Source organism: Bacteroides cellulosilyticus DSM 14838 (assembly GCF_000158035.1).
Lineage (GTDB): Bacteria > Bacteroidota > Bacteroidia > Bacteroidales > Bacteroidaceae > Bacteroides > Bacteroides cellulosilyticus.
Genome location: NZ_EQ973489.1, coordinates 383,795 through 426,003, shown reverse-complemented (window position 1 = coordinate 426,003; position 42,209 = coordinate 383,795). Strand labels below are relative to the sequence as shown.

The 42,209-nt window shown below is 42.6% G+C and carries 26 protein-coding genes and 2 tRNA genes; 17 read left to right on the top strand and 11 right to left on the bottom strand.

What is annotated here, in order from left to right:
* From BACCELL_RS04335 to BACCELL_RS04265, 15 genes are all read left to right on the top strand, one after another.
* The coding region (locus tag BACCELL_RS04335) for a SusC/RagA family TonB-linked outer membrane protein (RefSeq protein WP_007210349.1) at positions 1-2,138 on the top strand (2,138 nt) is incomplete at its 5' end.
* 12 nt (positions 2,139-2,150) lie between these two features.
* Positions 2,151-3,674, top strand: a complete 1,524-nt coding sequence (locus BACCELL_RS04330) for a RagB/SusD family nutrient uptake outer membrane protein (RefSeq protein ID WP_007210348.1) — start codon at positions 2,151-2,153, stop codon at positions 3,672-3,674.
* 100 nt (positions 3,675-3,774) lie between these two features.
* On the top strand, positions 3,775-6,147 hold the full coding sequence (locus BACCELL_RS04325) for a hypothetical protein (RefSeq protein WP_157133878.1): 2,373 nt from the start codon (positions 3,775-3,777) through the stop codon (positions 6,145-6,147).
* A gap of 79 nt (positions 6,148-6,226) precedes the next feature.
* On the top strand, positions 6,227-10,267 hold the full coding sequence (locus BACCELL_RS04320) for a hybrid sensor histidine kinase/response regulator transcription factor (protein ID WP_007210346.1): 4,041 nt from the start codon (positions 6,227-6,229) through the stop codon (positions 10,265-10,267).
* Positions 10,268-10,367: 100 nt separating this feature from the next.
* Positions 10,368-14,390 carry a fibronectin type III domain-containing protein gene (locus tag BACCELL_RS04315; RefSeq protein WP_044153325.1) on the top strand — a complete coding sequence of 1,341 codons (4,023 nt, stop codon included), beginning with the start codon at positions 10,368-10,370 and terminating at the stop codon, positions 14,388-14,390.
* A 23-nt stretch (positions 14,391-14,413) separates the two neighbouring features.
* Positions 14,414-15,613 carry a glycoside hydrolase family 88/105 protein gene (locus BACCELL_RS04310; RefSeq protein WP_007210344.1) on the top strand — a complete coding sequence of 400 codons (1,200 nt, stop codon included), beginning with the start codon at positions 14,414-14,416 and terminating at the stop codon, positions 15,611-15,613.
* A gap of 40 nt (positions 15,614-15,653) precedes the next feature.
* Entirely contained in the window at positions 15,654-18,218 is a 2,565-nt protein-coding gene (locus BACCELL_RS04305; RefSeq protein ID WP_007210343.1) for a hypothetical protein, read from the top strand.
* Between the two features lie 13 nt (positions 18,219-18,231).
* Entirely contained in the window at positions 18,232-19,527 is a 1,296-nt protein-coding gene (locus BACCELL_RS04300; protein ID WP_007210342.1) for a DUF4861 domain-containing protein, read from the top strand.
* 11 nt (positions 19,528-19,538) lie between these two features.
* A complete protein-coding gene (locus tag BACCELL_RS04295) occupies positions 19,539-21,611 on the top strand; it encodes a beta-galactosidase (RefSeq protein WP_007210341.1) in 2,073 nt (690 codons plus the stop codon).
* A 66-nt stretch (positions 21,612-21,677) separates the two neighbouring features.
* On the top strand, positions 21,678-23,996 hold the full coding sequence (locus BACCELL_RS04290) for a glycoside hydrolase family 3 N-terminal domain-containing protein (protein WP_044153324.1): 2,319 nt from the start codon (positions 21,678-21,680) through the stop codon (positions 23,994-23,996).
* A 13-nt stretch (positions 23,997-24,009) separates the two neighbouring features.
* A complete protein-coding gene (locus tag BACCELL_RS04285; RefSeq protein WP_007210339.1) occupies positions 24,010-25,161 on the top strand; it encodes a glycoside hydrolase family 88/105 protein in 1,152 nt (383 codons plus the stop codon).
* A gap of 382 nt (positions 25,162-25,543) precedes the next feature.
* Positions 25,544-27,274, top strand: coding sequence for a lysine--tRNA ligase (gene lysS / locus BACCELL_RS04280; RefSeq protein WP_025726026.1), 1,731 nt, complete (start codon positions 25,544-25,546; stop codon positions 27,272-27,274).
* 96 nt (positions 27,275-27,370) lie between these two features.
* Positions 27,371-28,366, top strand: coding sequence for an NAD(P)H-dependent glycerol-3-phosphate dehydrogenase (locus BACCELL_RS04275; protein ID WP_007210337.1), 996 nt, complete (start codon positions 27,371-27,373; stop codon positions 28,364-28,366).
* Between the two features lie 160 nt (positions 28,367-28,526).
* Positions 28,527-29,864 carry a glucose-6-phosphate isomerase gene (locus BACCELL_RS04270; RefSeq protein ID WP_007210335.1) on the top strand — a complete coding sequence of 446 codons (1,338 nt, stop codon included), beginning with the start codon at positions 28,527-28,529 and terminating at the stop codon, positions 29,862-29,864.
* Positions 29,865-29,965: 101 nt separating this feature from the next.
* On the top strand, positions 29,966-30,694 hold the full coding sequence (locus BACCELL_RS04265) for an inorganic diphosphatase (RefSeq protein WP_007210334.1): 729 nt from the start codon (positions 29,966-29,968) through the stop codon (positions 30,692-30,694).
* Between the two features lie 40 nt (positions 30,695-30,734).
* Here the strand turns inward: BACCELL_RS04265 and BACCELL_RS04260 are convergent, their stop codons facing one another.
* Positions 30,735-31,079 carry a helix-turn-helix domain-containing protein gene (locus tag BACCELL_RS04260; RefSeq protein WP_025726024.1) on the bottom strand — a complete coding sequence of 115 codons (345 nt, stop codon included), beginning with the start codon at positions 31,077-31,079 and terminating at the stop codon, positions 30,735-30,737.
* 468 nt (positions 31,080-31,547) lie between these two features.
* On the opposite strand from BACCELL_RS04260, the gene BACCELL_RS04255 reads away from it, so the two are divergent.
* Entirely contained in the window at positions 31,548-31,835 is a 288-nt protein-coding gene (locus tag BACCELL_RS04255; RefSeq protein WP_007210331.1) for a UpxY family transcription antiterminator, read from the top strand.
* A 65-nt stretch (positions 31,836-31,900) separates the two neighbouring features.
* Here the strand turns inward: BACCELL_RS04255 and BACCELL_RS26450 are convergent.
* From BACCELL_RS26450 to BACCELL_RS04205, 10 genes are all read right to left on the bottom strand, one after another.
* A tRNA-Arg gene (locus tag BACCELL_RS26450) sits at positions 31,901-31,968 on the bottom strand.
* 443 nt (positions 31,969-32,411) lie between these two features.
* Positions 32,412-32,747 (bottom strand): hypothetical protein, encoded by a 336-nt coding sequence (locus tag BACCELL_RS04250; protein ID WP_157133876.1) that lies wholly within the window; start codon positions 32,745-32,747, stop codon positions 32,412-32,414.
* Positions 32,748-33,101: 354 nt separating this feature from the next.
* Positions 33,102-33,443, bottom strand: a complete 342-nt coding sequence (locus tag BACCELL_RS04240; protein WP_007210328.1) for a hypothetical protein — start codon at positions 33,441-33,443, stop codon at positions 33,102-33,104.
* A 788-nt stretch (positions 33,444-34,231) separates the two neighbouring features.
* Entirely contained in the window at positions 34,232-34,819 is a 588-nt protein-coding gene (locus BACCELL_RS04235; protein ID WP_007210327.1) for a tyrosine-type recombinase/integrase, read from the bottom strand.
* Positions 34,820-35,123: 304 nt separating this feature from the next.
* Positions 35,124-35,393, bottom strand: a complete 270-nt coding sequence (locus tag BACCELL_RS04230; protein ID WP_007210326.1) for a Txe/YoeB family addiction module toxin — start codon at positions 35,391-35,393, stop codon at positions 35,124-35,126.
* Entirely contained in the window at positions 35,390-35,644 is a 255-nt protein-coding gene (locus BACCELL_RS04225) for a type II toxin-antitoxin system Phd/YefM family antitoxin (protein ID WP_044153323.1), read from the bottom strand. Before BACCELL_RS04225 ends, BACCELL_RS04230 begins: the two co-directional genes overlap by 4 nt.
* A 134-nt stretch (positions 35,645-35,778) precedes the next feature.
* Positions 35,779-36,801 carry a DUF3871 family protein gene (locus BACCELL_RS04220; protein WP_007210324.1) on the bottom strand — a complete coding sequence of 341 codons (1,023 nt, stop codon included), beginning with the start codon at positions 36,799-36,801 and terminating at the stop codon, positions 35,779-35,781.
* Between the two features lie 328 nt (positions 36,802-37,129).
* On the bottom strand, positions 37,130-39,052 hold the full coding sequence (locus BACCELL_RS04215) for a DEAD/DEAH box helicase family protein (RefSeq protein ID WP_007210323.1): 1,923 nt from the start codon (positions 39,050-39,052) through the stop codon (positions 37,130-37,132).
* A gap of 608 nt (positions 39,053-39,660) precedes the next feature.
* Entirely contained in the window at positions 39,661-40,929 is a 1,269-nt protein-coding gene (locus tag BACCELL_RS04210; protein ID WP_007210322.1) for a phage integrase SAM-like domain-containing protein, read from the bottom strand.
* 141 nt (positions 40,930-41,070) lie between these two features.
* A tRNA-Arg gene (locus BACCELL_RS04205) sits at positions 41,071-41,143 on the bottom strand.
* 204 nt (positions 41,144-41,347) lie between these two features.
* On the opposite strand from BACCELL_RS04205, the gene asnA reads away from it, so the two are divergent.
* On the top strand, positions 41,348-42,209 hold an 862-nt coding region (gene asnA / locus BACCELL_RS04200; protein WP_007210321.1), incomplete at its 3' end, for an aspartate--ammonia ligase.

The window sequence follows — 42,209 nt, the reverse complement described above, 5'->3', positions numbered from 1 at the left end:
ATGCTTCTGCCGGATACCTGAACCAGGAAGGTATCGTAAAACATACCGGATACGAACGTTTCAACTTCCGTATCAACGCTTCAATGAACATTAACAAACACATCAAGGCCGGTGTGAACTTTGCTCCTACCATTTCTTCACAGGACAGAGGTGAGTCTGAGGGTAAGGATAAAGTTATCATGACTGCCCTGACCATGATTCCTACTATCGGCATCAACGAAGGTACCCGCTCGCTGGGTTTCAGCAAATTCAGAAAGGATGACGTTAACCCATACGAACGCCTCAGACAGGTTACCGATAGCAGAAATATCAAGAATTTCGACGTTGCATCATGGGTAGAAGCGAATATCATCAAAGGACTGACTTTCAAGTCTATGTTCAACTATAGTTCTGAAAACCGCATCGATGAATATTTCCTCCCGCTCGACGTACAGAAAATGTCCGTAAAGAGCGCTACTGCTTCAAGCAAAGTGATCTCCGGCAGCCGCACCGGATGGCAAAATACATTGAGCTATGACTTTACTCTCTGGAAGAAACATCAGATGAATGTATTGTTAGGACAAAGTATAGAAAACCGCAGCATCTATACTGCCGATATGAAAGCTACCGACTTCCCGCTGGATAACGTTCCTACCTTGAACCAGGGAGCCACTCCGAGTCAGGCCAGCACCCTGAAGAATATTGTTCGTACGGCTTCTCTTTTCGGACGTTTAAGCTACAACTATGATGATAAATACTTAGTATCTGCATCTATGCGTCGTGACGGTTCTTCCCGTTTCGGTCCTTCCAATCGCTGGGCTACTTTCCCCTCCGTATCTGCCGGATGGAAAATCAACAGTGAAGAATTCATGAAAGACATAGAATTCATCTCCCTGTTAAAGCTCCGTGCTTCCTGGGGTATGTCCGGTAACGACCGTATCGGCTACAGTGACTATGTTTCTACCTTCACTACCGGAAATGTCGCTTACGGAAATACTTCACAAATAGCCATCTACCCGACTAACTATGCCAACTCGGATTTGAAATGGGAAACGACCAAAGCATTCGACTTCGGCTTCGACCTCTCCCTGTTCAAAAACCGCATACAGTTGAACGTAGACTATTACATCAACCGCACGGACGACTTGCTGTATAATTTGCAACTCCCCGCTGCTACCGGCTTCAACAGTATGCGCACAAATCTGGCTTCTATTGAGAACCGTGGTTGGGAAATTGACCTGACAACAACCAATATTAATACAAGATCATTCAAATGGTCGAGCACACTGAACCTTTCCGGAAACAAGAATAAGGTACTGGATTTAGGTGGAAACGATGAAATCATCACTGATGCATGGAACGCACAGTTCATCACGAAAGTAGGAGGTCCTATTTCTCAATTCTATACTTACCTCACAGACGGTTTGCTGACAGAAGCCGACTTCGAAGTAGGTGCTGACGGACGTTATAATCCTAACAAGCCATTGGTTCCTACCGTAAAAGGTAAGAAGCAGAGACCCGGTAACGTGAAATACGTAGACGTTGACGGAAGTGGTTCTATCGACAATGACGACAGAGTAGCTTACGGTTCAAACGAACCTGACGTGATGTTCGGTTTCACTAACAGATTTACTTATAAGGACTTCGAGTTGAGCATATTCCTGCGTGGACAGATTGGAGGTAATGTACTTTGGATTGGTGCCCGTAACCTGGATACCGGCGGTAAATATGGTGCCAACAACACACTGAGAAGATGGTTGCACTGCTACAAAGAAGATTATCCGAACGGTAACCCTATTCCTACTGAACTGGGTGTAGATATGTCATGGGATGGAAAAACACCGACTCCTTACGGTTTGGGTGACAACTCCGAGCAGGACGGACAATTGCACAGAACAGATTTGGAAATCTTTGACGCAACTTTCTTACGCATCCAGAATGTCAGCCTGGCCTACAATATGCCCAAGAAATGGCTGAATGCCTTGGGAATCAAAGCAGCCAAAATTTACGGAACAGTAGAAAACCTGCATACCTTTACCGATTATGTCGGCAACCCGGATACCAATAGCTACAGTACCAATCCGATGCTCAGAGGTGCAGATTACAATACTTATCCGTTGTCAAGAAAATATATATTTGGTGTAAACGTAACCTTTTAATCAGTAACGATCATGAAAATAATAACTAAAATAGTAGCCGTATGTTGCTTGTGGGGGCTATCCTCCTGCGACAGCTATCTGGACGTCAACCAACCGTCTATTTACACAGACCAGAGCTTATACAAGACTCCTGCTGATTGTGAAGCCTCCATTGCCGGAGTTTACTCACAATTACAGACTGTCTATAATCGTAACTATCTGGAAGCAATCGTATTGAGGGAAGACGCTATTAAAAACATGAACAATAACATCACCCGCTTCACGGATACTTCTACCGAAAAAACCTGGGAAACCGCATGGAAATCGCTCTGGGTACTGGTATCACGCAGCAATAAGATATTGGACAACATCGACCGGGTAGTCTTCTCTGATGAAGATCAGAAAAATCATATCAAAGGCGAGGCTTATGCCATGCGCGGACTGGCCTATCTGCAATTCGCCTGGTGCTGGGGAGGTTCTCCACTCATCACTACGGATCTTTCATTGGCCGAATTGCGTAAAGTGAAACGTTCTTCACAGGAAGAGACTTACCAACAAGCAATCAAGGACTTCGAACTGGCTTATGACCTGCTTCCCGAAAAAAGAAGCGGCACAGAAGTGGGACGTATTACCAAATATGCAATGGCCGGTATGCTGGGACGTACTTACCTGTATATGCATAATCCTGCAAAGGCAGTAGAGTGGTTGGAGCTGATAATTGCCAAAGAACCCGCTTTATATAAAATGGCCGACAACTATGAAGATTGTTTCGATGATAAATTCGACAACACATCCGAACGTGTCTGGGAAGTACAATACATGGGCGGTTCCACCGGTAAGGCTTTGGGTATCAGCCAAACGTTCAACAGTATGCTACTCGCTTCCAGTATCAATCTTGAAAAGGATGCTCCGTTCCTACATAATGTTACGTTCAAAGGTCCTTCCGGTACCGCTCAAGTTTCCGAGTCCATCTGGGGTGAAGGGGTTTATGAAGAAGGCGATATCCGCCGGGCCGCTACCATGGTGAACAACCTTTATTACGATAAAGATTACCAGCATGCTGACACTTACACAGCCCGTAAGTTTCTGAAGGCAACGCAGACGAAACCCGGTTCTTATGACGAATGGGGTAATAATATCTCTATTCTGCGTTACACGGATGTCAAGCTGATGTATGCCGAAGCTCTGAATGAAGTGGGCTATGCAGAGAATATCACTACAATCTTATCCATCATTAACGAAGTGCGCAAAAGAGCCGGACTGGAAGCCATCGATGCTACCAGACTGAACAGCAAGCAAGCTACATTCGATTACATCGTTCACGAACGTTTTATCGAGTTCTGTTACGAAGGACTTCGTTGGCCCGACCTGATTCGTTGGGGACTTGCCGAAGAAGCAATGAAGAAACACTTCTCTCTCAAAAACGAAGGCTTCAACACAGCTACCCAAACACCAATGTATGCAATGGAAAAACGTAATCTGCTGGCACCGATTCCACAATCTGAAATCAATGCCTATGGTGACGGAACAATCATGTGGCAAAATCCCGAATATTAAGATTCTGTCATAGAACAAAGGGAGTATACGTATGTTGGGCAAGCCGGAAAATCCGGTTTGCCCACTCTCTTATAATAAACCCTATCAAAAGAAATCCAGTATGATACAGAAATTGTCTGCCTCCATTTTTCTTTGCCTTTGGGGAATTGTTTCGGTGTATGGAAACCTGCATCCCGTGATAGACAAAGATCCGTTGTCCATAGCCGTCGAAGCCTTTGACAACCAGACCCACCCATATAGTAAAGAACGCATCCGAAAGGAAATTCAAAACCGCAATGTCCGTTGGACCACCCACCTGATGACCGCCGCCGGTACTTTCTATGAAGCCACCGGACAGAAACGATTTCTGGATATGTCCGAAGAGATTTTCAGGTGTGCCGTCACTGCCTGGGAAAAGGACGAACAGTTGATGCGGGGACGGGATGATTTCTTCTCTACCCGCAACGTGGCAGCCACCTACAAATTACTTAAAAAAGAAGGACGCCTGAAAGGAAACGAAGCCCGGAGAATTGTGATTCGTTTTGCCGACCTGCACTTCGAACCGCATTTCATTACCGATCATAATCAGGGACAGGAACGTGCTTTAGGCTTTACCAGAATGTATAACCTTTTTCCGGATGCTCCCAATGCAAACCTGTGGAAAGCCTATACAGATACGATGTGGAATTTCTGGTATGCCAATAAGGATGTGGACGAGACCGCTACTTTATATTCAGCCATCCACTTAAACGACATTATCACCATCGCACAGGAAAGCGGACGGACCGAATTGCTACAGACTCCCGAAATAGAACAATGGTTTTCACGCTATCTTCACCAACAGGCTCCCAGCGGTTACATGCCGGAATATGGAGATGACTTCTTCTTTGCCTATTTTGAATGGATCGTAGTCTTTGAAAAGATGGCCCGCCTGACAGGTAATGCAAGCTATCAGAAAGCTGCCCGCAAATTATATAAAACAGGACTTCCCAATTTACCCGAAAAATACACTAAACGAGGCTGGTTTCTACGGGATGCCTGCGAATGGGCTTCGATTGCGGAAATAGCCCTGTTACCGCCATTCATTCCAAAGACTTCTACCCCGGATTGGGGTGCCATGGTGACAACACGCACTAACCGGGAAGGACAAAGTGGTATACCGGACCAGCTATTGCTAACAGCTTCACACGTTCCGGGTACTCCTTTTGTCATGAGTGATCTTTATGCTGAAGGTTCTCACAAACATCCGAATCTGCGCGGAACCATCAATTATTTTGAAACCGACTGTTGCCCGCACTTTCACGGCGTGCAACGTCATGCTACGGATATGCGTCATGGCAACACCGTGATCCTGATGAAAGAAGAAAGCAATGGTTTCCCATTCGGTGAAGGCTCCAATCGCTGGCTGACCAACCGTTGGTTTACAGACTGGATTGACTTCAGCTCATCCACACATATATCAGAAAGTGATCCGCAAATGAGGGGATTTCAAAGCATCACTTTCCGCTTTCAGAATGGACAGCCGGGCGAAGTGATCTGCATTGATAAGGTTCGGCTACGAGGCAAGGCCGGAGAAAAGATTCTGCATGATTGCAACACATTGGATGCATGGGGAAACGGCGTAGAGCTTGCAGACAATGAGAAAGGCGGAAAGATGATACGTATTACTTTGAAAGATAACAGTATTCATTTTATTAATCTGAAAGTGGCGGCAGATTTCAGTTTGAATGATTACCGGTACATTGGTTGCGATTGGAAACATTACACGACTGATGACAGAATCAAATCTCCCATGAGTTTCAAGATTAGAGCCTACAACAAGATCAGAAAACCAGTGGAAGACTATGTACATGAAGAAGTGGGCGTGCTGTTCAATCCCAATATCGTGCGGACAGCCAAAGTTGTAAATAAAGGTAAAGACTCATACGGTGAAGTGATTCTGGACAATCACTGTGTCGATGGTTCTACTCTGCAACGACGCATGGTATTGACAGCCGAAGGTATCCTGATATTACAGGATCATCTGATTCCCGGTGAAGATACCGAAGGATACACGGCAGGCAGTATCTGGCAGTTATATCAAATGGATGAACGGGGTGAAAACTGGTTCAGTACTCACGGAGGGAAGAAAATATACAGGGACACTCCAAACGCAGGTCAACCGTGGAAAGACGCATCCGGTAATGAAATAGAGAAAAGGCAATTACTGGTCTATTTTGAAAAGCAGCCCGACCGCAGTTACGGATTTCAGAAACAAGAATATACGATACAACCCACCACAGTCTTCTCCAAGCAGTGTGTCACTCCATTCGAGCCTTTGACATTTGTTACTGTAATCGTGCCCTACAGCATAAAGGAAAAGGCCGCTGATATCGCACAGTCTTTATCCGCACGGACCCAGGATGGATACAGCACCGTTCAAATAAAAAACAACAAGGAAGAAATCACCGTTCAAATAAACATGAAAGGGAGTTGGAATGTATCCCGTAAATAGCCATATAAAAAGCGTTGACGCTTGCATGAATTGCATATTTTGCATTATCTTTAGGGGCTCAATTTATAACTTGAATTTTATGTTTCCGAAGATAATGCAGAATATCGCAAAGCATCTATTTATCTTGTTCATACTCTCATTAGGGTATATTAGCGCATCGGCACAGAACATTACGCTGAATAGCTACTCTGTAAAGGATGGATTATCAAACAGCACTGTAAAAGCTATCTGCCAGGACGATAAAGGTTATATTTGGATCGGTACCAAAAACGGTTTGAACCGGTTGGACGGTTACGAGATAAAGAACTATTATCACCTGCCCAGCAAAGAAGTCAAGCAGCCTAACGATATTGTGAGTATCACGCAACTATCGGACGGCCTCTTCTGGATCGGTACCTTCAGTGGAATCGTTCTCTTCGACCCCATGCAGGAAAAGTTTATCGATTTACAGGAGCGGTATACAGGAAAAGAATTTCCCTCGTCCGTGATTGTAGGCCTGCACGAAGATCCTAAAAAAAATATCTGGGTAGCTACCAAACAAGGATTATATGTTTTCAAAAGCGACGGAACGTGTTCATATGTGAAAGATATGCGTGATACCTATATTCACATGATGGCTGCCGCGAGCCCGTATGCTCTGTTGCTGGATGTGGTGAATCAGGGGCTGGCACTTTATAACGTAAGGACTGAACGCTACAAGATTTTACACAAAAATGAAAAACGTTTCTCCTTAATGAAAGGATTTACAGATAGTAAAGGACGCATCTGGCTCGGAGAAGAGCTAAAGAATTTCTACCAATACTTTCCTAAAGAAGAAGAAATCAGGCCAATTTCATACACGGTTCATCCGGATGTTCCGATAGAAAGCAATTACATTCATGACATCACGGAATATAATGATTCCACCCTGCTGCTTGCAACCGACCGGGGATTGGTGGCTTATGACATTAAGCACTCTTTCTTTTATACCAAAGTAGATCAACACCTTGCTATAAGGGATCGCCTGATGACAGTCTATAAGGATAATCAAGGAGCATTATGGATAGGTACTTTCAGCCAGGGAGCCATTTATTATCATCCCAAGCTGTTTACTTTTACTCATCATTCTTTAACATCCTCCTCTCAGCAGACCACCGGAATCCAAGTAGTAGGTTCATTATCCGAATCACAAGGTAAATTATGGATCGGACATAGCAAGGGGCTTATAGCCATGGATGTAAACAATCCGAAGCATATAGAAGAAGTAAATATATCCGGAGGTAATTCTCCCAAACACGATACGGACTTATACTATGTTTACCGAAATTCACCAGACGAGCTCTACCTCTATTTCTTAAATATGGGAGTTTATTCGCTCAATCTGAGAACCCGTTCCATAACCAAAGTGATTGCCTCAATGAGCGGTGAAGAACAAATCCGTGCAATGGCAAGAGATGCGGAAAACCACTTATGGATAGCAGAAGATGACCTGTCTTACTGGGATGAGAAAACGCAAAAGCTGGACCGGAATCTATCGACCAATTATAATGCCACTACCCGGTATATGTTGACACAAGATATTCTGCGACATGGAGATGACATGATAGTGGGAGTTCGTACCAATGGTTTATGGATATTCAGGCATCAACCTGAAAATCCCGAACACTACTTTAAAGGTGAACGGACCACCTTCGAGGAACTGAATGACAAGAATATAAGTGTGCTCTATGAGGACCATGCCAAAAACATCTGGATCGGCACTTATGACAACGGATTGTATAAATGTAATCTGGAAAAACAGGAAATACACCATTATAACAAAGATAACGGATTAGTACACAATTCTATCTGTGCCATTCTGGAAGATCGTACCAGCAAGGATATATGGGTATCTGCCATCAACGGATTGTCACAGATCAAGCCGGATGGGATCATCGTTAATTTTACCCGTGGCAACGGCTTTCCTTTAAATGAAGTTTCGCACAAGTCACTGTTGCAAGCCAGTAACGGACACATCTATATAGGTGGTAACAACGGACTGGCGGAACTGGACCCGACACGTTTGTCTCATGACAGAGAGACAGCACCTTTGGTACAGATATCCCTGGTGGAATCACTAAATTCTAAAAATGCACCCGGCCATATTGAAATCAATAACTTCAATGAAGGAAACAAGGTTGATCTGCCGTATGATAACTCATCCATACGAATCAAATACTCTGCGCTCGACTTTATCTCTCCCAAGGGATACAAATATGCTTATCAGCTAAAAGGGCTGGATAAAGAGTGGCATTACATTGAAAATAATGAAGTAATATACTCCAATCTCCCTGCAGGTAAATATATTTTCAGTATCAAGGCATGCAATAACGAAGGAATCTGGAGCACGGTAGAAACAACCATTATCATATCAGTACATCCTGCATTCTGGGCCACCTGGTGGGCAAAGACCCTCTACATCTTATTCATCATCGTCTTTCTGGCAGTATTAGCACGCTATTTTTATGAAAAGAAAACAGCCAAGTACAAACGCCAAATCGAACAGATAGAAAAAGAGAATATCGAGAAGAACTACCAGATGAGGATTGAATTATTCACTAATTTCTCTCACGAACTCCGGACACCGCTCACATTGATAACCGGTTCGGTGGACGATATCATCAATGATGAACAGCTTCCTTCGGGTTTAAAATATCCGATGAAACAGATACAAAAGAACGCAAACCGCCTGCTGCTTCTGGTGAACCAATTGATGGATTTCCGCAAATTAGAACATGGAGCCATGCAACTGAAACTAAGCAGCCTGAATGTACCTGTATTCATTACCGAACAGATTGATAGTTTCTCCGAATTGCTGAACAAGCATGAACTTACCATTTCGTACTCCAACAACTATTATGGCAACAATTTGTGGGTAGATGTAGACCTGATGAGTAAAGTAATGTTTAATCTGCTCTCGAATGCAATAAAACACTCTTCCAGAGGTGGAAAGATCCAGTTAGAATCCAACATGGAGGAAAACAGCGTTGTTCTTTCCGTGAAAGACTTCGGGGAAGGTATATCTCCTGAGAATCAAAGCAAGGTTTTCGATCCTTTCTTTCAGATAGGAAACGGCAACAAAGGTGGAATGTTCGGCAGTGGCATCGGACTTAATCTGGTGCAATACGTGGTTAAACTGCATTTCGGCAAGATATGGCTGGAAAGTACGCCCGGACAAGGAACGACGTTCTTTATACGCCTGCAACTGGGAAAGGAACACTACGCCAATTCCAATGTAATCTATACTGACCAGGCAATTACCCATACATTGAAAGTAGAAAAGAACAGTGTATTGTCCGTAGATCCGGAATATCACCAGCAAATACCCGAAGATTCTGATAATCGCCTGCGGATTCTGGTAGTGGAAGATGACGAGGACATGCGCCAATACATCGTTTCCAAACTATCCAAGACCTACAATGTGCAGGAAGCTCCTGAAGGGAAAAGCGCCATACATATAGCCAGAGAGCAGATGCCCGATCTGATTATCAGTGATATCATGATGCCCGTAATGGACGGATTGGAGCTCTGCCGGGCTATAAAAAATGACATGGCTTTAGCTCATATTCCGGTAGTCCTGCTAACAGCAAAAAGCCTGGAAGAGCATGTAAAAGATGGATATCAGGCTTTAGCTGATGACTATATATTAAAGCCATTCAATGCGCAAATACTACTGGCTAAAATAGAAAGCCTCATCAAAAATAGAGAAAAACTGAGAGACTTGTTCTGCCAGAAGTTAGAGAGGACGGAAGTTCCTGTAGAGGAAATCACAGTAGAGGACCCATTCATGCAAAAACTGGTAGAATTAATTACAGAAAATGCACAGGATCCGGAATTATCCATGGAAGTTCTATATAATAAATTAGGTATGAGCCGTACACAATTCTTCCGGAAAATTAAGGCAATATCCGATTTATCACCCAACAAACTGATCCTAAATATCCGGATGAAAATGGCTGTGGAAAAATTCCAATCCGGAGGCATGACCATTGCAGAGGTTGCCTATGAAGTGGGCTTTTCCGATCCGGCTTACTTTAGTAAGGTTTTTAAATCTGTATTCAATCAAACTCCTACCGAATATATCAAGAATATTGGTAAATAATCGGTCGCAGGTCTAAAATACAAGTCTTTGACACTATTTTCATAGTCTGTCAAAGGCTTTTCGCCTAAGTTTGCAAAAAAATCAGGTAAAGTTTATGACCATGAGAAACCACGTGATTGCATTATTACTAATACTATTTTTTGCAAATACAGGCTTTGCACAACAGGCCATCGTATCTAGGGAGAAGCCGCTGAATTTCTCCCGGAAAGATTGTATAAACCTGTCTATATATGATTGGCCCCGTACTCTTTTAAGCTATCCGATTTACTTTCCGGAAGGAATACAGTCCGAATCGGAACTGAGCCTTTCCGATAATAAGCAGAACCGTTCTGTTCCATTCCAATTATCAGACAAAGTCATTGAAAAAGGGAAACTGAAATCTGCCGTTATAAACTTCTTCGCAGAGTTACCAAGCGGAGGGGAATTCAACTATACATTGTATCTTCGGAAAAACAATGCCTCCCGGCAAAGTTCACCTGTTACACTTCAGAAACAGGCGTCAACCTGGCTGATCAGTGACGGAAACTTCGGTGTGGAAATACCTGCCGGAGGAATCAATCCGGGGCACACAATTCCCGCTCCCATAATCTCCATATTGAACGATCATCAAAAGATAGGCAATAACAAGCTACACACCGGACAGCGCACTGTAAAAGAGATAAAAACATCCGTTTTAGAATCAGGCGACTTGTTTATAGAATGTGGAATACATTATATATTAGATAACCAGGCTTCTTATTATGCCAAGGTAAAAGTCATACAAGGTTATCCCTTCGTCATCCTCGACGAACAAATGGAGAATATATCAAACCAGGATGAGGTGTTTATAGATATGGAATGGGATAACTTCCATCCTACGCGCCGTTATGGCAACTGGGACAGGCAAAAGGAAGTATCAGTAGACGGAGGTTTGCCCATCGACCAACCCATATACACCAACTGGAGCCAGGAAGATCCGCACTGGACAGGAATGGGCTGGATAGAAGAACCCGATAAGCAAATGTTGTATCGCCTCTTACCCTTCGGAGGAAATTCAACACGCGAACAGGTTCCGGCAATCTCTTTCTGGGAAACTCAGGATGCAGCCAGAGAATTAGGCGTATTTGTATATGACCATAATCGCTGGGATGATCAGCAATACGGAATCTGGCAGCCCACTCCGGATCTATCTGTATATTTCCGTTATGCAGGTCAGAAATTATATTTCAAGTATCCGCTCCATTCCGGCAGCCGGTCCACGGCCATAACTTTATATACAATTGAAAAGAAACAGGGTATAGTTGACAAATTCAATAAAAGCATTGACGAAATAGCAGTCAAGGGTGGTGCAGACCATTCGGATGAGATGGGCTTCCGCTACGCTATGCTATTACACCGTCAGTATGCGCTATTAAATTTAAATAAGGTGAAAGATTGGATTCTGGAGTATCCGGCACATGCAAAACATCCGGATACTCCTTTTACAGGGAAAACAGGTTCACCCACTGCCGAACAATTCTATCAGCAGATAATAACCTCTCCAATGGCTTATTATATGACAGGCTTAAATGGATTTCCCGGCATTCATTCCATTTCTCACCGCCCGCTTTTCGGCAGCTGGATAGAAGATTACCTGGCACTTTACAAACAACTGACCACGGAACAAAAGCAGACCGTAGACGGCCTGATGCTCATATCCGCTTACATCAATACACTGGAAGCGATGAATACCATCCGCACTTCATTAGCGGGAACCGCTAATATGGCAGCAGACGGCTGGGCAGTACCGGGGCAGATGTCTTTCCTCTACCCCGAACACCCGATGGCCAAAGAATGGGCGGATTTCTTTGAAAAAACACTGGAAATATACGGTATCTTCTATACACGTCCTGAAGTAAAAGCCTTCGAATCCAAAGGAGGACGTTGGGTAGAAAGCCTGGGTATCTATAATTGGGCTTTCTTACGTCCCACCTCAGCTACCAATATCGCACTGAAAGAGTTCGATGGCAAAAACCGTTTTGCTGGAAAATACATGGCACAACGGGGACACTGGATGCTGGACATGATGACCGCTCCCATTCAATACAAAGAAAAGATGGAAAGAAGTTATCCACCCCATGGGGCTCACGGAGGGGGACGGATTGTTCCACGCTATTGCTCCGTTTACCAGTTGGCCGACTGGATGCAATACTACGATCCGCTCTTAGCTGAAAATCTATATTGGACCGGCAAGATGGGGCCGGGTGTTGAAACCAAAGATACACACACCAATTGGGGGAATGTCCATCAGAAACAATACCCTTCCCATAACATGGGAACCAATCCGCATTTAAGAAGTACGAAATATACCGGACACGGCATTGTTCTGCGTGCAGGAGTAGACACAGACGAAGAATTGTCCATTCACTTAAACCAGGTGGATAAAGGCCCTAACTATCGTTGGGGACATCAGGGACAAGGTAACTCCGGCGGACTTTACTTCTATGCAAAAGGTAAAATATATACGGGGCATGAAAACGAAGTGGTAGGTGACCATGTACAAAATAATCTGGATGGCATCACTAACTTCGGAGTAATGAAAAACGGGGCTTTCTGTAACATCGGAATGAACGAACTTGTGGCTCCACTTTATGACCTGGATATAGTGCAGCTGGCAGAACTCCGTTCCGCTAAAGGAAAAGACAGTTTTGCCTGGCCGGAATATTTATCACGCAGCATCCTGCTGGTAGGTACAGATTACTTCCTACTCTACGATCAGACCGGAACGAATTGGAGAGCAGGTGCCCGTTTCTCTTGGTTCGTTCAGAAAGAAGATGAATTTCCGCAAATCGTTTTCTTTGGCAAAAAAGCACGCCCGGATCATTGGACCAAAGGAGAAACCAATCATTCCAAAGGTTTCTACCGGGATGCGGACGGTTCGCTGCTGACATTGGTTTCACACAAGAAAGGAGATATCAACGTTCTACATGGGAAAGTTGTGAACCCGGCTTTGCTGGCCCATACAAGCATTTACGAATTTGTACCCAAATCCCCAAATGCACCATCTAATATATTGTACATCAAAGCTCCTCACAGTACTGATGTTATCTTCCGTGATGGAACAGGAATAAGCCATCAGTCAGAAAAGGAATCATTCACCGGAGAGGCCGGAGTAATCCGCCGGATGGATAATGGAACCTTGCAACTTGCTTTAATGAAGGGTACACTTCTTTCTGCCGACGGTTTTTCGATCGAATTGTCGGACGCCGGTACGGCAATTGCCATGACCCGCACAAACGCCAACAGTTGCAAAGGACGCTATAAGAGTGATGGAAAAGCCAGATTAACTCTAAAAGGAATGTCCGGCGGAAAATTATATATCGACGGTATCGCACAACAGGGAACAAGCAATATCTCTTTGCCCGTAGGAGAGCATCACATAGAGTATGCACGTGAAGTTACTCCAATGCCAACTGATATTATCGACACAGAATATACTCCTAACGGTACACTTATTTATCTGGATATACCTGCATCAGCCAAAAAGGTAAAAATAGAAACATCACGAGACAATGGGCAAACATGGACGGAGGTAGGCACAACCACCCGGTCAGTATACAAACTGGCTCCGCAACCTGCCGGAAAGATACATGTACGGGCTCTGTCTGTAAACGGAAAGCATACGGCCGTCTTTGCCCAAGAGTATCCGGTTTATACCACTAACCAAGCACCACATTACCCGGAAGGTCTGCACCTGAATTTAGACAAGGGGAAGGTAGACTTATCATGGGGAAAAGTATTAGGTGCACAGAAATATCGTATATACCGGAGAAAGGCCGGTGACAAAGATTTCACACTTATATTTGAAGGTAAAGCCAATCAGTATACAGATATGGAAGCTGCCGGAGTCATCAAAGCATGCCGATTCCCCGGTAAGTTAGACAATCCGACTCTTGATGCCGGTTCGTTTACAGTCTATGAATATACGGTTACCACTGTGAACGGGTATGGCGAAAGCGTACAGTCTCCTATCGCCGATACACATCCGGCATCCTGGGCTAACTGGTATCCGGATACCGAACTGAAATACAAGCGTACCTCTGCATTCTGGATGGAACCTTATGTACCTTCATTCATGACACCTGAGAAATATTATCCGAACTAACAATATAAAAAATACAAGAAAATATGAAAAGTAAACTATTCACAGCAGCATTGGCTGCGTTGGTGCTGGCATCTTGTGCTCCTAAAGAGAACGGGTACTTTGACAATCTCCCACAAGAAGCCAGCCCTATAGAAATCGGGAATAAAATTACAAATCGGTTTCTGGAACAAGGGCATTCGCAATATGGCAGCCCCTTACGTGTGAACGAACCAAGAACACAAATCACCTATCCGGATGTATGCACTTGGTTAGGAGGACTTTGGTTTGCTCAGGAAACAGACAACAAGGATTTGACAGAACGTCTGAAAGCCCGTTTCGAGCCATTATTCACCAATGAGGCTTACTTGCAGCCGAAGCCGAATCATGTAGACAACAATGTCTTCGGAGCCGTGCCGCTAGAACTTTACCTGCAAACCGGAGAAGAGCGTTATAAAACATTAGGCATGATGTATGCCGACTCTCAATGGGAATTACCAGCCAACTGGAAACTGGAAGAAGGTGAAGAACGCCAAAGCAGTATGTATGGGGATTTCAAAGATGCTGATATCTGTCAACCGGAACAAAAGGAATGGGACGACAAAGGTTATTCCTGGCAGACTCGCTTCTGGCTGGACGACATGTATATGATCACCACTATCCAAGCGCAGGCTTATCGGGTAACGAACGACCGTAAATATATAGACAGAGCAGCTCGCGAAATGGTGCTTTACCTGGATTCAATACAGCAACCTTCAGGACTGTTCTACCACGCACCAACAGTTCCCTTCTGCTGGGGACGCGGTAATGGTTGGATGGCAGCCGGTATGTCCGAACTGCTCCGGATGCTTCCGCAAGACAATCCGGACAGAGCGGAAATCATGAAAGGATATCTGAAAATGATGGAGAAACTAAAAGATACACAGGATGAGAATGGTATGTGGAAACAGGTAGTAGACGATATTTCCATGTGGGAAGAAACTTCCGGTTCAGCCATGTTCGCATACGCCATGATTACAGGTGTCAAGAAAGGCTGGTTACCTGCCGAAGAATACGGGCCGGTAGCCCGGAACGCCTGGATAGCTTTAACCAAATATGTAAATGAACAAGGAGATGTGGAAGCCGTATGCGAAGGTACCATGCTGGGAGACAATAGTGAACACTACCGCAACCGTAAAGCTTTAACGGGAGATCTCCATGGACAAGCTCCGGTTTTATGGTGCGCCTATGCATTACTTGCCAAATAAAATCACGTTCTTTACAAAGTAAAAACTAACCTCACAAAACATGAAAAACATAGTATTAACCACCGGATATTCTTTACTGACAGCCTTTTTCTTGTGCACACCACCACTGTGTGCACAAGAAAAAGTACTCGACCGGATGACGCGCAGTGAAGCCCGACAGGAAACCCTCCGACATACCGAAATCAAGGATCATGTTACTTTTTATCATAGTAACGATAAGGATATCTACGTTGTCTATGATCTGATAAGCTCCGGCAATAAGGAGAAAATGCTTCAAGGCAAAACCATTCTGTTAGGCATCCTAGATGCCTTCGAGTCTACTCGGAACCAATCTCGCCCTCTGGAAGTATCTTTCTTTGCCCGTGAGAAATTTTTCGATTCCATACGCATACTTAAAGAAAACAAACTGATGGACGCGGAACTCAGACAACTGTCCGAATCTCTTGTCAGTCAGATGAGTTTTTGCGAAGAACGCGGTCCGAACAACCGGGCAGCAAATTATGCCATGGGAGCCTTGGCAGCTGCCAGATTGTTTCCGAAACACAAAGATGCCAAATTATGGAAAGCTTATGCCGAAGCCGTATGGAATGACTGGTATGAACCGGGAGACAGTTATGAACCTGCGTATGTGGCCCATAATATTCCCCGCCTGATAGCTTTAGGTGTAAAGCTTGGCAAGCAGAAGGAATTAAAAGGGGATAAGCTGAAACAGGTATATTATAAATTCAGAAACCATGTCAGTTCTTCCGGTCTGGTATGCTCTACAGGAGATGGAGAACCGTACGACCAAGAATCTTACGTAAAGGCTTTTGATGCCATTATGGAAGTCTGTCCCGATCCGACTATTTTATGGGCACTTAAAAAAACATATCTGGCAGGCAACATGAAAACCGGAAGACTTCCGGAAGAGGCTTTTGAAAAAGCTTATCCCCAATATGCAGGTATGGAAGCCAAAGCCCCGGAACTACAAGCTTCCGTGCAATCTCTTTTCCCTGCCACTTACCAAAGTAAAGATCGCCTGATACTGGCACCTTCACGTAAAGAAGGCGCTCCGTTCGCCCAATTCTGGATTCAGGATGATTGCAACGTCCTCTACCATGGTGGAATCTCCGACACACGTGGCGACCTGATACATTATGAAGTAGACGGCACCATGATCATTGCCGACAGAGGACGCTATGAATGGCCGGCATGGAACAATACGCTACTGGTTTCCGAACCGGATGCGCAGTATCCTTTCCGTCAGACCACGGGAGTGTATTCCGGACGATGGTATCATTCTTCCGCCAATATGCGGGTTACCCGAGGGTATATGCCTTCAAAACGATACACCATCAATTCACAAAGATCCACTGATGTTCATTTTGCACTGACTGACCAGAAGGCTCCTTATGGTTATATGTGGGGAAACCCGGAAGCCGTGGCCGGAAACAATGACTTGATAAACCTGCATGAAATCAGGTTGGAGTTTGCACTGCTCCCTACCGAAGGAGAAGAATCAGTCGGCAAGGTATTCCCCGGAAGAACCTGGTTCGGCGGGTATGAAAAACGCAATGTATGCCCTTCGGATGTTCCCGTAGATATTTATATCAGTGACCTGTTCATTGCCGGAGATAAAGGAGAGAAAATACTGGTACCGTTTGACAAACTGACGGACAAACTGTCATTTGGCTTCGTTGCTCCCGACAAGACACAGCAATTCCCCGAAACGGAATTAGCCAAAGAGGATTATGCCATTGTAACCGATGCAGAAACGGGCAAACAGGTACTGCGTATCCGCACGAAATATGGCCGTACGGTTCTCCGTATCAAAATGAATGAACAGGTTAATGTGAATGAGGACTATAGCCGCATCGGATTATCATATAAATATGTCACTCCCATCAAGGGTTGGACACGAGTACCCATCCTGATAGCCTTCAATGATAACGACATGAAACATAATTTACGCCTGGACCGTCAGCAAGGTGGTATTCTGACTGATGCCAAAGCTGAAAATAAGGCAGGTGACAGTTATGGTTCCGTATCTTACAAAGGAATCTGGACCCACGATTCATCTTGGACAAGAAGCACTCTTCTGACAGAAGAAGGTTTTCTAATCGTATTGGATGAGTTCCTGCCGGGAAAAGCTGCCGATAAGCTGGTGGCCGGTCCGGTATGGCACGTTCCCTCCGCTCCCCGTTGCGGAAATTCGGATGGGGCTACAGCTGACTGGTTTGATGCTTCCCTGCTACATTACCCTGCACAAGCACGGGCTTTCACTGATAAATACGGTGAAGGAGACAAATGTCTCTTTATTGCTTTCGATGCACCGGCAGGATCGGAAAACGGAATTCAGTATCAGCCTAAACATTGGAAGAATGATGATTATGCGGTTTATAGCAAATGTCCACTGGAGGCCGGAAAAAACACACGCTGGTTATCTGTCCTGGCACCTCATTCCAAAAATACAGATGCCATCAAGTTATCCCGGAACATAAAAATAAGCAATCTGGGAGATAAGGGATATCAAGTAAATATTCAATGGAACGAACAGGGAAAAAGCCCTGTCAAGTTGGAAATAAAGATGGGTAACCATGACGAATGGGAAGTAATACGCAATTAATAACAGAAGAATCATGAATATAAAATATCATTTCATAGCGAGTTGTTTACTCCTGTCAGGAGGATTGGCAATGCTGACCGGTTGTAACTCTCCGCAGAGTTTAAAGGAATTTACCGTGAAGAATCCTTTGGATATAAATCGTGAAGACGAAGCACTGGTATTGACCCGTGCACAACTCAATCCGACAGACAAGCTGCTCAAACCTGTGATAACCAACGGACAGGGAGAATATATTCCTTGTCAGCTGGACGACCTCAACGGAGACGGAGAATGGGATGAACTGGCATTCGTATATACATTTTCCCCTTCCGAAAAGACCCGGTTAAAAGTGGAATGGCTTACTCCGGAGAAATATCCGGTATTCACCTCTCGTACGAATGTCCGCTATGGTAAGATGACCTCCCCCGGAATTATCGAAGAATTGTCCCGGGATGCACACGACAAGCATAACCTTCCACGAGGAAGTGAGATGTATCCTTATCAAATGGATGGTCCTGTCTGGGAAAATGATAAAATGGGATTCCGCCAGTACTTCGATGGCCGTAACTGTTGCGATGTTTTCGGTAAAAGAATATCTGAAATGGTGCTGGATACAGTGGGAATCAGTCCGAAAGGACATCCGGCAAATACATACCAGGTAGTACGAGAATGGGGATGCGACATTCTGAGTGCAGCCAACTCATTCGGTTTGGGCGGACTTGCCATGCAGACTCCAGACAGCCTGGTACGCATGGGTGTCCCCGCAAGTTATACAGAAGATGTTATCGACTCCACCTACTACGAACTGGTTACAGAAGGGCCAGTCCGCTCAATTATTCGCTTGACATATAAAGGATGGCAAATAGAAAATAACAAGATAGATCTTTGCGAAGAAATCAGTATATGGGCAGGAAAATACGGATATGAAAAGAAAATCAGCACCACTACCCTACCCGGAAATTACTTCCTGGTGACCGGCATTGTCAATAACCTGAATACGCAACCTTTCACGGAAGAAGAATATGAAGGGAAACAGTATGCCATGCTCACCCATGACAAACAGACCGTAAACGGAAGTTTCTATTTCGGCATGAGTTTATTGGTACCTGTTGACAATTTGATAGAAACCTTCCATACACCGGAAGAAAACGCAGATATTATAAAAACCTGGTGCGTCAAAATGAAACCTGACGCAAACGGACTCTACAATTACCGGGCTTATGCAGCCTGGGAGTTGAGAGACAAACAGTTCCGGGAACGGGAGGCATTCATCAACCTGATAGCCCATGAGGCATTATGCATCAATCATCCCATTATCATTCAGCTATAAAAAATAGAGCTATGAAGAAGTTACTGATCAACTGTCTGGTCTTTTTAGGCGGTTTCATTTCAGTTCATGGGCAAGTTTATACAGGAGCCGCCTATTATCCGGAACATACCGATAAAGAGCAAGTTGAAAAGGATGCACGTCTCATGAAGGAAGCGCATTTCAACATAGCCCGGATGGGTGACTTCGCCTGGCATAGTATGGAACCTAAAGACGGAGCCTTTACGCTGGAATGGTTAGATCATGCTATCCGGACACTGTCACAGCATGGCATACAATCTCTGTTATGTACCCCTACTGCCGCCATACCCAAATGGATGCACGATGCACACCCCGACATCATGATCATGGGAGCAGACGGTCAGAGGAAGCCCTATGGACGCCGGCGCCATGCCTGTCTCAACAACGAGGATTACCGCCAATACTGCACACGCATTACACGCACCTTGGCGGAACGTTATAAAAACAATAAATCCGTCATCGGATTTCAGATAGATAACGAACTGGCAACCGAAGAGCCCTATTGCTATTGTCCTGAATGCCTGAAGAAATTCCAGCTATGGCTGAAGAAGAAATATCAGACTGTAGAAGCCTTAAATAAAGCCTGGGGAACCGTCTTCTGGAGCGAAACATTAGATAACTTCGAACAGGTATGGCTACCCCGCAGGATGGATAATCCGGGTATTTATCTGGATTATCAACGGTTCTATTCGGATGTAGCATTAGAATTCTTCCGTATGCAACGGGATGTGGTTAAAGCCGTAGCTCCGGGCATGACAGTGACAACTAATATCGGAGGAAGTGGCTTTGTGACCACCATGAATCTCTATGAACTGGCAGATGAATGCGATGTCCTGTCGTTCGACAATTATCCTGTAAATGTAACTTTGGAACATCTCTATGGGAATGACATCGGACACCCTTTTGATCCTGCCATGACATCTTTTGCCATGCAGATAATACGAGGAGGCAAATCACGGTCTATATGGGTGCCGGAAGCACAGATCGGACGTACGGCCCTTACACAAAAGGAGATCGTAAAAGAGGGATATCCCCGTTTGTGGAACCATCAGCAACTAGCTTACGGATGTCGTTTATCCACTTTCTTCCCCTTCCGTTCTTTCGATTCCGGACACGAGCATCTGATGGCAGGAGTCATGGAATCCGATAATGTAAAGCGAAGTAAATTCTACGAAGTACAACAGACAGCCAAGGAATTACAAGAGATTTACGCCCGGACAGGTGAAATGTTGCCGGTGGCTAAAGCCGCGGTAATCCGTGATTTCCAAGTGGATTGGACTTTCGAGAATGGCTATACATTCTGCCCTGACCTTAAATACCTGCGTGAAGTATATAAGTACTATCATGCTCTGCGCTCTCAATCAATTATGGCTGATGTTATCTCATCTCAGGCAGATTTGAGCGGTTATAGTTTGATTGTAGTGCCTTATCTGGCCATTGCTTCTCCTAATTTTTGCCAACGCCTGGAAGAAGCCGCCCGGCAAGGTGCTACAATTCTTCTAACTTGTATCAGCGGGGTACGTGATATTCATCTGCACAAGACGGATGCTTTGGTCACCTCCCGTCTGCAACAACTGGCAGGCATCGAAGTGAAAGGGCAGGAAGCACTATTCGGACGAAAAAGTAATACTTTAACTTATGGAGATCAGACCGGTCAATGCCATTTCTGGTTCGACCAAATAGAAGTAAAGACGGCTTCTCCGACAGCTTCATTCAGTGGAAATTACTTTAAAGGCTATCCTGCCATCACTTGCAACAAATATGGAAAAGGAATCGTGTACTACGTGGCTACCGTACCTGAACAAAGCATTGCAGACAAACTTATGAAAGAAGTTATCAGTAACTCTTCTATAAAGGTTCCGGCTCGATGTAACCATCCGCTGGTAGAGATTGCCGAACTGAGAGATACCAACGGCAAGCAATATATTTATATCGTTAATTTCTCAGATGAAGACCAGATAATAGAATTCAAGATCCCGGTTCTGAACATCATGACAGGAAAGAAATACCCTGTATCTGCCTCCGTCAAGGCGATGGATTATTTATTAGTACAAGTAAATCAATAAATATTTATCATGAAGAAACTGTATTTATACAGGCTGAACAGCCTTATACTCCTGGCATGCACCAGCATGGCCGTATGGAGCGCTCCACCTAAAGATATATACCGAAAAGGTTGGATCGACTTCAACAAAAATGGAAAAATGGACATCTATGAAGACCCTTCCGCACCTATGGAAGAACGGGTTAATGACCTGCTTTCGCAAATGACTCTGGAAGAAAAGATTTGCCAAATGGCTACCCTTTACGGTTCGGGACGTGTCCTGGAAGATGCACTACCGGAGGAACACTGGAAACAGGCATTATGGAAAGACGGAATCGGAAACATTGATGAAGAACATAATGGATTAGGGACATTCGGTTCTGAATACTCTTTCCCCTACAATAAGCACGTGAAAGCAAAACATGAAATCCAACGTTGGTTTGTAGAAGAAACCCGTTTAGGAATTCCTGTTGACTTCACCAATGAAGGTATACGAGGACTGTGCCACGACCGCGCTACATTCTTTCCCTCACAGAGCGGACAAGGAAGCACCTGGAATAAAGAATTAATAGCACGCATCGGCGAAGTGGAAGCCAAAGAAGCGATTGCTTTAGGCTACACCAATATCTATTCTCCCATTCTGGATATCTGCCAGGATCCCCGTTGGGGACGTTCTGTGGAATGTTACGGTGAAGATCCCTATCTGGTAGGACAATTAGGCAAGCAAATGATTCAAAGCCTGCAAAAACACCGCTTAGTCTCTACCGTCAAGCATTTTGCGGTATATAGTATCCCGGTAGGAGGACGAGACGGGAAGACACGTACCGACCCTCATGTGTCGCCACGCGAAATGCGTACGCTTTATCTGGAGCCATTCCGGCGTGCCTTCTGCGAAGCCGGAGCGCTGGGAGTGATGAGCTCATATAACGACTACGATGGAGAACCGATCACAAGCAGCCACCACTTTCTGACTGAGATTCTCCGACAGGAATATGGCTTTAAAGGTTATGTAGTATCCGACAGTGAGGCTGTCGAATTCATAACGACTAAGCATCACGTAGTCTCAAATGAAGTTGAAGGAGTGGCACAAGCCGTAAATGCCGGTTTGAATATTCGTACTCATTTTACCAAACCGGAAGATTTCGTACTCCCTTTACGTCAGGCTATAAAAGAAGGAAAAGTATCTCCGGAAACGATTAACAGTCGGGTTGCCGATATCCTGAGAATAAAATTCTGGTTGGGCTTGTTCGACAATCCCTACCGGGGAGACGAGAAACAAGAGGAGAAGATAGTGCACTGCAAAGAACATCAACAAGTCGCTCTTGAGGCAGCCCGTCAATCATTGGTTTTATTGAAGAATGAGAATCAACTGCTACCGCTAAAGAAAACAGTGAAATCCGTAGCTGTCATCGGGCCGAATGCAAACGAACAGACCCAACTTATCTGCCGGTATGGTCCGGCAAATGCACCGATCAAAACAGTTTATCAAGGCATCAAAGAGTTACTGCCCGAAACAGAAGTCGTTTATAGAAAAGGATGCGAAATCATAGACAGCCACTTTCCGGAAAGTGAGATATTGCCTTTCGAAAAAACAACGGAAGAACAGCAAATGCTGGACGAGGCAGTTGCCGCAGCCCGCAATGCGGAAGTGGTGGTGCTTGTTTTGGGTGGTTCTGAACTGACAGTCCGCGAAGACCGTTCACGCACCAGTCTGGATCTTCCGGGACATCAACAAGAGCTGATGCAGGCTATACACGCAACCGGAAAGCCCACTGTACTGGTTCTGCTCGACGGACGTGCTGCCACCATCAATTATGCCAATCAATACATACCCGCCATTCTGCACGCATGGTTCCCGGGAGAATTTGCCGGAACGGCTGTTGCGGAAGCATTGTTCGGAGATTATAATCCGGGCGGACGTCTGGCAGTGACCTTTCCGAAATCAGTGGGGCAGATACCATTCGCTTTCCCCTTTAAACCCGGTTCCGACGAACCCTGTGAAACAGCCGTATACGGTGCACTGTATCCCTTCGGCTATGGATTGAGCTATACAAAATTCAGTTATAAGAATCTACAGATAACACCCGAAGAGCAAGGTCCGCAAGGAGAAATCACGGTTAGTTGTGAAGTAACCAATATCGGAGACCGTACAGGTGATGAAGTGGTGCAACTCTATCTCCGCGATGAAGTGAGTAGCGTAACGACCTATATGAAAGTATTGCGCGGCTTCGAACGGATCACATTAAATCCGGGTGAAACGAAAAAAGTAACTTTCATACTGACTCCTCAGGATCTCGGTCTATGGGACAAGAATAATAAATTCGTTGTAGAACCGGGCATGTTCAAAGTCATGATTGGCGCCGCCTCAACCGATATTCGTTTAGAAGGAAAATTTAATATCAAATAAAAGAAATAGTATCATGAAAAAGAATTTCATCACATGTGTAAACTTCTTGAGCATTATGTCGCTCTTTTCTTGTTCGTCAGAAAAAGAATTTAATAGATGGGGAGACAAACTTACCCAATATGTAGTAGAAGAATATATGCCTGCAAAGGACTATATCTGGAACTGGAACGAAGCCGTATTCCTTAAATCCGCCGTTGTACGTTGTGAGAATAATATGGATAAAGACTATCTGTTTCCATACATACAAACAGCTGTCGACTCCACTTTCGGGGACGCCAACGGTCATCACCCGAATGCTGTCATCTCCGGATTAGGACTGGCCTATCTGGCACAGACCACCGGTGAAAGCCGATACAAAGACAAAGCTTATGAGATTTTCGAACAATACAAGAATATCCCCAGAGCCACCAACGGAGGTGTGTCACACAGAGAAGAAGTGATTGAATTATGGGATGATACCGTATATATGGTAGGCGAGTTCCTGATGCAGATGTACAAACTGACAGGCAACAAAGAATTCCTTCTGGAAGCCATCTCCCAATTGAAAAAGCATGCGGAGAAACTGGAAGATCCGGAAACCGGTCTCTGGTATCACGGTTGGGACAATGATACAATTCCTTCGCAGGACCCCTGCTGCCAGCCCGGTTGGGCAGAAAATCCAAACCGCAGAAACAATGAGTTCTGGGGACGTGGCAATGGTTGGATTCTAATGACTCTGGTAGATTTAATGGAGCTTCTTCCCGAAAATGACGAAAACTATCCGTATTTGGAAGCATCTCTCACACAGAAACTCAATACATTATATCCATTGCAGGATGAAAAGACGGGACACTGGTATCAATTGCCCATCTATCCGGGAGAAGAAGGGAACTTTATAGAAAGCTCAAGCACTGCCATGTATGCCTATGCCGCAGCAAAAGGCATTGCACTGGGAATATTACCCGCTGACAAGTATATGCCTATGATAGACCGTGCTTATGCCGGCTTGGAAGCAAACAGTCTGCAACCTGTAGGGAAGTACCTGAAAATGAAAAACATTTGTGACGGTACCTGTATCGGTGATAAAGATTATTATTACAACAGAGGCATTGTAAACGAAAGAGCTTATGCTTTCGGAATAGCCGCCATGTTCTATGATCAATACCATCAACTGACAGCAAAGTAGGTTTCCCCCATTAGCAACATATGAATTAGACGATAGCCGGGCTAGCCTTCAGTATATGTGAAAAACAGTTCAAGACAGAAGCTATCATCAATGGCATTGATGATAGCTTCTGTCGTAGAGGAAGTTTAGCTCACCGATTTGCTTATACCGGCAGACTCCTGGCCTCATCTGATTTATAACAGTATTACAATAAGCCCCTCTCCTTCAGCAAGACCGCATAAACTCTGTCAGTGGAGTGTATTCTGTTCATTAAGACAGAAAACATTTTTGAATAACAGCGCATACATCAGCCCTAAACTTTTCCTAATTCTCCCCTCCTTCGTGCCATTATATGAAAAATGTTTCGTATTTTTGTCCCCAAATTGTGTTAATGTACAACGAAATGAATGTATTAGAACTAAGTGAACAGGAAATCATTCGACGTAATAGTATGAATGAACTTCGCGCGATGGGCATCGAGCCCTATCCCGCTGCAGAGTATGTAACCAATGCTTTCTCCACTGATATAAAAGCAGAATTCAAAGATGACGCTGAACCTCGCAAAGTATCCGTAGCCGGACGTATGATGACACGCCGCGTGATGGGTAAGGCTTCGTTCATTGAATTGCAGGACTCTAAAGGTCGCATTCAGGTATATATTACCCGCGACGATATCTGTCCGGGAGAAGACAAGGATCTCTACAACACTGTATTTAAACGCCTGCTCGACTTAGGCGATTTCATTGGAATCGAGGGTTTTGTATTCCGTACCCAAATGGGCGAAATCAGTATTCATGCCCAAAAGTTGACTGTACTGGCAAAATCCATCAAACCGTTGCCTATTGTAAAATACAAAGATGGCGTAGCTTATGACTCCTTTGAAGACCCCGAACTCCGCTATCGCCAACGTTACGTTGACCTTGTAGTGAATGACGGCGTAAAAGAAACATTCCTGAAACGTGCCACGGTTATTAAAACCATGCGTGCTGTACTGGACGAAGCCGGCTACACGGAAGTGGAAACTCCGATTCTGCAATCCATCGCAGGTGGAGCAAGTGCCCGTCCTTTCATCACTCACCACAACTCACTGAATATGGATCTGTATCTGCGTATCGCTACCGAGCTTTACCTGAAACGTTTGATCGTTGGTGGTTTTGAAGGTGTGTACGAAATCGGAAAGAACTTCCGCAACGAAGGTATGGACAAGAACCATAACCCGGAATTCACCTGTATGGAGCTGTACGTACAATATAAGGATTACAACTGGATGATGAGTTTCACCGAGAAATTGCTGGAACGTATCTGCATTGCCGTGAACGGCAGCGAAGAAACTACCATCGACGGTAAGACCATCAGCTTCAAGGCACCATACCGCCGCTTACCCATCCTGGACGCTATCAAGGAAAAGACAGGTTACGACCTCAATGGTAAGAGTGAAGAAGAAATCCGCCAGGTCTGCAAAGAACTGAAAATGGAAATTGACGACACCATGGGTAAAGGCAAGTTGATAGATGAAATATTCGGTGAATTCTGCGAAGGCACTTTCATTCAGCCTACTTTCATCACTGACTATCCTGTTGAAATGAGTCCGCTGACCAAGATGCACCGCAGTAAACCGGGACTAACCGAACGTTTTGAACTGATGGTGAACGGTAAAGAGCTTGCCAATGCTTATAGCGAGTTGAACGATCCCATCGACCAAGAAGAACGTTTCAAAGATCAATTGCGATTGAGTGAAAAGGGAGACGATGAAGCAATGTTCATCGACCAGGATTTCCTGCGTGCCCTGCAATTCGGTATGCCTCCCACATCAGGTATCGGTATCGGTATTGACCGTCTGACGATGCTAATGACAGGCAAGTCGTATATTCAGGAAGTATTGTTCTTCCCGCAAATGCGCCCCGAAAAGATCACTCCGAAAGATGCTCCCGCCAAATATATGGAACTGGGCATTGCCGAAGACTGGGTACCCGTTATTCAGAAAGCCGGCTACAACACAATAGAAGATATGAAAGATGTGAATCCGCAAAAACTGCACCAAGACATTTGCGGTATTAACAAGAAATACAAACTGGAACTGACCAACCCGTCGGTAAACGACGTAGAAGGCTGGATTGAGAAAATTAAGAATTAAAGAATTAAAAATTAAATAAGAAGATTAAAGATCGAATGAGGGAAAGGAGTTTCCTTTCCCCCTTTTAATTTTTAATTATTAATTATTAATTTCGATATGAAACTACCCGGAAAGATAGCCATAATGGGCGGAGGAAGCTGGGCTACAGCCATTGCAAAAATGGTACTTGCTCAGGCTGAGTCGATTAACTGGTATATGCGACGAGATGATCGTATAACCGATTTTAAACGACTGGGCCATAACCCTGCCTACCTGACGGGCGTCAAATTCGACATGAAGCGCATCAACTTCAGCTCTAATATCAACGATGTAGTAAAAGAGTCTGATACGCTGATATTTGTCACCCCCTCCCCCTATCTCAAAGCTCACCTGAAGAAGCTGAAAACGCGGATACGGGATAAATTCATCATTACTGCTATAAAAGGAATCGTACCCGATGACAATCTGATCGTATCGGAGTACTTCACAAAAGAATACGGCGTTCCACCCGAAAATATTGCTGTACTGGCAGGTCCCTGCCATGCGGAAGAAGTAGCCTTGGAACGTCTCTCTTATCTCACCATCGCTTGTCCGGATACAGACAAGGCATGTACCATCGCCCGCCGCCTGGCCAGTTCATTTATCAAAACATCCGTCAGCAATGACGTAGCCGGTATAGAATACAGTTCTGTACTGAAAAACGTGTACGCCATTGCCGCCGGTATCTGTAGCGGTCTGAAGTACGGTGATAACTTCCAGGCGGTATTGATATCCAACGCTGTGCAAGAAATGAACCGTTTCCTACAAACAGTACATCCGCTGAACAGAAACGTGAATGATTCTGTTTATTTAGGTGATCTGTTGGTAACAGGATATTCCAACTTCAGCCGTAATCGCACGTTTGGTACTATGATTGGTAAAGGGTATTCTGTAAAAAGCGCGCAAATAGAAATGGAGATGATTGCCGAAGGATATTACGGTACAAAGTGTATCAAGGAAATCAACAAGCATCACCATGTCAATATGCCGATACTGGATGCTGTCTATAACATTCTGTACGAACGCATTTCACCCATGATAGAAATCAAGTTGCTGACTGATTCGCTAAGATAATCTCTCCCTTAACTCCTCTTCCGCAAAGAGGAGAATAAAGCCAGAGTTGCGATATAAAGAAAAGAATATTATAAATAAATCTTATAAACCAAAAGTAACTCAAACCTACCTTTTCCACAGGGAAGGAGGCAGGTAAGAGGCTTTTAAAACCTAGAATATTATGATTAGTTTGAACATCGAAAAGACTTTTGGATTTATCTCCAAAGCATCTGTTGCTGCTTACGAAGCTCAGGTAAAAGCTGCGCAGGAAGCATTGGAAAACGGTACCGGAAAAGGTAATGACTTCCTGGGCTGGTTGCACCTCCCCTCATCTATCAGCCAAGAGCATTTGGCCGACCTGAAAGCTACTGCACAAGTTTTGCGCGACAACTGTGAGGTAGTAATCGTAGCCGGCATCGGCGGAAGCTATCTCGGCGCACGTGCAGTCATCGAGGCTTTATCAAACAGCTTCACTTGGTTGCAGGAAAAGAAAACTGCTCCTGTAATGATCTATGCAGGACACAATATCAGCGAAGATTATTTGTATGAACTGACTGAATTCCTGAAAGACAAGAAATTCGGCGTCATCAATATCTCCAAATCCGGAACTACCACCGAAACCGCTCTCGCTTTCCGTCTGTTGAAAAAGCAATGCGAAGACCAACGTGGTAAGGAAATGGCAAAGAAAGTTATCGTTGCCATCACAGATGCCAAGAAAGGCGCTGCCCGCATCACTGCTGATAAGGAAGGTTACAAATCATTCATCATCCCCGATAATGTGGGAGGACGCTTCTCTGTACTGACTCCGGTTGGTTTATTGCCGATAGCGATAGCCGGTTTCGATATCGAGAAATTAGTAGCCGGTGCTGCTGACATGGAAAAGGCTTGCGGTGTGAATGTTCCGTTTGCCGAGAATTTGGCTGCGCAATATGCTGCTACTCGTAACGAGCTGTACAAGAATGGCAAGAAGATCGAAATCCTTGTAAACTTCTGCCCGAAACTGCACTATGTAAGCGAATGGTGGAAGCAATTGTACGGAGAATCTGAAGGTAAGGAAAACAAAGGTATTTTCCCGGCAGCTGTAGACTTCTCTACTGATCTGCACTCTATGGGACAATGGATTCAGGAAGGTGAACGCACCATCTTCGAAACCGTAATTTCTGTAGAGAACGTAAACCATAAACTGGAAGTTCCTTCTGACGAAGCAAATCTGGACGGTCTGAACTTCCTTGCAGGTAAGCGCGTGGACGAAGTAAACAAAATGGCTGAACTGGGTACCCAGTTGGCTCATGTAGATGGTGGTGTGCCCAACATGCGTATTATCATCGAGAAGCTGGACGAATACAATATCGGTCAGCTACTTTACTTCTTTGAAATAGGATGCGGTATCAGCGGTTATCTGCTGGGCGTGAATCCGTTCAATCAACCGGGCGTAGAAGCATACAAAAAGAATATGTTTGCATTGCTGAACAAACCGGGATATGAAGAAGAGTCAAAAGCTATTCAGGCAAGACTCTAGGTAAGAGTCAGTTAACCATAGATAAACGAGGTGTGGATGAATTTAATCATTCACACCTCGTTTTTTTGTTGTATCTTTGCAGATATAAAACAATAGGTATTATGTTTCAAGAAGCCATTTCCCGCTATCTTCAGTCCAGCGGGTACTCCAGAATTCAATTGAAATCCGTCCTTTTCGATATGGACGGTGTATTATTCAATTCCATGCCTTACCATGCCGATGCCTGGCACAAGGTAATGGAACGCCATGGATTGCACCTGAGCCGTGAAGAAGCTTATCTGCATGAAGGACGAACCGGAGCTGCTACTATCAATATCGTCTATCAACGGCAATATGGAAAAGATGCCACTCCCGAAATGATACAGAGCATTTATGCAGAAAAGAGTGCAGAATTCAACAGTAACCCCGAACCGGAACCTATGCCCGGCGCATGGGAAGTACTACAGAAAATAAAGTCGGACGGACTGATACCGATGGTAGTCACTGGTTCCGGACAACACTCACTATTAGACCGCCTGTCGCATAACTTCCCCGGCATGTTCCGTCGCGAACTGATGGTAACTGCCTTCGATGTAAAATATGGGAAACCACACCCGGAACCTTACCTGATGGCTTTACAAAAAGGAGGATTAGCCCCCAATGAAGCTATCGTAGTAGAAAATGCGCCTATGGGCGTACAAGCCGGTGCAGCAGCAGGTATATTTACAGTAGCTGTCAACACAGGTCCCATTGACGGACAGGTCTTACTAGATGCCGGAGCAAATGTATTATTCCCGTCCATGCAGGATTTTTGCGACAATTGGGAGAACTTACGTAAAGCGTTCGAATAAAGAAATCGGACGCTTTACTATTTATGGAAAAGAAAATATTTTATCTCAATAGTTCACTGATTTTTTTCCTTAAATTTAACTTTATTATTTCATCAGGTTTTAACTCAAGCTCTATCAAAATCTTGGCAGTAGAGAGTTTATAAGCTTCATTTTCCCTATCATAATTCATCTGTTCTTTATCGATAGAATAGAGCAGGGCAAAATCATAATCTAAAGCTTTTGAAACATTATATAAAGTATCTGTATCAATACTTTTTCGTGTCAACATATAGTCAACACTCTGAGGCTTAACTTGCAGTCTCCTTGCAAGTTCAGCCTTTGTCACCAGTTTTTCAACCATGACATTTTTTATAACTTCACCGATGTATATAGTAGTCTTTTCCATTTCCATGAAGGTACGATTTATTATCCAAACCTAGAGGAAGTGAAATAAAAATTTATCTGTCCTGTAATACCTATTTATTCACAATTCACTTGTTTTATCAAATAAATTGTGATACTTTTGTCGCAGAATGATATAAACAATAAATAATCAAATTACCATGACTCTACTGATTCTTATTCTTATAGCGATTCCTGTTTGTATCTTGACAATTCTATTATGGATATACAATGATTATAAAAAGTACAAAAGACAGAATTGCTTCTTGATTTTATTGTTTTTGGCTTTACCTGCCACTATACAAGCTCAATACACAGACAAAAATTACTGTGTAAGCTCTAAATGGCATGAAAATCCAAAAGAAATATTAGAGCATACGGCTGGAAGTTTCACCACTTCCCATGGTTGTTGACAATAAACCACAATTCTTCAATACCTTCAATTTTATCATTACGCCAATCAAAATTGATTATGATACTCCAAGACATTAAAAGCCGCCTTAACGAAACGCGAAACTGGTACATTGTACTGACATTGCCCCGAAAAGAAAGAAAAACCAAAGAAACTTTGGAAAATAAAGGCATGATAACTTATCTCCCTACCATTTACGTAAAACGCAGATGGAAAGAACAAGTAAAAGAAATACAGATTCCCGCTGTAAACAGATGCGTATTTATTTACGCTACCGGTACAGAACTAGAGGGACTAAAAGGAATATATCCTACTCTTCCGATAGAAATGACGGAAGTAGGACATTAGAGTTGACTTTACAACTGGAAAGGGAAAAAGGGGGACACCGTGATGGTATCCCCCTTTTTGTTGTGTGACCCCGGTGCGATTCAAACGCACGACCTTCAGAACCGGAATCTGACGCTCTATTCCACTAAATATCCTTGTATCCAATTAATTAACTCTTATATATTAAGGTAATTAGGAAACAATAAGGAAACAGTTGACCTAATTACTCTCCACTCCATCACAACAGGTATGAATTATGTTCATCCCATATATATTCTCCGAAATAGTTAATCTATACTACTATTAATTCAACGGAAACGCATATCTATATAGGTGAGAGAGGGAGAAAAGCGGCAAGGATGCCCAATGCCGCTCATTATCATTTAACGTTTGAAGAATTTATAAAATCCATTTAAACAATTATCATCTGGAGTTGCATCCTCACCACATAAGGTCATATAAGTCTCAGATATGGTAATAGCATATGTGTCGTAATCATCCTCACCCCCAATTTAGTTTAAAGAACCGTTTATCGTATAGTGGAAGCTTTAAGTGTCTGTATAAGTTTGCTCTGTACCACCAATCATTATTACGGTGCTAAAAATAGAATATATATTTATTATATTCAGAATTGAGGAGTTTTACCTCCTTATAATCAACTCCATATAATTGCCCTAACAAATTACTAATTCTCAATAATGCACTCGTAACTTCAGTGAGTGACACTGCAACAAGTTCTTTGTTTTCACCGATATATATATTCACATCACTATGCCCTAAAGCATTTCCAAATATATTTATGTAAACTCTATTGGTAAAATGACATAGAACATCCTCTGGATTATCTACATATTGGAACATCATATAAGGTATGCTATTCCGTGTGAGATGATTTTTAAGCTGGGTCATAAAGAAAGCTAATTTATTTTCCATAATCAAATTGTGTTTACTTAGGAATGTCTCCATTCCTATAAATTTTTATTATTTCTTTAATTATAATTTTTATTATTTCCTCCCTTGTACATCCTAAAGGGCAATGGCAGATTCTGCAAAACTCATAGTGTATATGAATTCTCCATGCAAATATTGAATGTTCTAATATATATAGATAGTCCTTGTAATCTCTAAAAAAAATTATTTGGACTCTACTCCCTTTAAGCCTATTATACCAGATTTCAAAATTTGTACACTCTCTATAATAATCCTTTTGGAGTTTATCTATGCAGAATTCAATCCATATAGAATAGGTGGATAAACATTGCTGATATGTATGAAGATTTAATTGCATTAGAAAGATAGGTTTCCTTTAATTCTACGGTTGGTATATATCATCCCTATGCAAAACATGGCTACGCACGTATCTTTCCATACTTGCCATATTATTTGTCCATCTGTTGCATTATAAAAATAGTATAGGCTATTGAAAGTTTTTTCACTGCATTGATGTACATCTTCAAAGTATTGCCACATCATTTTAGTTATTTGCTCTGAAATGTTATGTTCATAAGCAAGCAACTCTGGTATTTCTAAAACTTCATTATTAGGAGGCTGACCTAAATTGACTCCTAAACTAATGGCATTCTTCTTCACCATTATAAGTCCTTTAATTCTTGATAGCACATCTACCATATCTCTACATTTTTGTGCTTCCCAATTCCCCGAAGAAAGCAGACAATAAAAAAGGTGTGGGAACTATATTTGTCTTATCCTATTGACTGGCTTCTCGCATTGCCTGTAGTATGGATAAAACAATAGCCCACACCAATCTGATAATATCTAAAGACCCTATAAAGCTTATAAGGAGATAAAACCAAATGATGTGGTGCTATTGCTACCATCTTCATACTACGTTCAAATTTTGCGAGAATTTGTCAATAGAAGATAATTTCAATAACACCTTTCGTTAAATATGTCCTTCCAACTTCTTAACGCAATAAGTTGCTGGAATTGGTGCAAAGATAACGAAAGGTTTTAATAAGTTAATAAGAAGTAAGGATAAATGATGTAAATACTGCTCTCAAACATAATACGTGTTATAAATATTACCAGATTAGGCTATCTATTCAATAAGTTAAGACAGGTAAGAAATCTAACTATCCCCTATAAGAGACAATATTTTCAATATTTCTACCCACCCTAGATAATCATCTTCATGTTAGCATATCGTTGGATTATTATAAGGTGTTACCTTACAACATGATTTATAAGAGCAGAAACAGCTCTGAACTCTGTAAACTTATGAAATAGCCCTAGTTCTATAGGGCTGAAATGCCAAACTATCAAGAATAGACTTTAGATATCGCTGAACTTAATATTTTAAGGTTGCTACATTAAGAAGGTTATATCTTCATCTTAATTTAGTGGTAGGACAAACTTTGATTGGGGTAACCTTACTCTTAATTTGTCCTGCCTATTCTTCAGAAGCTCAAGCAATCATAAGTTTGTAGAATCTCTTCCTGTCTTAGTCCCAGATAACGTTTAGTGATAGAGACTGAACTGTGATTGAATAATTCCATGAGTTTGATTAGTGCCAATTCTGCATTATCACTGTTCATATTATAAACTTGCCTACCAAATGTCTTCCTTAATGAGTGACAAGAGAAGTTCTTAATCTTCAACCTGTACTTCTCCCTTATTTCCTTAAGGATAATATTTATTCTCTGGATTGTGAAGACTGTACCCTTCTGACTTATTAAGATGGGAGCATTAATCCCTATGGGCCTGATATGTTCATAGCAATCTCTTATATGCTGTTGCAACTGTGGATTTAGACGGATGGTTCTCTGCTTACCTGTTTTAATCTCAGTGATGCAGAATTCATCTTTATTTAATATCTGTCTCCATCGCAAGGCAAGAATGTCTGATATGCGCAATCCTGTGAAGCAACCCATTGCCATAAGAAGTGACATCTTATAATTCCCATCTCTGGATAGCTTTCGTATTAGATTCATTGCATCAGACCATATAAGATAATCTGCTGTTGTACTAGAATATTTAAGCGACATAATGTTCTGTTTTAATGGTAAATGAATATAAGTGAATATTAATTCTGAGTTGGACTATCTAACTTGTTAGTTACTAAGGAAATATTCACTAATAACAGAAGTGAATATGCTCCACTTGCTTAGAAACTGACATGTCAATAGGCTACTCCTCGTATTGATAGGTCACAATGGAATGGTAAACTCTATCATAGAATGATAATCTGTTACATGAATGCAAGTAAGCCTTATATGCTACAGAATATTCACCATGAAAAAAGGACACCTAACTTAATAGATGTCCTTCAGTTAATAAGGTGCAATAGGATTATTTCTTGGAATAATGGTATCTCATTGAGAGTATATCAATCTCTACCCTGTCATCATTTACAGAGTAAATAATCCTATGTTCTTCATTGATGCGTCTTGACCATTTACCCGTTAAATCATATTTAAGAGGTTCTGGCTTTGCAATTCCTGTATAAGGATGTTCCCTAATGTCAAGAAGAATCCTCTTGATGCGCTTGGCGATATTGGGATTAGTCTTCTTCCAATATTCCCATTGTTCCATAGCAAGAGGTGTAAATATTACCTTCATAATTCATCTAAGTTGACTTCTATCCCCTTGCCATTCTTTATATCTTCTTCTCCTTGGCGTATTGCAGCCATTGTTTCTGGTGACGACATGATATATTCCGTTTCCTTTAACGAATTATATTCATCAAGGGAAATCATCACTACTCCCTTACCATTTCCACGATTAATGATTACAGTATCATAATCATCAATCACTGAATCAATGTACCCCTTTAGGTTTGCTCTTAAATCTGTGTAATTAGCTGTTCTCATAATTCCTTCCTCCATTACCATGCAAATATATGTACTTAAATGCGTACTCGCAAATATAATTAGTTAATTATTAGATATTAAGGAACGGACACCCTGTTAATGATGCCCGTTCTGCCTTCAATCAACAAGTTCATTTAATCAATGAACCATTTGTACCTCTCATCGCCATGCAGAGCCGCATTGATGCCCATAGCAATCTCCGTAGAGTTTAAACTTCTATCCAAGAATGAATCTATATAGCTTGACTTATTAGCGCCTGTAAGGAGATTATAGAACTTCCACATATTAAGTTCACCTCCAAAGCCACGAAAATTATTATCTTGAATATATGCCTTAGCTACGGTATTAATCTGTGTGTCAGTAAGTAATATTCTGGGTAGTTCCTTCTGACGTCCTGTTGGCAAGCACTGATATAATCTCATCTTGCCAATGATTTGAGCAAACTGGTGTTCGCTCATGGCAGTCTTTCCCAATGATTGCATCAGATGCAAATGCTTGGCAGGATTGTAGTTGTTGAAAAGTTCCAGTGCCGCACGATATAGCTCTGAAGCACTACTCACTCTTAGATCATCCCTGTAACCTGTGGAACACACGCACAGGTTTGTACAGACTTGGTTAGAGAATCCAATTGCCAGTCTGAAAAGTTCTGGAACCTTCTTAGAATATAAGTTCATCTGGTTATAGGCACGAACTCCAACGATTGATAAGTTTAACCTGTTACCTCCAACCGTTTCATAGATGGTAGGAATATCAATGCTGAATGCCGCACGCTCATAATAGATGGTCTTGTCAGATTCCAGAAGTTGGTTTGCAGGTTTGTGAATGGCTTCTGGTATGCGTCCTTTCACCACATGTGAGACACGAATAGTTGCCTGCTCCACCTGTTCACCACTAAAGAATGAATTAGCCGCTTCTTGAATTGTATCAATGAATACCGCATGATTGATAGTAAGTTCATTATCCTTGGAGAAGACAGGTGTAATGCAGTCGTTAATAAGGTGCTGCATGGTTACTTCCTCTGTATTCGCTTCAATGAAATGATTCACTCTCTTAGGTCTGATTGATTCTTCAATGATAGTAGCTTCTTCTGCGTACTCACCTAAATTAAATCTCGATTGATTCTGTGCCATTGTTGGCATAATCTGTAATGCTTCCATAATGTAACTTGAATTAAATGAATATTGATTGAATTATTGGAATATGAATAAGGTCCAAACTCTATATGCTGGATCTCATACTATTCGCTAAATAATTATCAGCGTTATATACTGACTATTTTACATTTAGGATTAACTTGTGTCTCTACTTAGAGAGTGATTAACTTGAAATATATGGAAGCAATAGTTAAGTATAATATTTAGTGGTGAACGGAGGGTGAGCATCTAAGGAATGTTGTTTCTCTTTATTTGGTAGGAGGGGGAGTTAATGGTAGTAAAGTATCGGCCGGATAGTCATTGTTCTCCGGCCGATAGATTCTAATGCTTGTTAGGAAATCACAACTTGTTCAACCCTAAGACGCTTCAACTTAACAGTAGCTACACTGTTCCTGTTACTTAAAGCTACATCAAAGTAATCTCGGATAGTAGAGGCAGATAGCTTACACATCATCCCCTTTTGGGCATCCCCATATCGGGAATAGGTTATCCCGTAACAGTCCAACAGATAAGCAATCCTGTCAAGTACATTCTTTACGGGGATATATGAATTACTACCTATTTCCAGTTCAAATTCTGTGCCAATATCCAGTAGAAACTCTGGGCTGAACCTTCGTTGCAGAACTTCTTTATGCTTGGCCTGTTCCAATAGGTTCTTGACAACTGCCCTGTCATACTGCTGCTCCTCAATAGTTTCTTTACCCAGCTTGAAGAATGCATCGATGAGCCATTCTTCTTCCACGCACTTAGCTCTAAGAAATTGTACAGCATTTTCATCCTCCTTGATATTGCTTAAGATAGTTACAATGAACTGCCATTTCTCTTTAGTCTTGGCTGCTTTAATTCTGTAAATGTCATCTTCCCCGACCGCTTCATCTTCGGGCTGGAAGTCCACATTGAAATATTTCGTATCTTCGTATGCCTGTCTAAGCGCATCGGGTGAGAGGTAATATCCTTTCACTTGCTCGTCAAGTAGTAGTTGCTCTATGGCGAACCTGTCAAATCCGTTCCGCTCGGAATTGAGGACTTCGTTCAGCCGTAGCCGTTTTAAGTCCTGATCGAAATTAGTCGGGTCGTCAGCTCTCAGTTTTTCCTTCTGAACGGCTCGGTAAGATTTAATCCTCGCTTCAATGTCCGCATGTATTTCTTCATCGGATTTAACTTTAAGTTCATTGGGAATTGAAGCAATAACCGTAAGCGAGTTGTACCTCTTTCCGTTGGGGAACACATGCCTAAATCTGCCCTGGCATTGGATAGCTTCGGTGAACGGATTTATCAATGTGTGCTTCACGTGGTCGTAGTTCGACAGTATCAACACATCGCAAAGCTCTTTCAGATTGATGTCTATTGACGGGAAGAATCGCGAAGTAAACAAGTTCACCTTTCTTAGAGGAAGTTCTAACTTATCCGTGCTGTGTTCCAAGAAACGGCTCTTTAGCTCATCGGCACTATCCTTTGAACAGAATACCTTGTAATCGTCCTTTGTTATTATTCCGTCATGCAGCAATGATTCCACGATGTTATTGATTCCCTCTGTTGTCTTGTAGAAGATGCACACATGGGGAGAGCCGTTATCCAAGAGTCTTTTCACTTCCTGCTTCACCCGACTGTAAAAGCTACGAGTCGTTATCAAAGTCATGTCCTCCCGATAGTCATAGTCGGGCTTAATTTCTACCCACTTGAATTGGTGGCGCAGGAACAAGGTTAAGGTGTACTTGCTCGGCTTTAACGGAGTGGCAGATACGAGAGCCTTTCTCTCAAATTTGAAGAACTCCCTCATTGGGGCGGATATGCTTCTGCGATAGCCTGTATCTTCCGTAATGTGCTCGGATTCATCGAACAGGCAGAAGTATTTCTTGTAAATGTTTATCCCAAGCTGCCTTGCAGCGTTCAAGACTTTACCTTCAAACCCTTCGGGGGTAGTGATAATCTTCTTGTACTTGATATTGGGATTATTGAGGTAGGTGATCAGTTGTCTGACATTTACTTCCTTGAACACCCCTTGGGCTTTGTTAAACACCTGCACCTTGTTCTCCACCGCAGATTTGAACGGCTCAATCACGATAGAATTTCTCGGACTTAATTTCGAGTTCAACTCCATGTAGGTAGCTCCCGTACCTGTCATTACCTTATTAATAATGGCATTACTCGGCAGCATGGGGTAGCCTTGTCTTTTTAAGGCTTCGGACAGATACTCTCCCTTGTGGATATTCAGAACCTCCACTTCCAATGTCTTGTGCTTAGTGTCATTCATGGTACATCGGATTTAGGGAGTAACAAACTTGAGAGAACTTGTTATTATATGGGTATGACGATTTTGTTACCCCACCCGAAGGATGAGGTTCAAACCCATATAAAGTTGTAAAACTCGTGAACCGATTAATGCTTGTCAGGGTAACAAGTTCCGATTGGCGGTTCGATCCAATTGTTCGGAATTTCAAATTCATTTTCATAATCTGATGAATTTAGAAATAAAACAATTGGACTAAGGGGGATAAATAAGAACTCCTACAGCCAAGTTCATCTTACGATTGGATATAATTCACCCTTTACAAGGTCTGAATGAATGCTTATCCAATAATAAGTTTCGGAGGTCATTACTCCGAGAACTTAGTTGCAGAAGTCGCTACTTATATAGTAGAATTTATTGCTGACTGACTTCTTATGTAGTTGCCTTTCTTGATTATCTCACTTGATAACTGCACTGTCACGTGAACCATTCTTTATAAAAACAGGAGGGCTTATTTAATTCTTAGCCCGAATCTCCTACCTCATTGTAAGATTGCTGCAAATATATGACCAATATTTGAATTAATCAAGGCTTAAAGAAAAAATAACCTCATCCCAAATGAAATTACTTAATCATTTACCCCAAATATACTTCATAACCTTAGCATTAGCCTTATTCTCATTCACGAAGTCTCGTTCAATGTAGATATCGGTAACTTTCATAGATTCATCTATATGATTGAGTGCAGCATGTACAGTGTACTTGTCAATGCCTACTTTATTTAATGCAATGGTAGCCCATGAATGGCGGGCTGCGTAGTATTCCAAGTCCGCAATGCCAATCAACTTCCCAATTTCCTTCAAACCATAATTAACAGCACGGTTAAAGCTACTTGCAGTAGTATAAGAACGATAGAAGTTGAAAACACGTTGTCCTGTACAATCTCGATATTTCTCAATAAGGGGTAGTATCAATGAAGGGATTTCAATCTGCATCTGAGCTTCATCACTTCGGCGAGCTCTAGTTTTAGTTCGGTTATAAATGATGGTATTACCGACCTTAATCGCTGCGTTATATAAATCTGCTGAGTTCATGCCTATCAAACAGAAGGATAGCATGAAACAATCTTTGGCAAGGTTGTAACGACAATTGGCCTCTTCACCTTTCACTGTATAACGGTAGGGAAGTTCACTAATTATCTTAATCAGATTTGCAGGAATAGCCCTCTTCCTTGTAGCCTCTTGCTTAGGAACCACAAAATTTTCAAAAGGAGAGTTAGTAATGAGAATAATATTCCTATCATAGTCATTATATCGTCTCTTCGCTTCATTAAATAAATGTCTGATGCTCCCAAGATATAATGATACAGCACGATTAGATGTAATCCGTCCACCAGCTTCAGATATTACTTTAATCCGCTCCATTCTGCGTTCGCTTAAATATTCAGTAAATCCTCTTAAGAATGTAGCTGTTAGCTTAGTAACATCCAAATGTTCATTACCTATATATGCAATTAACGCATTTACAGCACACTTGTAGTTCTTCTTACCCTTAATATCCGTAGCCTCCAGCCATTCTTTACAGAATTGAATAAAGTCTATAGATCGCGTACGCTCCCGCTCAGCTTCCAAGTAATCAAACACATCATCCAGAGTATAAGCATTCACTTCCAACTGAAGTTTAGCGCATATATCTTGATAAGTACGAATAAGTTTATCAACTTCCCGCTTAATAGGAGTACCCTCCTTCAGTTTCAAGGACTTAGTTAAATCCTTAGATGTTGCAAAGAGACTTGTAGACAATCTCCTTAACTTACGATCAAGAGTAAATCTAATCTTTATGTTATAAGTTCCGTCACTCTTAACCTCATCTTTCTTGATTTCTTCTCTAATAGTCAGCATCTTAACTCTTACTTAAATTAGGAAACTATTAGGAAACAAGGGTGGTATATTAGCGATATTAAGGCATAATTCCTCGTCTGAAGAGTAATGTACTCAATATAAAAATCCTCAATAATCAGCTGATTATCAAGGATTTTCTAGTGACCCCGGTGCGATTCAAACGCACGACCTTCAGAACCGGAATCTGACGCTCTATTCACTAAGCTACGGAGCCTTAAATGCGGGGACAAAAGTATAAAAAAATCGGGCATATTCCTAATGATTTGTCTTTTTTTACAGTAAAAGCCTATAAATAAGAATATTATTTTGAGAGCCACAACTGGTTAATAAGAAACAAATTGCTCATAAAATTAGCCAAATACGATGCAAATATAAATATTATACCTATATTTGCCGGACAAAAACATAGTACATACTTATGAGTTATCTGATAAAACCAGAGGGTTATAAACCCTTATTGGACTTAAAACAAACAGAATTAGGAATCAAACAGATCAAAGAGTTCTTCCAATTGAACCTTTCATCGGAATTACGTTTGCGCCGCGTCACAGCCCCGCTTTTCGTATTGAAAGGTATGGGTATTAATGATGATTTGAATGGCGTAGAACGTGCCGTATCATTTCCTATCAAAGATTTGGGAGATGCGCAAGCCGAAGTAGTACATTCTCTTGCCAAATGGAAGCGATTGACATTGGCAGACTATAATATTGAATCCGGATATGGTATTTATACGGATATGAATGCCATACGCTCAGACGAAGAGTTGGGAAATCTCCATTCTCTCTATGTAGACCAATGGGACTGGGAACGTGTCATCACTACCGAAGACCGGAACGTGAACTTCCTGAAAGAAATTGTAACCCGTATTTATGCAGCCATGATACGTACAGAATATATGGTGTATGAAATGTACCCTCAGATTAAGCCTTGCCTGCCTCAGAAGTTACATTTCATTCATGCGGAAGAGTTACGTCAACTTTATCCGAATCTGGAACCCAAATGCCGCGAACATGCCATTACGAAAAAATATGGTGCTGTATTCATTATCGGTATTGGCTGTAAACTAAGCGATGGAGAGAAACACGACGGACGTGCCCCGGACTATGATGACTATACCACAGAAGGGTTGAATGGTCTTCCGGGCTTGAATGGTGACCTTTTATTATGGGATAATGTATTGCAGCGCAGCATTGAGCTATCATCCATGGGTATCCGTGTAGATAAGGAAGCCCTGCAACGCCAGCTGAAACAAGAGGGAGAAGAAAAACGACTGGAACTCT

What these genes read in the sequence shown, in the direction of transcription:
- BACCELL_RS04330 (WP_007210348.1), top strand. Translation starts at nt 2,151, where the DNA reads ATGAAAATAATAACTAAAATAGTAGCCGTATGTTGCTTGTGGGGGCTA.
- BACCELL_RS04325 (WP_157133878.1), top strand. Translation starts at nt 3,775, where the DNA reads ATGATACAGAAATTGTCTGCCTCCATTTTTCTTTGCCTTTGGGGAATT.
- BACCELL_RS04320 (WP_007210346.1), top strand. Translation starts at nt 6,227, where the DNA reads ATGTTTCCGAAGATAATGCAGAATATCGCAAAGCATCTATTTATCTTG.
- BACCELL_RS04315 (WP_044153325.1), top strand. Translation starts at nt 10,368, where the DNA reads ATGAGAAACCACGTGATTGCATTATTACTAATACTATTTTTTGCAAAT.
- BACCELL_RS04310 (WP_007210344.1), top strand. Translation starts at nt 14,414, where the DNA reads ATGAAAAGTAAACTATTCACAGCAGCATTGGCTGCGTTGGTGCTGGCA.
- BACCELL_RS04305 (WP_007210343.1), top strand. Translation starts at nt 15,654, where the DNA reads ATGAAAAACATAGTATTAACCACCGGATATTCTTTACTGACAGCCTTT.
- BACCELL_RS04300 (WP_007210342.1), top strand. Translation starts at nt 18,232, where the DNA reads ATGAATATAAAATATCATTTCATAGCGAGTTGTTTACTCCTGTCAGGA.
- BACCELL_RS04295 (WP_007210341.1), top strand. Translation starts at nt 19,539, where the DNA reads ATGAAGAAGTTACTGATCAACTGTCTGGTCTTTTTAGGCGGTTTCATT.
- BACCELL_RS04290 (WP_044153324.1), top strand. Translation starts at nt 21,678, where the DNA reads ATGGCCGTATGGAGCGCTCCACCTAAAGATATATACCGAAAAGGTTGG.
- BACCELL_RS04285 (WP_007210339.1), top strand. Translation starts at nt 24,010, where the DNA reads ATGAAAAAGAATTTCATCACATGTGTAAACTTCTTGAGCATTATGTCG.
- lysS (WP_025726026.1), top strand. Translation starts at nt 25,544, where the DNA reads ATGAATGTATTAGAACTAAGTGAACAGGAAATCATTCGACGTAATAGT.
- BACCELL_RS04275 (WP_007210337.1), top strand. Translation starts at nt 27,371, where the DNA reads ATGAAACTACCCGGAAAGATAGCCATAATGGGCGGAGGAAGCTGGGCT.
- BACCELL_RS04270 (WP_007210335.1), top strand. Translation starts at nt 28,527, where the DNA reads ATGATTAGTTTGAACATCGAAAAGACTTTTGGATTTATCTCCAAAGCA.
- BACCELL_RS04265 (WP_007210334.1), top strand. Translation starts at nt 29,966, where the DNA reads ATGTTTCAAGAAGCCATTTCCCGCTATCTTCAGTCCAGCGGGTACTCC.
- BACCELL_RS04260 (WP_025726024.1), bottom strand. Translation starts at nt 31,079, where the DNA reads ATGGAAAAGACTACTATATACATCGGTGAAGTTATAAAAAATGTCATG.
- BACCELL_RS04255 (WP_007210331.1), top strand. Translation starts at nt 31,548, where the DNA reads ATGATACTCCAAGACATTAAAAGCCGCCTTAACGAAACGCGAAACTGG.
- BACCELL_RS04250 (WP_157133876.1), bottom strand. Translation starts at nt 32,747, where the DNA reads ATGGAAAATAAATTAGCTTTCTTTATGACCCAGCTTAAAAATCATCTC.
- BACCELL_RS04240 (WP_007210328.1), bottom strand. Translation starts at nt 33,443, where the DNA reads ATGGTAGATGTGCTATCAAGAATTAAAGGACTTATAATGGTGAAGAAG.
- BACCELL_RS04235 (WP_007210327.1), bottom strand. Translation starts at nt 34,819, where the DNA reads ATGTCGCTTAAATATTCTAGTACAACAGCAGATTATCTTATATGGTCT.
- BACCELL_RS04230 (WP_007210326.1), bottom strand. Translation starts at nt 35,393, where the DNA reads ATGAAGGTAATATTTACACCTCTTGCTATGGAACAATGGGAATATTGG.
- BACCELL_RS04225 (WP_044153323.1), bottom strand. Translation starts at nt 35,644, where the DNA reads ATGAGAACAGCTAATTACACAGATTTAAGAGCAAACCTAAAGGGGTAC.
- BACCELL_RS04220 (WP_007210324.1), bottom strand. Translation starts at nt 36,801, where the DNA reads ATGGAAGCATTACAGATTATGCCAACAATGGCACAGAATCAATCGAGA.
- BACCELL_RS04215 (WP_007210323.1), bottom strand. Translation starts at nt 39,052, where the DNA reads ATGAATGACACTAAGCACAAGACATTGGAAGTGGAGGTTCTGAATATC.
- BACCELL_RS04210 (WP_007210322.1), bottom strand. Translation starts at nt 40,929, where the DNA reads ATGCTGACTATTAGAGAAGAAATCAAGAAAGATGAGGTTAAGAGTGAC.